The organism is Virgibacillus ainsalahensis, from assembly GCF_055380755.1.
In genome coordinates, this window is sequence record NZ_AP043943.1 from 1,268,769 (window position 1) to 1,326,439 (window position 57,671).

The window sequence follows — 57,671 nt, forward strand, 5'->3', positions numbered from 1 at the left end:
TACCCGGAGGAAGAGAAAGCAAACGCGATTTCCCAAGTAGCGGCGAGCGAAACGGAATCAGCCCAAACCAGAAAGCTTGCTTTCTGGGGTTGTAGGACACTCCACCAGGAGTTACAAAGAAATTCCTTAGACGAATGATCTGGAACGATCAGCCATAGCGGGTAAGAGCCCTGTAGTCGAAAAGGAATTTCCTCCGGAGTGGATCCTGAGTACGGCGGAACACGAGGAATTCCGTCGGAATCCGGGAGGACCATCTCCCAAGGCTAAATACTCCCTAGTGACCGATAGTGAACCAGTACCGTGAGGGAAAGGTGAAAAGCACCCCGGGAGGGGAGTGAAAGAGAACCTGAAACCGTGCGCTTACAAGTAGTCGAAGCCCGTTAATGGGTGACGGCGTACCTTTTGTAGAATGGACCGGCGAGTTACGATCGTATGCAAGGTTAAGTGGAAGACACGGAGCCGCAGCGAAAGCGAGTCTGAACAGGGCGAATACAGTATGCGGTCGTAGACCCGAAACCGTGTGATCTACCCATGTCCAGGGTGAAGGTCAGGTAACACTGACTGGAGGCCCGAACCCACGTATGTTGAAAAATGCGGGGATGAGGTGTGGGTAGGGGTGAAATGCCAATCGAACACGGAGATAGCTGGTTCTCTCCGAAATAGCTTTAGGGCTAGCCTCAAGGAGATAGAGTACTGGAGGTAGAGCACTGATTGGACGAGGGGCCCTCACCGGGTTACCGAATTCAGTCAAACTCCGAATGCCAGCTACTTTACCTTGGGAGTCAGACTATGGGTGATAAGGTTCATAGTCGAGAGGGAAACAGCCCAGACCGCCAGCTAAGGTCCCAAAGTATACGTTAAGTGGAAAAGGATGTGGAGTTGCCCAGACAACCAGGATGTTGGCTTAGAAGCAGCCATCATTTAAAGAGTGCGTAATAGCTCACTGGTCGAGTGACTCTGCGCCGAAAATGTACCGGGGCTAAACGTATCACCGAAGCTGCGGATTGTTCTTTGAACAATGGTAGGAGAGCGTTCCAGGTGCCGTGAAGTCAGACCGTGAGGACTGGTGGAGCGCCTGGAAGTGAGAATGCCGGTATGAGTAGCGAAAAAAGAGTGAGAATCTCTTTCACCGAATGCCTAAGGTTTCCTGAGGAAGGCTCGTCCTCTCAGGGTTAGTCGGGACCTAAGCCGAGGCCGAAAGGCGTAGGCGATGGACAACAGGCAGATATTCCTGTACCACCTCATGATTGTTTGAACGATGGGGGGACGCAGTAGGATAAGGAATGCGCACCGATGGATGTGTGCGCCCAAGCAGTGAGAAAGTTGGATAGGCAAATCCGTCCAACAATTTCAAGCTGTGATGGGGAGGGAAATTTAGTACCGAAGTTCCTGATTTCACACTGCCAAGAAAAGCCTCTAGTTAGATCATAGGTGCCCGTACCGCAAACCGACACAGGTAGGCGAGGAGAGAATCCTAAGGTGAGCGGGAGAACTCTCGTTAAGGAACTCGGCAAAATGACCCCGTAACTTCGGGAGAAGGGGTGCTCACTTGTGAGTGAGCCGCAGTGAATAGGCCCAAGCGACTGTTTAGCAAAAACACAGGTCTCTGCGAAGCCGAAAGGCGAAGTATAGGGGCTGACACCTGCCCGGTGCTGGAAGGTTAAGGGGAAGCGTTAGCACTTACGTGCGAAGCGTAGAACCGAAGCCCCAGTAAACGGCGGCCGTAACTATAACGGTCCTAAGGTAGCGAAATTCCTTGTCGGGTAAGTTCCGACCCGCACGAAAGGTGCAACGACTTGGGCACTGTCTCAACGAGAGACCCGGTGAAATTATACGATGTGTGAAGATGCACATTACCCGCGACAGGACGGAAAGACCCCGTGGAGCTTTACTGTAGCCTGATATTGAATGTTTGTGCAGCTTGTACAGGATAGGTGGGAGCCTGAGAAGCGTGAGCGCTAGCTTACGTGGAGGCACCCGTGGGATACCACCCTGGCTGTATGAACTTTCTAACCCAGGACCGTGAACCGGTTCGGAGACAGTTTCAGGCGGGCAGTTTGACTGGGGCGGTCGCCTCCCAAAAGGTAACGGAGGCGCCCAAAGGTTCCCTCAGAATGGTTGGAAATCATTCGCAGAGTGCAAAGGCAGAAGGGAGCTTGACTGCGAGACCTACAAGTCGAGCAGGGACGAAAGTCGGGCTTAGTGATCCGGTGGTTCCGCATGGAAGGGCCATCGCTCAACGGATAAAAGCTACCCCGGGGATAACAGGCTTATCTCCCCCAAGAGTTCACATCGACGGGGAGGTTTGGCACCTCGATGTCGGCTCATCGCATCCTGGGGCTGTAGTCGGTCCCAAGGGTTGGGCTGTTCGCCCATTAAAGCGGTACGCGAGCTGGGTTCAGAACGTCGTGAGACAGTTCGGTCCCTATCCGTCGTGGGCGTTGGAAGTTTGAGAGGAGCTGTCCTTAGTACGAGAGGACCGGGATGGACACACCGCTGGTGTACCAGTTGTTCCGCCAGGAGCATGGCTGGGTAGCTACGTGTGGCAAGGATAAGTGCTGAAAGCATCTAAGCATGAAGCCCCCCTCAAGATGAGACTTCCCATCACTTCGAGTGAGTAAGATCCCTCAGAGACGATGAGGTTGATAGGTTCGAGGTGGAAGCATGGTGACATGTGCAGCTGACGAATACTAATCGATCGAGGACTTAACTAACTTCTTTACGATGTACGTTGTTTTAACTCTTATTTAGTTTTCAGGGTATAATAAAAAAATTTCATTTGAAAATGCATATAATATATCTTGTCCTTGTTAGAAGGATTATGTAAGGAGATTCGGTTAAAAACGTTCACGTCCTGTGAACAACACCGAACGACCTACATCCTGTAGGCCTGGTAGCAAGAGCGGAGAGGTCACACCTGTTCCCATGCCGAACACAGAAGTTAAGCTCTCCAGCGCCGATGGTAGTTGGGACATTGTCCCTGCAAGAGTAGGACGCCGCCAGGCACACATAAAAAAGCTAAGATACATCTTCGTATCTTAGCTTTTTTTATAATAGAAATAAGGGCTCTCTCATCAATTTCATTTAAAAACATGAAAAATTTCCCTCTCATAATATGCGCCATTTGAACCAGAATATTGGTTGAAGGGGAGGTTTTTATATGACACAGCAATTACGAAATCTTATGACATCAAATGTATTTACCGTAAATGAGTCACAGTCTATTCAGGAAGCAGCAACGGTTATGAGTCAAAATAACATCGGAGCCATTCCAGTTGTTAATAATAATGGGCAAATAACGGGTATCATAACCGATCGTGATATTACACTTCGATCCACAGCGCAGGGTGAGGCTGCACAAACACCAATATCTCAGGTGATGACAGCTCAGCAGGTTGTACAAGGTACACCTGATATGGACATTCATCAGGCAGCACAATTAATGGCAGACCAACAAATTCGTCGATTACCTGTAGTGGAAAATGGGCAAATTGTCGGTATGGTTGCTTTAGGTGATTTGGCTGTAGATAATCAATTTGATAATGAGGCTGAACAGGCGTTATCTGATATTTCCACACCTTCAGCGCCTCAAAAGTAATTTGTATTTGCACTCCCATTCTTGAAAAGTTTGGCTTATTGCTAAGTCTAAACAGTGTTTTTTAACTGCACTTACGCAGTAACAAGATTACTTTACTATCTGCAAAAGGGGTTTCTTCAGGTCATCTGGGGAAACCCCTTTATTTATTGAAGTAAATGTAATTCAACTTCACTTACACCCGTATAAATTGCTTTGTATGTACCTTTCTCACCACGTTTAGCGAGATAAATGTTCCTGATAATATCATCCCTTTTTTATAATTATATTCTGAGAGGCTAATATCTCCGTTAACCACGTAACGGATGGACCAGGGTTTCTGAGCACATTGGAAGAATTACTTCACCAATTTTCCTTCCATTATGTAATAGATCCATTTTAATATTTGATAACTTCTTATAGAATGGTGACGTGATATTTATAAATCCTTTTTAAAAGGCTATGTGTTTCTTTTTTCATTACAGAAATTTTCTGTAAGCGATTATATTCATAAAAAAAGAACCTGTATCTTAAATTTAGTAGCATATAGGTTTCTTTTCACTTATCTTTTGTTGTTGTTATTGCGATATTGTTCCTGTTGTTGCTTCGGTTATTACCTTGAACCTCATTAATGTCATCCAGAAATTCATTAGCAAATTCAACGTTGTCTGCGTTATTTTAATTATTACGGGTTGTTTTTTTCTTCATAGGTAAGCCCTCCTAATGTTTTTTGTAAAGACAAAAGCCTATATGTTTCTGCCACTATTTTATCCCTTTTGGAAAAAATAACACCATTAATCTATTACCAAAAAAATTTGATGGTTTGGATGCGTTTGGTTTTATCGCATTATTATTTCATATTTTCATGAAACAAGTAATATTCTATTGAATTCTAATTATTTGCTAGTTATTTATAGGCTTTGATACGTATTGGGAATAAAACACAGCTAATCACGTTTAATCAAGCTATATCGTATTTAAATCGTTTTGACGAAATCATTCCTTGCCTTTAACATAATAGAGTAGTTAATTTTAAATGTGATTCGGAGGTGAGAGCATTAATAAAAGTGGAATTAGTGAAATGACTCAAACAATCGAAATAAATACAGGTCTTCATTTTCGTAAGCCGGATAAGAATGATGGGGCAGCTGTTTGGGAACTGATTCAACATACAGGCGTTCTGGACCTTAATTCTTCGTACAGTTATATCATGTGGTGTGATATGTTTTCTGATACATCAGTAGTTGCTGTAGAGGATGAGAAAATAATCGGTTTCATTTCCGGGTTTGTTTATCCGGATAAGCCAAATACTTTATTCATCTGGCAGGTAGCTGTACATGAAGCAGGACGGGGAAAAGGGCTAGGAACAAGGATGTTGTTTCAGCTGTTGAATCGCGAATCTTCTAAGGATGTTACCTATGTGGAAGCAACTGTCTCGCCATCGAATACACCATCACAGAATTTGTTCAAAGGTCTTGCTAAAAAGCTGGACACAAATTATGAAGTAGTGGAGTATTATTCATCTGATGATTTTCCTACTGAGGGCCATGAAGATGAACCATTGTTCAAGATTGGACCAATACTGGAAGATAATAAAATATTAAAGGAATGATATGATGACAACGGCAATAATGAACGATACGAAAATGAAAACATTTGAAGAAATAGAATCAGAAGTGAGAAGCTACAGCAGAGGTTGGCCGACTATTTTTGAAAAGGCCAAAGGATATAAGCTGTGGGATACAGATGGTAAGGAATATATTGATTTCTTTGCAGGGGCAGGAACATTGAATTATGGTCATAATAATGATGCCATGCAGGAAAAAATGATTGAATACATTAAAAATGACGGGATTATTCACAGCCTGGATATGGGAACAATCCCAAGAAAAGAATTTCTTGAACGTTTCAAAGAAGTCATTCTTAAACCGCGTGATCTTGATTATAAGATTATGTTTCCAGGGCCAACTGGCACAAACACCGTTGAAAGTGCATTGAAAATTGCCAGAAAAGTAACAGGCCGTGATTCAATAATCAGCTTTACAAATGCCTTCCATGGTATGACAATCGGTTCACTCTCTGTAACGGGTAATTCATTTAAACGACATGGTGCAGGAGTGCCGTTACACCACAGCGTGTCCATGCCATTCGATAAATATGTGGAAGATCAGGATTCCATTGCATACTTGGAGCGTTTTCTGGAAGATAGTGGAAGTGGCGTTGCATTGCCTGCTGCAATCATTTTGGAAACCGTTCAGGGTGAAGGCGGCATTAATGCAGCAAGAATGGAATGGCTGAAAAAAATAGAAAGCATTTGCAAGCGTTGGGACATACTTCTCATCATTGATGATGTACAAGCGGGGAATGGCCGTACCGGAACTTTCTTTAGTTTTGAGCCTGCAGGAATTAACCCGGATGTTGTCTGTCTTTCAAAATCAATTGGCGGTGTTGGCCTGCCAATGGCAATCACATTAATCAAACCGGAGTATGACCAATGGGGTCCTGGAGAACATAACGGGACATTCCGTGGAAACAACCTGGCATTTATTACAGCGACAGAAGCATTAAATAATTGGGAAACAGATGATTTTGGTAAAGCAATTCGGGAAAAAGCAACTTTACTAAGTGATACGATTAAAGTTCTTATTGAAAAATACCCTGAGCTAAATGCAGAAGCACGTGGAAGAGGATTAATGCAGGGAATTGCTATTGGAAAAGATGGCGTTGCTCAAGAAATTTGTGCAGAAGCATTTAAGCGTGGCTTAATTGTGGAAACTTCCGGTCCAAAAGATGAAGTTGTTAAGTTCCTTCCACCATTAATTATCGATAAAGAAGGACTTGAAAAAGGTTTAGGAATTTTAGATGAGAGTATTAAGCGAGCGCTTGCTTAATTATATAGCACCAAATACAACAACAAACGAAATTTAAACAGGAAAAGGGGAATACGTAATGATCGTAAAATATCTTGATGAAATAGAAGGAACTAAAGATGAAACAGCTGATGGAAACTGGAAGAGCCGCCGTTTCATCCTGAATAAAGATGGTGTTGGTTTCAGCATGAACGATACAGTTATTGCTGCTGGCACAGAAAATTATTTCTGGTATAAAAATCATATTGAAGCAGTATATGTTATTGAAGGAGAAGGACAGATTGAAGAAGTGGAAAATGGTAAAATGCATGATTTAAGACCTGGTACACTTTACCTTCTAAACGATCATGATAAACATAAAGTTCATGCTAAAACACAGCTTCGTATGGTTTGTGTGTTTAATCCGCCACTTGTCGGAACAGAAACTCATAATGAAGAAGGATATTATCCTTTATTGACTGAATAAAATAAATGATGTTAAAGAACCAGCCACTTAGTGGCTGGTTCTTTTTCTATTATATAACTCAAATTATTACACAATTAAAATTAATTTTTCTTTTTTTAAAAATAGTTATTGACTTTTTGATTAGCACACTATACAATAACAATTAATCCTATAATCTTACTTGTAATTAAATTTTTCTTATCTAGAGAGGCGGAGGGGAGGTCCCTATTATCCCTTGGCAACAGGTCTCAAATAAGCACTGTGCTAACCCCTGCAGATGATTATTTTTTCTCGAAGATAGGAAGACAGTTGACACTGAAATCAATTCCCTCTCTTCTTATTGGAAAATAGAGGGGGATATTACCACCTGTATATTTATTTCATCTAATAAAATTGAAAGTGAAAACTTCTCATGGAGGGATGAAGTATGAATAATTCTCCGGTCACCTACAGTAATTTTCCCGGTGATCCATTTAAGGATTGGAATCCGGAAGATGATATGAAAGGAGCCACTGATATTCTGGAATGGGCTTATGACTCGTTTGGGGATTCTGTTGTGTATGCCTGCAGTTTTGGGGCGGAAGGAATGGTACTAATTGATTTAATATCAAGAGTGAAAAAGAATGCGAAAATCGTCTTTCTTGATACAGAAATTCACTTCCAGGAAACTTATGATCTTATCGACGAGGTAAAGGAAAAGTATCCAGATCTGCGTATTGAATTAAAGAAACCGGATTTAACGTTGGAAGAGCAAGCTGACCAATATGGATCTGCACTGTGGAAACGACAGCCGGATCAATGTTGTTTTATACGGAAAATAAAGCCGCTTGAAGATGCATTAAAGGATGCACCTGGCTGGATTTCCGGTCTACGAAGAGAGCAGTCCCCAACACGGAGTAAAACTGATTTTGTAAATAAAGATGAACGGTTCAAGTCCATTAAAGTCTGCCCATTAATCCATTGGACCTGGGACGACGTATGGGACTATATAAAAGACAATAACTTACCATACAATGAGTTACACGATCATAATTATCCAAGTATTGGCTGTATACCATGTACTTCCCCTGTAACGGATGCTGGGGATTCCCGGTCCGGGAGATGGGAAGGGTTAAATAAAACGGAGTGCGGTCTTCATACTACCGGGAAATAATCACGCTCTTTTCTATGCAAAGGAGAAGCATGTACGCCCTTAATCCGACTAAACAACTGGAAATACAAAGTTTTGATCAAATATAATGATATAAATGTCGCCCATTAACACATTGGTTTTTGACGAGTTCCATGTTAGAGCGACAATGTTTAATCTGTATAAATAATCTTAAAAGGAAACGGTTTGGATGATTGTAATTCAAATCAAAATTAAAAAATATAGTGGGGTGAATATCTTTGCAGTTACAAGTAACGAATAGTCCTTTTAACCAGGAACAAACAGAGAACTTAAATCGACTTCTACCAACACTATCAGAGGCACAAAGAATTTGGCTGAGCGGATATCTCTCAGTCCCTCAGACGCAAGAAGCTCCGCTAGCGGCAAGTTCTGTTGACATCCCGAATACTTCAACTTCTCTTCAAAGTGATTCTCAGTTGGCTACCCGGGAAGTAACGATACTTTTTGGATCCGAAACCGGTAATGCACAAGCAGTTGCAGAGGATATGGTTCAGAAACTGGAAGAGAAGAATACAAAGGTAACAATTTCTGCACTGGATGACTTCAAACCTAAAAATTTAAAAAAAGTCCAGGATTTGCTGATAGTGACAGCTACGCATGGAGAAGGAGAACCGCCGGATAATGCGTTGTCGTTTTACGAAACGCTTTATGGCAGGAAAGCTCCAAAACTTGATGATGTCAGATTTTCGGTACTTTCTCTAGGGGATCAGTCCTATGAATTTTTCTGCCAGACCGGCAAAGATTTCGATAAACGTTTCGAGGAATTGGGAGGTGAACGCCTTTATCCGCGAGTAGATTGTGATGTGGATTTTGACGAAGATGCTGCTGAATGGATGAATGGAGTTCTAGAGGCATTGCACGAACAGCAGGAAAGTAATCCTTCAGGTGAATCCTTTCTGACAGGAAATTTAGAGAACGGATCGCTTCTGCAAGATCAGCCAGTCTATTCACGTACAAATCCCTTTAAGGCTGAAGTGTTGGAAAATTTGAATTTGAATGATACTGGTTCGAATAAAGAAACTCGTCATCTTGAACTATCCCTGGAAGGTTCCAACTTTGATTATGAACCTGGAGACAGCCTGGGTATCTTTCCTGAAAATGATCCCCAACTGGTAGATCAACTCATTGAGATAATGAATTGGGACCCCGAAGAGTCTGTGTCGATAAATAAGAAGGGGGATGTGCGCTCCCTTCGCAATGCGCTGCTTTCGAACTTTGAAATTACTAATCTTACAAAACCATTGTTGCAAAAAGCTGCTGATCTCTTTCAAAATGACAGTTTACGTAAACTTCTGGAACCGGGGCAGGAGGAGGAACGGAAGGCTTATATCGAAGGTCGGGATTTACTTGATTTGGTAAAGGATTTTGCGTTAAGTGCAGTGAATCCTGGTGAATTCATCCAGATATTAAGAAAGATTCCTGCACGTCTGTATTCGATAACGAGTAGTCATAAGGCAAATCCGGATGAAGTGCATCTTACCATAGGGACGGTTGCTTATCACGCCCATGGTCGGGACAGAACAGGTGTCTGCTCTGGGCAATGTGCATTACGAGTAGAACCCGGTCGGGAGTTGCCAGTTTATATTCATCGCAACCCTAATTTCAAATTTCCTTCTGATGCCAACACTCCAGTAATAATGGTCGGCCCCGGGACGGGTGTAGCACCTTTTAGATCATTTCTCGAAGAACGTGAGGAGACAGGTGTAAGCGGGAAGACCTGGTTGTTCTTTGGCGATCAGTATTTTTCCACAGATTTTCTTTATCAGGTGGAATGGCAGCAATGGCTTAAGGAAGGTATTTTGACAAAGATGGATGTCGCATTTTCCCGCGATACTGCTGAAAAAGTGTATGTACAGCACCGGATGCAAGAAAACAGCAAAGAGCTTTATCAATGGTTAACAGAAGGAGCAATTGTTTATGTCTGCGGTGATGAGAAAAGAATGGCAAAAGATGTCGAACATACACTATTGAAAATCCTTGAACAAGAGGGAGAAATGAGTACGGAAAAAGCAGAAGAATATTTAAAGGAAATGCGGGAGCAAAAACGATATCAGCGTGACGTGTATTAAAACAATCAATTTTAATTGCAACAACGGGAGAATGAATTCAACTCTTTCATCAGGCAATTTTTTGACATATATGGGCTTTAAAGAAATGTGAAAGGAGATTAATAATGACAGAAAATAAATTCCCCCAGCAAGATGGTCCACTTGATGTTTTGGAACAGATAAAGACAGATAGCAATTATTTGCGCGGTACGATTAAAGAAGGGCTCCAGGATCGAATTACTGCAGCAATTTCCGAAGATGATACAAAGTTGTTAAAGTTTCACGGAAGCTATCAGCAGGATGACAGAGATCTGCGTAATGAACGGCGGCAAAAAAAACTTGAACCAGCTTACCAATTCATGATACGAGTACGCGCGCCCGGGGGTGTAGCTACACCTGACCAATGGCTGGTTATGGATGATCTTGCCCAAAAATATGCAAATGGAACACTGAAGTTAACAACAAGGCAGGCGTTTCAGTTTCATGGAATTCTGAAGTGGAACCTGAAGAAAACAATGCAGGAGATTAACCATTCATTAATGGATACACTGGCTGCCTGTGGGGATGTAAACCGTAATGTCATGAGCAACCCCAATCCCTATCAATCCGAGGTTCATTCGGAAGTTTATGAATGGTCTAAAAAACTGAGTGAATACCTCTCTCCAAGGACTAACGCATACCATGAAATCTGGCTGGATGATAAGAAAGTTGTGGACAGTCGGGAAGAAGAAGTGGAGCCAATGTATGGGCGTACTTATTTGCCGCGGAAGTTTAAAATCGGCATTGCAGTTCCACCTTCAAACGATGTCGACATCTACTCTCAAGATCTGGGGTTTATTGCAGTTCTGGAAGACAATGAATTAAAAGGGTTCAATGTTGCGGTTGGTGGCGGCATGGGGATGACACATGGGGATACAAAAACATACCCACAGATTTCCCGTGTGATTGGCTATATCCCGGCAGATAAAATCGTTGAAGTAGCGGAAAAGGTGATTACAATCCAGCGGGACTACGGCAATCGTTCGAATCGAAAAAATGCCCGCTTTAAGTATACCATCGATGCGAGAGGATTGGGTTGGTTTAAAGATGAATTAAATGAAAGATTGGGCTGGGATATTGAAGAAGAACGTCCTTATTATTTCGAACATAATGGTGACCGCTACGGCTGGGTAAAGGGGAATGGCAGATGGCATTTTACCCTGTTCATTCAAAACGGTCGTGTCAAGGATACAAAAAACTATCCGTTAATGACGGGTCTTCGGGAAATCGCCAAGATCCATACAGGGGATTTCCGGCTTACTCCGAATCAGAACCTTATCATTGCAAATGTAACCAGTCAAAAAAAGAAAAAAATCGTTGAACTAATTGAAAAATACGGCATCACTGAAGGAGAAAACTATTCTGCACTAAAGAGAAACTCCATGGCCTGTGTAGCCTTTCCAACTTGCGGGCTGGCTATGGCAGAATCGGAGCGATATCTTCCATCACTTGTAGAGAAAATTGAAGAGATTCTGGATGAAGCCGGCCTCAAGGAAGAGGATATTATTATACGTATGACAGGATGCCCAAATGGATGTGCACGCCCGGCATTGGCCGAAATAGGGTTTATTGGTAAAGCTCCTGGAAAATATAATATGTATCTTGGAGGCGGATTCACTGGTCAGCGTTTGAATAAACTGTACCGGGAGAATATCGGAGAAGAAGAAATCTTAAACACGCTTCGTCCAATCCTGATTAATTATGGGAAAGAAAAACAGGAAGGAGAACACTTCGGCGATTATGTTATTCGTGCCGGATACGTGGAAGAGGTGCATTCAGGGCTTGATTTTCATACTACAAATAAAGTGGAAAGCTAAAAAAGAAAATGCAGGAAGGAAGTGAAAGGATGGGAAAGGTTTATTTAGTGGGAGCCGGTCCTGGTGATCCGGATTTGATTACGGTTAAAGGTTTAAAAGTAATCCAAGAGTCAGATGTTATTTTATATGATCGCCTGGTCAACGAAGAATTACTGAGTTATGCTCCTGGCGATGCCGAATTAATATTTTGCGGTAAGCGACCCGATTATCATTCGCTTACACAGGAAAAAATAAATGACTTACTCTGCAAATTTGCACAACAGGGAAAAGTTGTAACAAGACTAAAGGGCGGCGATCCGTTTATTTTTGGAAGAGGCGGGGAGGAAGCAGAAATATTGGCGCACAAAGGTATCCGCTATGAAATTGTCCCTGGAATCACTTCCGGTTCTGCAGCACCAGCATATGCAGGCATTCCATTAACTCACCGTGATTACAGCTCTTCGGTATCATTTGTCTCAGGAGTTAGCAAAAAAGGAGAATCAGCGGAAAAATACTGGGAAAATCTTGCCCAGGGATCCGATACGCTCTGTATCTATATGGGAGTAAAAAATCTACCCAATATCTGTGACAAACTTATCCGGTATGGCCGCAGTTCCAGTACGCCAATTGCTTTGATTCATTGGGGAACGACCGGGAAACAGCACACAGTTACCGGTACACTGGAAAATATGAGCGCTAAATCTGATGAATTTAAGAATCCATCGATGATTATTATCGGAGAGGTTGTTCGGCTAAGAGAGCATATTCAGTGGTTTGAAAGGACATTACACGAGAAAGAATTTATTGCTGAAGCTATTCTGGGATGATTGGAGGTAGAGAGAGTGCAAGGGATTCTATACGTCAGTCATGGGAGCCGTATTAAAGAAGCGACATCAGAAGCAATTGCATGTATCGATTCTGTAAGAAAGCAGGTCGATGTTGCACTTCAGGAAATCTGCTTCCTGGAACTTGCTGAACCAAATGTAGAACAGGGAATTGAGCGTCTGGCCAAACAAGGGGCTACGAGGATTTCCATTGTTCCTGTGCTTCTATTAAGCGCTGGGCATTACTTTAAAGATATACCAGAAGAAGTTGATAAGGCAAAAGTTAACTATCCAACTATTATCTTTACTTATGGTCAGCCATTGGGCGTACAGGATCGTTTCACAACTGTCCTGGCAGAACGAATCAAAGAAACTGGAGTCCACATCAATCAGGATGCAAGGATTTTACTTGTGGGCCGGGGAAGCCGTAATCCTCAAACGAAGGTAGATATAGAAAATATTGGAGGTAAATTACAGGAACGAATGAATATTCCTGTAGATGTTTGTTATCTCGCTGCCTGCGAGCCTTCTTTTGAACACGGTCTTCTTTCCGCTTTAAAAGATGGTTCTTCCCAAGTTTTCATCGCTCCTTATTTATGGTTTACAGGCGTACTTATGCAACATGTTGAAAGGAAAATAAGTACGGTAACTCAGAGAGAGAAAGAAATTATCGTATGCGGGCAACTTGGTGACCACCCTGTAATGCAGGCAGCACTACAGGAACGTGTCTATGAATCTTATAAGCGTAGAACGATAAGTGCTTGAACAACTACTATAACGCAAAAGAAATTTGCTTGAGTTAAAGGATGTCGGAATGTGGCAATAACACCTCTCATGATTGAATTAAATGAACAGCATGTAATTATTGTCGGTGGTGGTCGTGTCGCAGAACGACGAGTCCATAGCCTTTTAAATAGTGGGGCTGCCATTACGGTCATTAGTCCAACAATTAAAGAAGGAATTGAATCCGAATGGAAAAAAGGACGATTGCACTGGAAACAGAAATACGTGGAAGCAAAAGATCTTGCGGATGCATTCCTGGTTATTGTTGCTACAGATGATCAGATGGTGAATCAGGAAGTTATTCACGCATCACCACGAAATTCTCTAATAAATGCTGCAGCAGATGCAGACAAGGGAAATGTAGAGTTCCCTTCCTTTTTCAGGCGTGGAAAGTTGTTGATCAGTATTTCCACTAGTGGAGCAAGTCCACAGCTTTCTGCAGCAATTAAAAATGAATTACAAACCGTTTATGACGGGAACTATGAGAGTTATATAGATTTTTTGTATGAAAGCCGAAAGCTTATTAAACATTCATCACTTGATAAAGCGCATCAAAAGCTATTGCTAAAGGAACTGCTGTCTGAAACCTTTTTAGAAAAAGATAAACAGAACGAAGCAATTGAATGGTTCAGGAATTTAGCAGAAAGAGGTGAGGCGATATGACAGGCTTGGAGGGAAAAAGGATTGGAGTTGCGGCAACCCGCAGTGCAGATGTGATTACGAAACTTATTGAAAATAATGATGGTATATCCAATGTTTTCTCTATACAGGGAGAACAGATTCTAAATAAAAAAACGAGCGAAGAAGATGTTTTTAATCTTTTATCTAATTCGTTTGATCTTATCCTTCTAACAACAGGAATTGGCGCTCAAACACTAGAGGAGGCAGCACATCATACCGATTGCTTCCCTTCATTTATTCATAGACTGAAGGACACAAATCTGGCTGTGCGTGGCAGCAAAACGATGAATTGGTTGAAAAAACATTCCTTACAAGCCACCTTTGTTTCAAAAGACGGAACGATGAGTGATTTGTTGGATTCTCTTGCTGTTCTAAAACCAAGTAAACAGGTATTTTTACAAGCTTATAATCAGGATGACGTGACACTAAAGAATAAACTTGAAAATCTGGGACACAAGGTTTATCTGTCAAAGCCTTACCAGTATAAAGCGCCCAAACCTGAAATCTTAGAGGAATTAAAACAAAATATTATCAACAAATCCCTGGATGCAGTAATTTTTACTAGTAAAACGCAAGTACAAAACCTTTTCGGCCAGTACAGTGAAACGAAAGAGATGGCCGATGCATTTAATGATAACATTTTGGCAGTTGCTGTCGGAAAAGTAACGGCATCGGAGCTGGAGCAAAATGGGGTAAGTAATGTATTTCATCCAGCCAATCCGAAAATGGGAGCAATGGTTATTGAACTTGTGCAGTATTACGATTCACTGATGGGTTCCCAATCCATCCTTGATCGCTGATTGATATTTATTGTCAGAGAAATAACGATGATACGGAGGTTTTACGATGACATTGGTTAAACAAAGTGAAACAGAAACAATTTTGCCACATGGAGGAGAACTTGTACAACGTGAATTATCTGGATCACACAGAGAATTCTATCTCAATAAGATAGATTCCTATCCATCATTCCAATTGGATGCCTGGAATTTATCCGACTTGGAACTCATTGCCATCGGTGGTTTCAGTCCGTTGAATGGCTTTATGGGAGAGAAGGATTATACGCGTGTTATTGAGGAAATGCGGCTGGAGGATGGAACAATCTGGAGTATTCCAATTACTCTTCCGGTAACCGAGGAGAAGGCGGCATCATATGCCATTGGTTCAACGATAGCACTCATAGGAGAGGACGGTGTCGCCTATGGTGTGCTGGAATTGAAAGAAAAATTCACCTATGACAAGGAAAAAGAAGCTAAACTCGTTTATGGAACAAAAGATCAGGAGCATCCGGGTGTAAAAAAGATTTATGAAAAAGGTGATGTTTATCTTGCCGGCCCGATTTATTTGCTGAATCGCCCGAGTCATGATAATTTTAAGGATTTTTATCTCGATCCTTCAGAAACAAGGGAAATGTTTGCAGACTTAGGCTGGAAAACAGTTGTCGGTTTTCAGACACGTAATCCTGTTCACCGTGCACATGAATATATTCAAAAATCTGCACTTGAGTCTGTGGATGGGTTATTATTAAATCCTTTGGTTGGTGAAACAAAGTCAGATGATATTTCTGCAGAGATTCGGATGGAAAGTTATCAAGTCATTCTAAAGAACTATTATCCTGCCGATCGTACACGTCTAGTTATCTATCCTGCAGCAATGCGCTATGCTGGCCCAAAAGAAGCTATTTTGCATGCAATTGTTCGTAAAAACTATGGTTGCACACATTTTATTGTCGGTCGCGATCATGCAGGTGTGGGGGATTATTATGGCACGTATGAAGCACAGGAATTAATTTCACAGGTCGAGACCGAAATCGGTATACAGATATTCAAATTTGAACATGCGTTTTATTGCACCAAATGTGAGAATATGGGTACTGAAAAGACTTGTCCCCATGACAAGGAGTTTCATGTTCATCTTAGTGGAACCAAAGTACGTAAGAAGCTTCGCAATGGGGAGGAGCTGCCGAAAGAATTTTCCCGTCCGGAAGTGGCGGCAGTGCTTAGGAAAGGTTTGAAAGAAAATTAACCAAGGGGATGTTTCCCCATGTCGTTTGAGATGCTATTTGTTTTAGTCATGATTACGATTATGTTAGGCGGGCTGCTACTTGAGGTGGCCCGGCCTGATATTATTATTTTTTCCGTACTATCGGTTTTTTTGATATCGGGAATACTAACCCCGGGAGAAGCCTTGAGTGGATTTTCCAATGAAGGGATGCTTACCATTGCACTCTTGTTTATTGTGGCAGGGGCGGTACAGAAAAGTGGAATCATAGATGAGCTGATGAAATCCTGGCTTGACAAGAGTAATAGCTTGTTGGGGTCCATGGTACGTTTTTTTGTACCTACATCCCTTTTATCTGGTTTTTTAAACAACACACCAATTGTCGTAACGTTTACACCCGTGATTAAAAAATGGTGTGAGGAACATGGCATTGCACCATCGAAATTTTTAATTCCTTTGTCATATGTCACGATTTTAGGTGGAACGATTACCTTGATGGGAACATCTACAAACCTGGTAGTACATGGTATGTTACTTGACTATGGGTATAAGGGTTTTTCGATATTTCAGTTGGCTATCATTGGGATCCCCATTACAATAGCGGGTCTAATTTATATTTTTACGATTGGCTATAAATTATTGCCGGAACATAAGGGATTTCAGCAACAGGTGAAATCGGACTCTAAAGAATACATTGCGGAATTAATCGTTGAAGCTACCTTTCCTCATATCGATCAAAGTGTGGAGCAGGCAGGTTTGCGAGAGTTGAAAGGCTTGTATTTAATTGAAATCATCCGTGGGGAAGAACGTATATCTCCCGTTCGTTCTACAACTGTTATCCAAAAAAGGGACCGATTAATTTTTACCGGATTAATGTCCACGCTTACAGATGTACAAATGACGAAAGGATTGAGGTTGCGAACAGGTACAAATCTGGAAATTGATGAGCTGAAAAATGGCAACACGCAAATTGTGGAAGCTGTCGTGTCCCATCAATCATCCTTACTTTCAAAATCCGTTAAACAAACACGGTTCAGATCAAAGTATGATGCTGGTGTGATAGCTGTTCACCGGAAAAACGAACGAATAAAGAGCAAAATCGGTGATATTATCTTTAAACCCGGAGACACGTTACTATTACTTGCCGGGAGGGATTTTGTCGAAAAGTATCAACAGTCGAATGATTTCTATGTACTCACATCTCTGGATACACCTGAATCTTTAAAACGTAATCCGGTCAAAGGCTGGTTTACTATCGTTATATTTTTAACAATGATTCTCCTGGTCACTTTTGGAGTGTTTAGTATGTTTAAAGCTATGGCGACGGCAGTGGTTCTATTATTAGTAACCAAAGTAATTACGGCAGAGGAAGCCAAAGGATATATTCATTTCCATATATTGCTTCTCATTGCCAGTTCCTTTGGGGTCGGGATTGCAATGACGAAAACAGGCCTTGCCCAATGGATTGCCAATGGTCTATTGGTCATTGGGGAACCGCTTGGATTGTTTATGATCCTGACATTGATATATCTACTAACAAATATTTTTACCGAATTAATTACAAACAGTGCAGCGGCTGTATTAATGATTCCAATTGGGCTGGAAATGGCTGGTGATCTGCAATTAGATCCAATGGGATTCGCCGTTACAATTGCTATTGCATCATCCGCCAGTTTCATTACGCCAATCGGCTACCAGACCAATCTGATCGTTTACGGCCCCGGAGGATATAAGTTTAGCGATTATATAAAAATTGGAACACCACTCAGTTTGATTGTTATGGCAATCACTGTCACGATTGTTTACTATTGGTGGTTTTAGGAGGAAAAATATGGGGAGTTCAACAAATATTGTTTGGCATGAATCCAATGTTACGAAAAAGGATAGACAAAATTTTAATAACCATAAAAGTGCAGCTTTATGGTTTACAGGCTTATCCGGATCAGGAAAATCCACTCTTTCTGTGGCCTTAGAGAAAAGGCTTCATGAACTTGGAATACACACGTACCGTTTGGATGGAGATAATGTACGTCATGGCCTGAATAAAAATTTAGGCTTTAGCCCTGAAGATCGGACAGAGAATATTCGACGTATTGGGGAAGTGGCAAATCTCATGGTTGACGCAGGATTAGTGACCCTGACCGCATTTATATCCCCCTATAGGGAAGACCGGGATAACGCACGGAAATTACTTGAGAAAAAGGAATTCATCGAAGTCTATGTGAAAAGCAGTGTGGAAGCATGCGAATCGCGTGATCCAAAGGGGTTATATAAAAAGGCACGTGCTGGAGAAATCAAAGGATTTACGGGTATTGATGCACCATATGAAGAACCGGCCAACCCGGAAATTACCGTGGACACGGAAAAACAATCATTGAAAGAATCAGTTGAAGAAATCGTGACGTATTTAAAAGAGGAAAAATATATTGATTAATCGCTGCAAGGAAATATAGAGGAACCGGTCTTGAATCGGTTCCTCTTTTACATGGAAGAAATGTAAAGTTTTACTATGGTTTTGCCGGTGTGCCAAGATTCAATATAAAATACCAGTAAAGTAAAAAAATTAATGATAATTAATTATTAGCTGATATACTAAGGGTACATAAATAGGGGGGATGAATGAATGAGTCAATGTAGATGGGGGACGCCCGATGAGCTGCGCACACTGCTTTCAGAAATGGTCAGTTGGAAAAGTATGACGTTATCGGAGGGGGAGCGACAATTTCCGATGAAACTGCAGGCAAAATTGCAGGATCTCATCTATTTTCAGAAATTTCCGGAAAACCTCGCTCTTCATGATGCTGATTTAAGAAGAAAGTTCTTAACTGCACTCTATAAACATCCGGAAGCGACAGAAACGATTTGTTTGATCAGTCATTTTGATACAGTAAATACGGAGGAATATGGAGACTTCGAACCACTCGCCACACAGCCTGAGGAACTGACAAGGGTATTACAGGAAAGAAAAGATGAATTAACAAAGGATGTACTTAAAGATTTAGAGTCAAATGAATACTTATTCGGCCGTGGTACAATGGACATGAAAATGGGATTGGTCATGCATATGTATTTAATTGAAAAAGCGAGTATTGAAAACTGGCCGATTAATCTATTGCTTTTAACGGTTCCAGATGAAGAAGTAAATTCTTCTGGAATGAGATATGCTGTACCAAAACTGCTTGATATGCAGAAAGATTATGGTCTGCGGTACAAATTATTTTTAAATAGTGAGCCTGTTTTCACCCAGGAACCTAAAGACGTGGAGCATTACATTTATTCTGGTTCAATGGGGAAAATCATGCCGGCAGCACTTTTCTATGGAAAGGAAACACATGCAGGAGAGCCATTGAGTGGAATGACATCTCCTTATCTTGCTTCATTTCTGACAAGGGAAATGGAATGGAATGATCTCTTTCAGGAAACAGTTTTGGGTGAAACAACACCATTGCCAATAACATTACAACAAAATGATTTAAGAGCGGAGTATTCAACACAGACACCATACCGTTCAGCAGCATTGTATAATATCTTTTCAATGAAGCGCGAGGCTGCGGAAGTCTTCGATCTTTTTGAGCGTGTGGCGAATGATGCTGCTGATAAATGCAATGAAGATTACTACCAGGTTTGCAACAAATATAACGTTGAACCGATAGGAAAGGTAAAAGTAATCCGGTATAAAGACCTACTAAATTATGCGACAAATAAATTAGGTAGTGAATTTGTTGAAGCGGTGAAAGCCGATATTCAATTTCATGAAGAATGGGATGAACGTGAAAAGTCACTTCGAATTACGGATAAATTGATGATCCAGTGTCAAGAATTAGCACCAGCAATCATCATTTTATTAGCACCACCTTTTTATCCTGCAGTGAGTTCTACAGGAAACGAGCTTGTCGAAGCCTGTACGGATTTTGTTGTCAGAAAGGCAAAAGAAGATTATAATCTGGACATGAAACGGATTCACTATTTTAATGGACTTTGTGATTTAAGCTATGTCAATTATGCCGGCAGTAATCGTGGTTGGGCATCATTTGAGGAAAATACGCCTGTATGGGGGGACAGTTATACCATTCCCTTCAAAGAAATGCGTCAGTTAAATGCACCTGTTTTAAACATTGGTCCATACGGAAAAGATGCACATAAACGCACAGAACGTCTTCATATTAAGAATGCCTTTGAAGAAGTCCCGGCAATTGTGGAAGAGATGATTCAGATGATAGCAACAGTTAAGTAAAATACTCGTATTTTGATTGTTAAAGAGCCTGTTTTTTGAAAGAATAGCCAAAATACAGGCTCTTTATTTAGTGACATGAGGTCATAGGTCTTGAGTTGTTTACATTGACTTACTAAAAAATTAAAGTTATCCCTGTGTATAATAATGTTGCGATTCCGGCTGCAATGATAGCTGGCTTAAATTTGAAACGTGCATAATCAACGACGGAAAGGTCGAGAATCTTCGCCAGCGTGTTTGTATCATCACTTAACGGTGAAGCAAAAGCTCCAAATGAGCCGCAAGCAAAAACAGCTCCAATCATCATGGGGAGAGAAATGTCTGCAACCGTGGATAGTGACACGCCAAGAGGCATTAATATCCCCCAAGTTCCCCATGCTGATCCAATGAAATAAGAAACAAAGGAGCCAAATACAAACATCAGTGGAAGAATGAAAACTTGAGGAATCCACTGCATATGCGCTGTCACAAAGCTTGAAAAACCCAAATCCTCAGTGACAGACGACAACCCCCATATAATGGATAATAAGACAATAACCTCCATAAGCTCGTTTCCACCAGTAATGAAATGTTTAATTAACTTTTTTAGCTTAAATCTTTGAACAAGAAAAAAAACGGCAGAAAGTATTAACGTAATTAGAAGTGCTACAACCATTGCCTGCATGACATCCGCATTAATAAACGCTGCCCAGATGGCCCCGGTTTCCTGATAACCATCCCACCATGTCAAGAACAGTGTCAACACGATAATCAGTATAATAGGAAGGAGCAGATTCCATGGCTTTTTCGGAAACTCTTCGGAAACGGCATGTTTACCACTGCGAACCTCCTCTGTATCCGCTTTATCTTCTTTGATTTCGGTTGGAGAATCGGAATCCGACCTATTAAAGAAACTTAAATAAATACCTAGCAAAATAATTACAATTGCAAAGAAATTAAAAGGAATGCTTTGGATGAACAAGGAATATGAATCCTCTGTGTTTCCAGTATTCGTAATTGACATTTGGATAACAGAAACCATATACCCTACAAAAGCGGTGGCTACTGGAATTAACGCAATTACTGGAGTGGCTGTTGTTTCAATAACAAATCCAAGTTCTTTTGTCGACATTTTCATCTTTTTTAATAAAGCCTTCATGATCGGGGCAATTGTAACAAAACGAAAAGTTGGAGCGCTGAACGTACCAATTGTAGAAATGTAGGTAAGCACTAACGCATCTTTTGTTGTATCTATTTTTTCTGAAGCGGTTTCCACAAAACCTTTGATCCCACCGGTCATTTTTATCATGCCGATAAGTCCAGAGAATACATACAAAAAGACAATAATCTTTATATTATTTTCATCAATCAATGCCTGAACGATATAGTGTAACATTGTTTGCATACCGCCAATAACAGATGGCGTGACAAGGTAAGAACCTGCTATAAGGCCCAATATGAGTCCAGGCAGGACTTGTCTTGTCAACATAGCAATGGGGATTACGATTAAAAAGGGAATGATGGATATCCAGCCTGCTTCCATATGGTATATCACCTATTCTGATAAGGGTATTATTAGGCTCTATCCAGACAAGGATTTTATACATCGCTTCTAAAATATGTTTAGAGCGGTTTCGATAAATAAAATTCTCCTGTGATGGTAGGTGAAAGCGGCATGGGGTTATCCTCCTGCAAATCAACTAATGATGGTGTAATACTTCTAAATAAACAACCGCATTTCCAGCTGAAAATGCGGCCAAAATCTATGAAAAAGTATTTGTGTAATGCTGTTTCTATAAAGATTTGGGTCTGCGATTACTCGTCCCAAGATTTGTTTCTTTTGATACAAAAATAATATAGTAAGACATAACTTGAAATGAAGGTTGATGCTTGTCTCCGCAGCAGAAATCAGCATAGCAGGTATGTCGTATTTTCAACTGCGACGTTAAACAGTAACAAAATTTACCAAAAAATCCTTGTATAAAAAACAAGCATGTTATCCGTATCTCTTACTTTTATCTGTCTATCTGATCTTGCTTTATTTTGAAAATTTTATTTGGGTTAAGCAAACCTTTCGGGTCGATGGCCTGTTTGATTTTTTCCATGACAAGGAGGGCGTCCCCATGTTCTTCTTTCTGATATCGCTGTTTTCCGATACCAACACCATGTTCTCCAGTACAGGTCCCACCTCGTGCGAGTGCATATTCGACGATTTGTTCATTTAATTGTTTTGCTCTTTCAATCTCTGAAGGATCCTCTATATTAAGCATTAGAAGTACATGATAGTTTCCATCACCTACATGACCGGTTATCCCGCCAGGAAGCTCCAGTTGATCAACTGCTCTTCTGGCATGATGAATGGCTCCGGCAAGTTCGGAAATTGGAAGGCAAACATCCGTTACCATTAACTTTCTGCCGGGATTACTGTGGACATAGGCATAAGCCAAGTTATGCCTTGCTTCCCATAGTTTGTTCCGCGCCAGCGTCTCTGTTTCAAATTGGATCTCCAGACAATTGAAGTCTTTCATGATTTCTTCAGTAAATTCCACATCTTCTTTTAGTCCCGCTTCATTTCCGTGAAATTCCAGGAATAAGGTCGGTACTTCTTTATAGCTAGTATCACTAAATTGATTGACTTGCTTCATTGATGGCTTATCAACAATTTCCATCCTGGCAATAGGGATGCCTGCCTGCAGGACTGCAACGACTGCTTCAACCGCATCATCTACCGTGGTGTAAGAAGCTCGTGCAGCTGAGATATGCTCGGGAATACCATAAACTTTCAGTGTTAATTCAGTAATACATCCTAACGTGCCTTCAGAGCCTACAAAAATACCGTTCAAATGATAACCTGAAGACGACTTTTGAGCCAGGCTGCCAGTATGTATAATTGTGCCATCTGCCAACACAACTTCCATATCGCGGATATTATCGCGCATAATACCATGTTTGACAGATAATGTTCCACTGGCATTGGTTGCTGCCATTCCGCCAAGTGTCGCATCCGCCCCGGGATCAACCGGGAAGAATAATCCATATTTCTTCAGCTCTTTATTAAGCTGGGTACGCGTCACTCCTGGTTGTACTTTTACAAGGAAATCCTTTTCTTTGACTTCCAGTACATTGTTCATCAAGGAAAAATCAATACTAATTCCATTATCAACAGGGACGACATGACCTTCCAGACCTGACCCTAACCCAAATGGTGTTACTGGAACATGATAGTTGTCCGCTATTTTCACAATTTCGCTAACTTCTTCAGTGTTTTGTGGAAATACAACCACATCTGGCAGAATTGGTGTGTGATAGGATTCATCTTTACTGTGCTGCTGAAGAATAGTAGTATTTTCACTGACCTGGCTTTCTTGCAATAATTTTTTTAATTCAACTATAGCGAGTTGTACAGCTTCATTCATCTTGTTCTCCCCCTGACAAGAATTTATTTATTGTTTCCACTTCGTTCTGATCCACTCTCTGATACCCTCAGTATACCATATTTAAAGAAAAGGACGCCGATTCCCAACATCCTTTTCTCTTCCATCTAAACCAATGGCTTTTTTAACGCAGCAACCTGTGACGTTTATCTTTAAAATACCAGTGTAATGTTCGTTACTATTCTTCTATAATATATGCATCTTCAACCCCAGCCTTTTTCACCTCTTCCAAGTAATTTTCTGCATTCGGTTTGTTTTCAAAAGCCCCCGCTTGAACACGATGCCATGTATCACCAGATACGGATAATGTGTATACAAAAGCTGAAATACCCTCAGACTCAAGGTGAGAAACTCGGCGTTCGGCGTTTGTTCTTTTCTGAAAAGATCCAGCAATTACCTTATAAAGTAAGCTTGATGTTGATTTTTTCTCAAGATTAAAGGCACGCTCCAGACCATTTACATGACCACGGGCGACCCTTTGGCGATAAGCGGAATCAGCCAATTTAGCTGCATCACCGCTATGATCAATAAAACCATTTTCCGTTAATAACGCTGACATTGTTGATTCCCTTAATACATGAAAGTTGGCTTTTTTCTTGCCGCGATTCCTTAATTCATTTACATCCATAATTTCACCATGTAGGATATTCCGGTATTTTGCAGTCTGAGATGAATCAGATAATCCACTATAAATATAATCCTCATACCCTTGTGCTGAACCATTAAAAGAATTGCAATGAATAGATAGAAAATAATCCGCGTTCCAAGCATTTGCTTCATTCGTTCGTTGATTTAAACTTTTAGAAGTGTCCGTAGTTCTGCTCATATTCACTTCCACGTCATTATATTCACTATTGAGGATGTCGTGGATCCGTAATGCAATATCCAGAACAATGTTTTTTTCCTGCAAGCCGTTTCCAGTAGCGCCAGTATCATTCCCGCCATGTCCCGGATCCAGATACAACTTAAACATTATTCCACCTCCATTTTTTGTATGATGCATTTTATGTAGGAACACATAAATAATGGCGGTGTTTGTCCGAATACTGGAAAAATGGCTCTTGTCTTGTAGGATATACATGAATAATCATTCAAGTTATATACCTGGAATTGAATTATAGAACCAATTATTGTAAATAGCATAGACAACTACATAGTCAAATAGGGGGTCCTTACCATAGGATAAAATATATTTATAGAAAGCAGGTGAAATGTATATGAGTGATTCATCTAATAAAAAGACAGACATGGTTCCTGATAAGGTCGTCGAACTAATGATTAGTAATATATTTAAAAAGAATGGTGTAAAACCCGAAGAAATGAAAAAGAATTTACCGGATGACCAGAAACAAATGCTAAAAGAAGTAGTCGAGGACTTGAGGAAACAGGTCGAACAATTCAATAATGGAGAGAAAAACACAAGAAAATCAAGTGAATAGAAAATCTATTAAAGAAAACACCCAGTCATAGGTGTTTTCTTTATTTTTAATCAAAGTTGATAATCTAGTGAATGTGTACAATCTTACTAGCCAAAAAATCCATAGATTATTCTATATCCAAAAGAAAGGGGTGTTAATATGACGTCATACAGACGTTTCGATACTGCTCATTCTTTTAGCAGAAAACGAAACTTTTATTATAAAGGTGGGCAACATCGGATGCAAGAATGTTATTCCAATCCTGTAGCCGAGTTCGACAAAAAACACCACAGCTATTGTGGTAGGGATTGTGATAACGAATGCACGTGTGAGAAAGAATACAGTAATAAATACAGTTGTGGATGTGACAATGACTGCACATGTGACCAGGAAGACGAATATAGCAACGATTATTTTGATTTCTCAGATAGTAACAATGATGCGACTGTACTGCAAGAAGGAGATCAATACTCTTTTATGGATCAAGAATCAGCCGAGCTAATATGGGTGAAAGAATCCTGTAATATAACTGTTAACTCAACGGACACACAAGCTGGAATTTCACTCCAGGCAGGTTTGCAACTAGCGATTTCGTTGGTCCTAAACATCAGCATTGGAGATACAAATCGAAGTGAAGCTGTGTCGCAAGAGTTATTGCAAAACTTTAACGCAAGTCAAACAAACAAACAAAAGATTTTCATCTGTAATACAAAAGACGCCAATGTAACCACTACGGACACAGATTTGACAGTTAATATTCAAGTTCTGTTGCAATTACTGTTGGCATTGGTAGTATTGGTTGATATTTTATAAGTCAAAAAAAGCTGAAAAAGAGGTGAATAATGTGACGAAATTTAAAGAATGGAGAGCGTTGGATCATTGCGATGACAATGAACAAAGTGATGCGGACGTTAATCAAGATGGGGAACAGTCAGTAATCAGTCAGCAAGAATCAGATGAATGGATTATCATTAAGGATTCTGAGGATATCGATGTTATCACAACCGACAGGCAAGCAGCGGTATCCTTACAAGTAGGCATTCAGGCCGCAATCGCAGCTGTCATTAGTATTACCATTGCAGATGGAAACCGGGCTGATCAGATAGTGCAAGACCTCAGGCAAGTTACCAACACAAGACAGAGCAATCGTCAAAAGACCATTATAGAACAGTCGAAGGATGTTGAGATAACCACAATAGATACGGATATAGCAATTAATATCCAGTTGTTACTTCAAGTGCTAGTTGCGATTGTACTCAGTCTTGACGTTCTTTAATAAATGGTTGAAGGGGGAATTCCAAAATCTTTGCGCAGGTAGAAGTGATTGGATGATTAGTTAAACACCCCCTCCTCCTCCCAGCTTTTGGGGGGAATTGAAATGGAACTATCGTAATCTGGTTCCACTTTTAAAACATTAAAAGAACCGTTAAATAAATTTCATAGAAAGGATGAATACAGTTGGCAAATTTAACAGAACGCCAGAGAAATTTATTAAGACTGGTAAATCAAATGTCACAAAACTTAGTTACTAATAATGCTGATAGCAATGGAATAAGTAAGAATATTTCAATTGACTTACCGGGATTTGATTTCGATGCAGGAGCCAATTTAGGCCTTGGTGAAGGAACAGAAACACCACCATCAGAAGTTCCAGGAACGCCGGGGACTCCTACAACACTTAGAGATGTGTTATTATCTTTAGTCAATGAACAAGTGGAAGTTACTACACCTTTTGGTACTGTAACTGGCACATTACTCAGCGTAAGAGACGATTATATCGTTATTGTTGAAGCTACTGGAGATCAAGTACTGGTTCGGATTGAAAGCATTGAATTAGTCAATGATTTGTAAGGGGGGATTTAGATGTTTGAAGAGACTTTTGCTGCCGAACTAGCCACACGTATTGGTTCAAACGTGGAGGTAGTTACTGATAACAATATGATAGAAGGACTGCTATCAACCGTGACTCCGGATCTGGTTCTGGTAATTGAGGTTACCGGTGGTTATGGGGACAATGCGAAACTATATATATCTGTAGACGCTATCAACTTTGTCCGTTTTCCTCAAGCAGCGTAGAAGATAGCTTTAAAATCTTGCCTATTGGAAGAGCAGTAAGACAAACAAAACATCACCCTGGTAGAAGCCAGGGTGATGTTTTGTTCTGAGATAAAAATCAACATGGCGGCTAAGAGCATGCCGCCACCATCTATAATAAAAACAGCTAATTTAACCAGAAGGCTGTCCTCTAAAATCTTGAGACTACGATCACTCATCCCATCAAAAAGACCCGGAACTGCGATTACTCGTCCCACCAAAAGATCTGTTGCTTTTGACATAAAAGATATAAAAGACGACGTAACTGCTGGGTTGATTTCCGCTGCGGACCGTTGCTTTTTAGCGGGCACGGCTTCAGCCTCGGGCCAACACGATGTTGGTCACATAGGCGTTGCCCCAAATGTTTTCGGTGGGACGAGTAATCGCAGTCCCAGGACGGGGCGTTCTTAGCCTATGTTCTTTAATTCACCGCTGCGGGGTCTTCAGACACGTGCTGTTCCCGCTGGAGTCAACGGTCCGCAGCGAAAATCAACTATCTTAAAAGTGCATAACTATTACGTGACTTAAATCAAACAATAAATGCGATAAGTTGCAGTGCACAATCCAGCGAAGGAAATACACGAAGACTCCAGCTTAGAAAGCGAAGACGCCTGAGACCCCACAGCGAGCGAGTAATCGCACCAACCATAAATTCAAGTTACGTCGTCTTTTATATTAACTGCGACGTTAATGAACAACAAAATTTAGCTAAAGAGCCAGTCGGAATAAGGTATAATTTTGGTGTTCAAAGCGCGCCCCTCGAGCTTTGTTCTGCAGTTGTAGCTTTTCGCCAACTCTCTAGTAGTAGTTAGTTTGAACTTATAACGGTATGAAAGTTTACTCTTTCTTAGTTAATTGCCGACAACGCAAATAAAACCCAACTATAAAGTAGGGTTTTATCTATAATCTTCTGCAGTGGATGGCTAAATATATAATAATTTTACTTGCTTAACATATACATAATGAATGAAGCTAATTTTCATGGATTCTGATGGTCTCGCTAATTTTATTGGTTATATGGAGTATTTTTATTCCGTCTTCTCCTGTGACAGAAGGTTCGCTTTCGGACGTAATACATTTTATAAAATCTAATAATTGAACACGTAGTGGCTGTATCGAATCATCGACTTGAATTGTTTGCGTTACTGGTACTTGAATTTTACTTGTAGCTTCCGTAATGAAGCGTGTTATTTTAATTTCCCTATTTAAAATATCAGCATCCATAAACGTATCTTCTGTAAGGATTTGAATATTTCGCACGTTTCTGTTTGATTTAAAGCTTGCTGTCAACTGCGCGGTTACTCCTTGCGAAGATCTTGCAATAACTGCAGCGTGTTTTGGCGTTTTTTCAATGACCTTTCCAAGCGCAAAGAATTCTGCGATGGTATCGTTAAGAAGTGCTTGCAAAATGTAAAGGTCATGAATCATTAGGTCCTTTACAACGTCAACATGTTTGATCCTTTCCCTATATGGGCTCATTCTATGAAAAACTACTCCAATAATATTTTCATTTTTCACTTCTTTTATCAGGGTCTGAATGAATGGATTAAAAAGTTCAATATGGCCAACTTGAAGTTTAACTCCTGATTCACGAGCTTTTAATATCAAATCTTCAGCCTCATCAACTGTGCTCGTAATTGGCTTTTCCATCAACATGTGGACATTGTGCTTTATACAGGCCAAGCCGATATCATAGTGAAATTCAGTCGGCACTGCAATGCTCACTGCATCAACCGATTGAAGGAGATCATCAATTGATTGAAACTGTTTAACTTTATACTTTTTAGCAATCCGATCCCTTTTATTCTCATCATTATCGTATATACCCACAAGCTGGCAATAATCTTGCATCGATAAGTATGTTCGTACATGGTTTTCTCCCATATTTCCTGTCCCAATCACACCGACGTTCATAAAATATCTCCTCACTCTTTATCAAATACTAATTTATTCTATGCGCCAGTTAAGAATCGAGGTAGACTTTCATAATGAAAAAAACAAATTTGGCGTTTGTCTACTAGAAATTATAGAAGGGAGAGGTGAAAGTGTGGTACATGTATTGTTTATAGCTGAAGATACATCTGGCCAGTTGAATAAAAACTTTCATTATTTGGAGCAGGAACTTTCAAATGCGGTGAATGTCATGTTGTGGAGAAAACCAGGTCATATCAATTATATTTTGAAGCAATTGCCTGCCCGGCCGGACTTTATATTGTTGTTAAATGATATGGGGCACCAAATCAGTCCGATGATTAAAGGTCTTGCTCATACGGGTATACCATCAGGTCTTTTTGTAAACGATGTTCATCGGCTTACAAAACAAAGGAAAAGCTATATTGAGAAAAATAATATCTCGTATATCTTCACGATTGTGCGCAACAAATTTTTAAAAACATATCCGGAGTTCAAACATAAAATGGAATGGTTTCCTCATTTCGTTAATACAGAGTTATATAAGGATTATGATCTTAAAAAGGATATCAATTTATTAATGATGGGAGCGGTAAATCATTTTTATCCTTTAAGGAGACAAATTTTAAAATCATATAAAGGAGATAGGCATTTCGTCTATCACAGACACCCGGGTTACCGGAATTTTAGTGAAACAGAAGAAAGGCAACATTTTATTGGTCAGACATATGCCAAGGAAATAAACCGTGCAAAAATTTTTTTCACTTGTCCATCTGTCCTGAATTATCCTGTCACAAAATATTTTGAGGTGCTTGCCTGCAAGACGCTTCTTCTTGCTCCGGCTTTTGAAGAACTGGAGGACCTTGGGTTTATTCCGGGTGTTCATTTTGTATCGATAGATGAAAACAATTTTAAAGAAAAGGCTGCATATTATTTAAAGAATGAAAGAGAAAGACAGAAAATAGCTGAACAAGGCTATTATTTTATTCATCAAAAACATACCTCTAAACAACGAACAGATCAGCTTGTAAAAAAGATAGAAAACATACTTCAAAAGTAAGAAGGAGGTTTTTAGTTGTCTAATGTTCCTGAAAGTACACGACTAGGGAATCACGTAGTCATCGAAAAGGATGTTACGCTTGGGGAAAATGTAGTAATTGGTCATAACACAATTATCTTGGAAGGGACCGAGATTGAAGGGGATGTTATTATTGGTTGCAACTGTGTCTTAGGAATTAAGCCGGCCGCCAATAAGAGGATACGTAAGAGTGTTAAGTTTGAGGATTCCTTACTTATTGAATCAGGTACCAGAATTGGAAGTTTAGCTTCTATTTATTCAGGTACAAAAATCGGAAAAGATGTATTTATTGGGGATCATGCAAGTATTAGGGAGAATGTATCCATAGATGAAAAAACCGTGATAGGAAGAGCAGCTATTGTTGAATTAAACAGCCGGATAGGGAAAAACTGTACCGTTCAAACACTGGCATATGTAACCGGTGATACAACCTTGGAGGATGAAGTTTTTATTGGTCCATGTGTATCCATGTCTAATGATAAGTATATGGGAGCTCACGACTATTCTTTAAAGGGACCGTATATAAAAAAGGGGGCGAAGATCGGAAATAATGCTTCCCTGTTGCCAGGTATCTCAATTGGTAATAACACTATTGTGGGTGCAGGGGCAGTAGTTACAAAAAATTTAGCAGATAATATCGTTGCTTCAGGAGTACCGGCTAGAAAGATTAATGGTTAATTGTTGTTGAAGTGCTTATGGTAAATCAGATATGTAAAGGAGCAATGGTGGTGAAGATCCTAACTGTTGTTGGAGCAAGGCCGCAATTTATTAAAGCTTCCATGCTATCAAGGTTATTTCAGAAAGATAGGAACATAGAAGAAATATTGGTACACACAGGTCAGCATTATGATGTAAATATGTCTGATGTTTTCTTTAAACAGTTGCAAATTCCGAAACCTGATTATAACTTGGGAGTCGGATCCGGATCCCATGGAAAACAAACAGCCAGGATGCTATCGGAAATCGAAAGCCTCTTAATGAAAGAGAAGCCGGATGTTGTACTTGTCTATGGTGATACCAATTCTACGCTTGCAGGCAGCTTGGCAGCCTCCAAGCTTCATGTACCGGTTGCGCATGTCGAGTCCGGTTTGCGCAGTTTTAATAAAAAAATGCCCGAAGAGTTGAACCGTCTGTTAACGGATCATCTTTCTGACTGGTTATTTTGCCCAACGGATACCGCAGTTGCAAATTTGAAAAAAGAGGGTATAGAGAAGGGGGTTCATTTAACAGGAGATATTATGTTTGACGCAATTCTTCATTATAAATCGGCTGCACTGAAGCACTCCACGCTTCTTTCCAGGCTGAATCTTCCAGTAAAAGATTATTATCTTGCTACCATTCATAGAGCAGAAAACACGGATAATATCAACAGACTTACAAATCTTTTAACCGTATTGTCCCAACTGGATCGAACCGTAGTATTGCCTCTGCATCCACGGACGAAAATTAAAATTGAACAATGGAAATTAGCGCACTTTTTGTCAGCATCCCATATTCATCTTGTTGAACCTTTGGATTATTTCGATATGCTCACCTTGGAAAGTCAGGCGAAGATGATTTTAACCGATTCCGGCGGTGTCCAAAAAGAGGCTTATATGCTCCGAATCCCATGTATCACATTGCGGGATGAAACAGAGTGGGTGGAGACTGTTCATGCAAAATGGAACACCCTTGCAGGTGCTTCAGATCATCAAAAAATTTTAAGGGAGATATCAGTAACAAAAGAACCTGCTACGTATCCGGCGCTTTTTGGGGAGGGTAAAACTTCAGACAAAATTTATAAGGTATTATCCAGTGAATTGTAAGTTTACTTGTTGTGAAATAGTAAAACCAGTGTGCTCCTGGAGCGCACTGGTGATTTGAAATATCTTTATAAAAGAAACCGGTTTGTATTGTCATTTAATAATGATTCATATATCATCAATAATCTTTCCTCCATTTTTTCCCAGTTATACAGCTTCTCCATTACACTTCTTGCATTTTTACTCATTTGTTTCAGTTTTTCTTTATTATTATTTAAATAAAGAAATGCACTTGCATAGTCTCCTGCCGTCGCTTTCATTTTATTAATGACAAGTCCGCAGTGATGCGTTCTAATAAATTCCTCCATTTCATGACATTTATTAACAACAACCGGAACGCCACTGTTTAAATAACTAAAGAATTTGTTTGGCAATGCATAAGAACGGTTGAGCGAGTGATTTAAATCATCAAAGTCAATCCAGCCGATATCCACATCCTTCATATGTTTTGAAATGGAATGGTAATCAACCCAGCCAGTTAACGTAACATTGTTTTTTATAGTATTTGGAAGGGACAGGGAATGTCCGTGCAAAACGCCACCAATTATTTTGAAGTTGAAGCCAGTTTGTTTGGAGCAACTTTCAGTAATTTTAAATATTTTGTCCCTGCTTCCTTTTTTGTTATCTGCCACATGTCCTTCATAACAGACGGTTAGTGTTGTATCTTCATAACTTTTAGGTTTGAAATTTTTATCCAGGGGCGGGGAGTTGTAAATGATTTCAACTGGAAGTAGTGGATTTTTTGATAGATACCAGGATTTGATGGAATGAGAAACAGTAATAAGCTGATCAATTTCCTTAATCATAACATCTGATAAATTTAACATTGCTGATTTATATGATTTAGATATGCTGCTGTTATCCAGAGGGTCGGGAATAAGATCATGACTATCATAGATTAATTTTACTTCTTTATTTTGTCTTTGCTTCATCATTCTCTTGATGCCAATACCTGCATACAATGATGCTAATTCATGGGCATGATAAATATCTGCATTCTCTTTCAACCCAAGTTGTGTTAATGGGTTTCTGAACGTGTAATGACTGCCGGAATTCATATGGCTCTGCATCTCGAAGGGAGAAGGTTTAAATTCCTCTAGATTATAGGTGATTATTTTTATTCCTTCATGAAAAAAAGTTTGTTTTAAAAAACGGTCGGCAAAAGGTTTTTTGTCAATGTCAAATAGTTTTCCTTTTATTCTCGGTACAATCATTGTTACATCGTAGTCGTTTTTCTGTAAGGCTTTGGCTTCTTTTTTAAAGATTCTCGAGTCCAAAAAGGAATGGGTGTGTACCAGCATACATACTTTCTTCTTCATTTTTATCCTCCATCATAATTACTAGGTATGGCTCTTGGCACTGTAATCTATTTCTTATTGTATGGATCCATTTCTAACCCTTTATATAGCGGGTTATCTTTCCATGAATCTACGTATTTTTTCCATTTGTTCATATAATTTAACAGTCGTTTATCTTTTGTGATTTTATAGAATTCTTCAAGCCTGTTAATGTGTATAAAATGATAAACATTATGCCACTTGGAACCAAATTGCTTAAAGGTAGTTGGCGTTGCAAGGGCATTTAAATGCTTCCATGGTATTTTTATCTTTATAAGGTTTTCTCCTTTTTGGATAGGAGTATCGTCCAGCTGTATATATTTTCTGGAATGTTTATTCATTTTTGGAGAATACATTGGTTCAAGTAATGATATTCTCAAGCTACTTCTGTTATTACTGACGATTCTGAGCACCACTTCATTTTCCTCAGGATATGAAAACCTGCTTAGTAATACATGTAGTCGTGCTTCGTGATTTTTTGTAAAAGTCTTTTTTTCCCTTTGAATGACAGAGTCAGCATCAATATAATTTGCATAATTTCTCTTTGAATCAATGAGTGATTCGAAAGTTCCTTCCCCGGGTACATTTACATTGACTCCCTGCAGCTCAACATCACCTCGGGAAGCGTTAATCTTAAGAATGGTACTTCCGTTGAGTGTATATCTGGAATTAGAAAAAAGCGGGGCATCATATAAAGGAAGCAAGCGGCATACTGTATTTAAATTTTCACGCCAAAATAGAGTTGCATCATCATCCTGTAATAAATCAGCATAATTTTTAATAGAAGATATTGCTGATAACCACCCATTCAAAACATAACCATTAGGAGACATCGGGTATTCTTGAATACTTGGGCCTTTTGAGGAATAGTGGAAGACACCACCCTCTGAAAACGGGATTTTTAAGCTATTGTAAATACTTTTGGCTGCCTCTTTGTATTTGCCTGTTTTGGTAGAAACATATAATTGTGCCATCACTTCTGCATAATAAGCTTGGGTTAAACCTGAATAATAATCTTTGCTCGTTGAGTTAAAAAAAGAGTCCGATTTATACCAAAAAACAAGAGAATTTTTAAATTGCTCCATTCTCCGGATGGCTGCATCTGCTACCTTTATTGCAGCTTTTTGATAAATAATATCTTTTGTTTTTTTGTATTGAAACAGATAGTCCCTTATAACATAAATGCCGTAAATTGGATGGCAGGCGACCGTATCTCCCAAATCCTTTCCAGGATACCCATCGTCCATGAATGTGACTTTATACCTGTGTTTGCTAACAGTTTCTAAGCGCGTCGTAAAGTTAGGCATTTTCATGCGATTTTCCCTCCTCCCTGAAGCATTTTCTGCATCTTATTCAAACAAATCATGGGAGTGAGGGCGGGCTTATATGATTAAGTCTAGTTCAATGAAAAAGGAGTTTTCCCACATATTAATTAAACTTTATTTATATAATACTTTAGTAACTCTAAAGGCAGACGTGAGCAACGAACAATTGAATTACCTTAAAGGGTGAATTTCAGGGAGGAAACAGGATGGATAAAAGTGTTTGTTTTTTACTGACAGAACATCCTTTTTTAGATGCCCGCATCTTTAAAAAAGAGGCGAAAAGTTTATTAAAGCTTGGGTTCAAGATTACAATGATTGTACCGAGAAAAAAAGGTTATTTGTTTGATGTAGATGGCAGTCCTTTTCGTAACAGTTTTCTCTCAGAGGAATTCATGTATGAGGGAATTAAAGTAATTACGTATGAACAGATGCATCCTGAAAAAGAGATCAAAAACCTCCTCCATAATCTTCGTACCAAAAAACACACGCGTTTCATTGATCCGCTGACACAGCTTGGTATTGCGGAAAATGCTGATTTCTATCATGCCCATGAATTCTTCTCTCTCTATTCGGGAATTGGCATCAAACGTGCTTTAGCCTCAGAGGGAAAACACTGTAAATTGATCTATGATAGCCACGAATTAGAACCTGATCCCCTTGTTAATCAACCCAAAAATACAATGAAAATAAAAGAGCAAATGCTCCGGTATATGTTAGTGGAATTGGACTATGTCATAACCGTTTCAGAATCAATCAAATCATGGTATCGCGCATTAGATCCGAAGCTTCCCGTAGAAGTGATCTATAATTCTCCCCCATTAACTCCCGAGTATAAACCTGGGCAAGGGGGAGGTCGGGAACTTGTTATCGCATATGAGGGCGCAATGCATCAAAAGAGAACGAATTTCCGGAAGTTGATAGACATAGCGGAAATGTGCAATGAGAAATTCAAACTCAAATTTATACTAATTGGTGGTAGTAAAGCCTCGAAAAATGAACTTAACATCCCTTTTCATCTAAAAGATAAGGTCATACATACAGGGTGGGTCAGCTATAATTCTATCCCTCAAGTAATGAAAGATGTTGATCTAGGATGGGTGGATCTCGATGCTGAGAATTCCATGAATAACCGTTTTGCCATGCCGAATAAGTTCTTTAGTTACTTGAATAATGGTGTGCCTGTTCTGGCAAATCAATGTCAAGATATAGAAAAATTTATTCAAATATATAAATGTGGGTCTATTGTCAAAAAATTAAGAGCCACCGCAGAGGATTATTTCCAAGCACTCATTTATCTTCACTCCAATCGAGATAAAATCAGAGAAATGAGCGTTAATGCCCGTAAGGTTATGGAAGTACAATTCAGCTGGGAGCACATGGAGAAGAAGCTGTACAACGTTTATGAACAACTAGCCAACACGAGGGAATAGGCTTTATTTCTTTTTTAAAATCGTTAAAGCGTACAGTCATTTTGCATATATCAACATAGATTATGAATTATATATCTTAATTATCACAGGAATGAGGTTGATTCATGTTGATAGAACAAAGTACGCAACTACCAGCTGTGTCTGTTGTTGGTCTTGGAAAAATAGGGCTTACTTTAGCGGCTGTATTTGCCAATAATGGATGTAATGTCATCGGTGCAGATGTTGATAAAAACGTCGTAGAGACTGTCAATCAAGGAAAATCACATGTAAAAAATGAACCTGGTTTAGATCAACTGGTCTCGAGTGCTCATCGAAATAAAACGTTATCTGCTACGACGGTTACTTCTGAAGCTGCAGCAAAATCAGATATAATCGTTGTTATTGTTCCGGTTCTAGTCGATGATCAGAACGACATAGATTATCAATTTATAGATAGGGCAGTGAAAGATATTGCAAAAGGGATAAAAAAAGGTTCTTTGGTCATTTTTGAAACAACGCTCCCACCGGGGGACACGAGAGACAGGTTCGGAAAAAAAATAGAAGAAATTTCTGGTCTGAGTCTGGGGGAAGATTTCTATCTCGCTTACAGTCCTGAAAGAGTTTACTCGAATCGGATTCTTCAGGATCTGCAAAATTATCATAAAGTAGTTGGAGGCATAAATAAGGAGAGCCTTGAATTGGCATCCAGTTTTTATAAAAAAGTATTGGGCTGTGAATTAATTGAAGTAAGTTCTTTAGAAACCGCTGAGTTCTCAAAGGTGGCAGAGTGTGTCTATCGTGATGTAAATATTGCTCTTGCAAACGAACTCGCCCGGTTTGCCGAAGAAAATAATGTCAATATGTCCGAAGTAACTGCAGCAAGTAACAGTCAGCCCTATTCTCATATCCATTCTCCAGGCATTGGCGTTGGGGGCCATTGTATACCAATCTATCCCTATTTTTTCATAAATAAAGGGTTAAAAAAGGGACTGATCCCCATGTCAAGAAAAATTAATGATGATATGGCCAATCATGCCATTTCAAAAATTGAAAAGGGCATAGGATCTATAAAGGGGAAAAATATTCTTATTTTAGGATTGTCTTATAGAGAAAATGTCAAAGAACCAACGAAATCCACTGCTCTGTTGTTAATTGACCAGCTTAAGAAAAAACAAGCAAACCTTTTTGTAAACGATCCAATGTTTGCCGACAGTGAAATAAGGAAATATGGCGTTCGTTCGTTATCTATCAATGATCCATTCGTATCCGAAATTGATGTGGTTATTCTACAGGCTTTTCATGAAGAATACAGCAGTATGGATTTCAGCCATTTCAGTAACTGCGAGATGGTTTTAGACGGAAGAAATAAATTAAATAAACATGAAATATCGAAGCTGGGTATGAAGTATGAAGGAATAGGAAAATAAAGGGGGGGAGAATAAAATGTCAAATAACAAATTTCACCAGATACCAATGGTTGATTTAAAAGAAGAATTAAAGTTAATAAGGGCCCCCATATTAGAAATGATAATGGAAGTCCTGGACAGCGGGGATTATATTTTGGGGGAAAAAGGAGAAAAAGTGGCGAAGCTGGTAGCTGAATATGTGGGAGCTTCTTATGGAGTAGGTGTAGCGAACGGCACGGATGCCCTACAATTGTCATTAAGGGCGTTGGACATTGGTCCCGGTGATGAAGTGATTACTACACCATTTACTTTTTTTGCTACTGGCGAAGCAATTGCACAAACAGGCGCTCAACCGATTTTCGTTGATATCGAAGAAGAAACATATAATATTGATCCTTCTAAGATTGAAGAGGCAATCACTCACCATACAAAAGCAATCCTTGTCGTGCATTTATATGGCAAAGGTGCTAATATGGATAAAATAATGAAAATCGCCAACACACATAATTTGAGGGTCATAGAAGATGCTTGTCAAGCAATCGGAACCGAATATGAGGGGCAAAGAGTTGGGTCAATCGGGGATATAGGCTGTTTTTCCTTCTTTCCATCAAAAAACCTTGGTGCTTTTGGAGACGCCGGGCTGGTGGTAACCAACCAAAAAAACCTTTATGAAAAACTCAATCAACTCCGGAATCATGGCAGTGAAAAGAAATACCATCATTCATCAATCGGGATGAATAGCAGGCTTGATGAATTTCAAGCAGCAATATTGCTTGTTAAATTATATTATTTAGACATTTTCCTGCATAAACGGAAAGAAGTCGCCAGAAGGTATACAGAAAACTTAAACAATCTTTTAAAAACTCCGCCTGTCTCCACAGAACGGGAGCACACTTTTCATCAATACTGTATTGAATCAGATAAAAGGGATGAACTGGCTTCAGCACTAAAAAATAATGGCATTGCTTCGGCCATTTATTATCCTATTCCATTACACTTGCAGCAAGCTTTTGATTATCTTCCTTATAAGAAGGGAGATTTCCCAATTGCAGAAAAAACAGCAGAATGCGTACTGGCACTCCCTATTTTTCCGATGTTATCTTTTCAACAACAAGACCATATCATCGCCACAATAAAAAGATTTTTGAAGAGCAATGGATGAGAAGATATCTATTGCTCTTTACCGTTAATCCAATGTTTTTAAAAAATCATTCCAGTTTGAGAGGTTCGTTTTGGTGATGCTCTCTTTATGTTCCCGTACATTGTATACCGTAAAATCATGATACTGAAAACGGAAGTTCTTCAATAATAGGTTTAATACACTGATGTCTTCATAAAGTCGTCCATTTTCAAATGCAATTACTGGAAATCCTCCAATCTTTTTTAGGGAAGAAGTCCGGTATATCCTTGGTCCAAGAGGAAAACGGTAAGACAGCAAGCCGGCTTTTCCATTGATAATGTTTCCCTTGGCAATCCTTTTAAAGAGAACGTCTCCTGCCAATTGCTTCCATTTTCTAAGATTTCCGTACAATACAGCTACATCCTCAGGTAGTCCCTCCAGGTTTTTTTTGACAATGGAAATAGCATCAGGATCGAGCCAATCATCAGCATCAAGCTCTAATATAAAATCAGTTTGTACATGGGGTAATAAATCGTTTAAAGCCCTTGCTTTTCCTTCATTCTCTTTGTTAAACAGCTTCACCTGTCTTCCGTCACTCCAATGCTGAAGCTTTTTGTCGGAACCATCCGTGGAACCGTCATCCATGATTAATACCTGTTCCGGTTGCTCATTCTGCAGCAAGCAGGAAGCAACTGCGGTTTCCACATACTTTTCCATATTATAATTTGCAATGAAAACAGTAAGGCTAGGGTGATTTGTTTTGATTTTCTTTAGCTGATATTTCTGTACAAATTTCTGTTTTTCTAAGGTATTAGCAGAACTATTTTTCTTTGCTTGCTTTACAAGGTCTTTTTTAAAGGTTTTGAGAGGAGACCTTATATTTGAAAGCCAGGCAGGAAAAAGAGCCTCCTTGAATGGCAACTGAACATGTGAGAAAAAATTTTGTTTCTTTAGAAAGGAAGTGCGAACAAGCAAAGGATGATGGATAGCAATGTTTTGGTTGTGATAGAGGGTCTCTAAGATCATTCGTGGATGGGAGATTTGAAGCGTATCGATACGAATAGCAGGAGAAAGGTAATCTGTATGGTGAAGAAATAACACATAGGGACTGTTTATTTTATGAAGATTCGTATGTAATGTTTTTCCTGGGTTCTTATCTTCGACGGTAATAGACTCTATATGGTCAATCCAGTCAAACGTATGCATCATTTTTAAATTTATTTTTTCCTCTTGAAAAACGAGAACAGATTTTAGTCTGGTATTAATTTCCTTTAAAGAGTTTAAAGCTTTATACAGTGCTTTCTTGTCAGAATAATGAAGAAGAATAGCAGTTATATCTTTCAACAGAAAGCCTCCATTCTTTCAAAGATTTCAGATAAGTATGATCCCTTACATTTATATGCAGTGGGCATTCTGGTTAGTATGAATATATGTAAATGTATGCTGGCAGGCTGTATAAAAGTCTATTTTCAGAAGATATAAGCAAGCAGTCTAGCAATGCTAGAGAAATGTGCAGATTGATTGGTGTATACGCCGGTTCAATTTGTTTTTTTATACATAAACATAATAGTAATCAATACAAGTCTTGTAGAGATTTAGGCCCATGAATATCACTCCGGGAAAAGTCGGCCGATCACCGGCTTTTCCTTTCTTGTGGTTACATTACATTTCTGTTATTCTTTACGACTGATTGGCATTACAGATAATCCTTAATTATACAAGAGAAGAGAGTTCTCTTCACGCATAATGCCCGCCAATCTTCTTACTCCGCTCCAGCGTAATCCCTGCCTCCGTATAACTACTGGCTCTTAATATCGCTGTTGATCCGAATTTGTCACGAATGGCATCCATGACATAGCCGATATCGTTTTTCTTAGCTCTGTCTTCAAATAAATCCAGTTGTGTTTCACCTTTTTCAAACAGGTTATCCAAGGTGACATAGACATGTCTAATGTTACTTTTCCCATCGTAAAATTTTTGGAAAAGCTGCATGCATATATGATAGACATCCATCGTGACATTGGTTGGGATTTCAGTGGATCTGGAACGGGAAAACCCTCCCCTGGTTTCTGTAGAGTAGGAGATGCCAAGGTGGATGGTTTTTCCTTGTTTATTTGCCGTTCGTGCTCTGCGGCATACTTCTTCACAGAGGTCAAGGATACAGACTGCAGCCTCTTCCTTCGAGTAATCCCGAAGTAAGGAAATTCCATGACCGAATCCTTTTTGTTCTGTTTTTGTAAAGTTACCGAAAACAGGGCTTAAATCAATCCCCCATGCATGCCAATACAGTTGTTCACCCATGATGCCAAATCGCTTTTTCAGATGATCCATGTTGAATTTTGCAAGCTGTCCGAGGGTCACAATCCCCATTCGATTCAGGTTGCGTTTCATCCGGCTGCCGATTCCCCAGATTTCTTCAATGGGGGAGGGCCAGAGCTTTTCTTCTACATCCTCATATGTGCATTCTGCAATACCCGCTTTTTTCGCATGCAGGTCCATGACCACTTTTGCTAGAAATTTATTATCGCCAATACCGATGGAAGAAGTAATCCCGAAGTTTTCCAGAATATCCTGCTTCATTTGTCTGGCTATCTTCCAGCGATTACCAAAAAGTCGCTGCAGTCCGTTGACTGTGACCCATACTTCATCAACAGAATAGGGATGGATTGCTTCTTTTGGTACATACTGATTAAGAAGCTTTATGATTTCAACGGAAACATGAAGATAATCAGCCATATGAGCGGGAACAATGTGAATGTCAGGGTCATCTGGCAGCTCGAAAAATCGACTTACATTACTGATTCCATATTTTCTTTTTAATTGTGGCGATGCGGCCAGGACAATACTCCCGGATCGATTTGGATCGCCTACCACCGCAAGCATTGTTTTCATTGGATTAAGTCCCAGTTTAACAGCTTCAACACTTGCATAGAATGAACGCATATCAATACAAAGTACATCATTTCGCGGGTACGAAGAATAATCCATTACTATTCACCACCTAAAAGGAACGTTTGTTCTTATTGTATGCAACCGGGATAAATTTAGCAATGGAAATTTATTCTTGGCTTACTGCATGAGCTCGGGCTAAAGCTTTATCTCCATAAAGGCTTGATAAAAAGTAATTCTAAGAAGAAAGATTCTGTATTGGAAAATATCGTTTAAATAAAAAGAGCCCCTTGTGGAGCCCCTGTTGTTGCTAAAAATGATTATGCTGCTTGTATTGTTGAATTTCCTGTCGTGCATTATGCAATTGTTCCTGTGTTTGCTGAAATTGTGGATTCTCTAATGCGCTGGCTCCTGATTGATCCTGAGCATCCTGCAATACTTGTTCAGCTTGCGTCAATTGTTGGATGGCCTGTTGCAATTGCTCTGGGTCTGCAGTGTCTTTTGCCTGCTGAATGTTGTCTTGAGCCTGTTGGACTTGTTGGGTAGCCTGTTGGATCTGCTGATGTGGATTCTGTTCTGCCATATCGAAAACCTCCATTGATCTATTCCCGGGTTTCTTGAAACTACCTATAGGCTGTCAAAGCCCGTACTTATGCAGTAAGAAAGTTTTCTGCCAAATAAGGAGCCCCACGTGGAGGCTCCCGTTAATGCTATTGCTGATTTTGGTTCTGTTGAGCCTGCTGCAGCTGTTGCTGAGCCTGCTGTAATTGCTGTTGAGCTTGCTGGAATTGTGCAGCCTGTGGAGAGTTAGCTCCTGCCTGATTTTGAGCGTTTTGCAACCCTTGCTGCGCTTGCTGCAGTTGCTGTTGAGCTTGTTGCAGCTGCTGCGGATCCGCGCTTGACTGAGCCTGTTGCACAGCTTGCTGCGCCTGCTGTACCTGTTGTTGAGCTTGCTGAAATTGCTGTTGTGGATTCTGTTGTGCCATGGTTAACAACCTCCAATAAATTTTTTGAGCTTCGATAGGCTCTCTATAGTATCATTCCAAATAATTCAGCCTATATGTACATATTTATAAAGTTTTTTCAAACACGCGGCTTTTACTAAAGAAAATGCTCTATAACAAAGGAATCGATCCATGCTTTGTTGAAATAGGAAGGAAAGGAAAAACAGACATAAACGGGGATGAAAAAATAACTATTTCAAACAGAGGAGTAATATATAGTGAAAGCACAACTTGATCAGTATATAAAAACGGAGGAGAAACTAAGGGGAGAACTGATTGGCATCAGTATCCGTTCGGCATTAACCGGAGAGAAAAGATATGACCATATGGGAAATACGCGCTTCAGCCCCGCCTCAAATCTGAAATTACTGACAGCAGCGGCTGCAATTTCTGTACTTGGCGAAGATTACACTTTCTCAACCGAGATCCGGACAAATGGAGAGGTAAAAGGAAATAAATTGGAAGGAAATCTCTATTTAAAAGGAAAAGGTGATCCTACATTAATGCCGGAAGACTTAGAGAAATTCGCCAATGAAATTCAGTCTAAAGGCATCATCTCAATTGAAGGGGACATCTTAGCGGATGATACATGGTATGATAATGTACGATTATCTGCGGATCTTAATTGGAATGATGAACAATATCATTACGGTGCACAGGTCTCGGCCTTGACCGTTTCACCGGATGAGAATTATGATGCTGGCTCTGTCATTGTGGAAGTAATTCCGGGCAACACTATTGGGGCAAGACCAATAGTACATTTATCACCCGGAACAGATTATATCCAAATTATTAATGAAGCTGTAACGGTTTCTGCAAATAAGGAAGCAGAATTACTGGTGGAGCGGAAACATGCAGAAAACACAGTTATCGTAAAAGGGACAATTTCTTTAAAAGGAGAAATTGAAAAAGAACGGATGTCTGTATGGAATCCAACCACATATGCATTACACCTTTTTAAACAGGCTTTATTGAAGCATGGTATTACCTGGTCTGGAACCGTTAGGGCAGGGGGGATTTCAGAGCAAACAAATATGCTTCTGAATAAATATTCCATTCCTCTTGCCCGGCTGCTTGTCCCTTTTATGAAACAAAGCAATAACGGACATGGAGAAGCATTGGTAAAAGAAATGGGGAAGGTGATTTATGGGAAGGGAAGCTGGGAGAAGGGGATAGAGGTTATGAAAGCCGAGCTGTCCAAGTTCAAAATAGATATGGATAGCATATCAATCAGGGATGGATCGGGAATTTCCCATTTTAATTTAATTCCTCCTAATGAAATTTCCATGCTTTTATATGAAGTGCAGCAGAAAGAATGGTTTTCTACTTATCTTCATTCACTGCCAATTGCTGGAAATGGAGACTGGATGGTTGGTGGAACGTTACGGGAGCGCATGCATGGGCTTCTTGTTCAAGCAAAGACAGGGACCATTCACGGTGTCAGCACATTAGCCGGTTACACAGAAACAAAAAAAGGAGAAAGGCTGATCTTTTCCATTATGATTAATCATCTGCTGGATGAAGACGAAGGAAAGGTGATTGAGGATGAATTGATGAAAATTATTATTGATGAGGGGTAGCTAACTTAAACAATCTCTTAATAACCCATTTGCAGTAAAGAAGGGCAGCATCGTAAAGGCTGCCCTAAAATGAATAAACATTTTTAAGAAACTATAGATAAAAGAGAAGGTAATCGAATTTTTATAGTAGGTAGGCGTTATATTGGTAATATTCATGGTCAATATATAATTGACAGTAGAGACACATTTACTCTTTCCGGCTTAAAACCAAGCAGCACCTACAATAATGAGAAGAATAAATAATACGACGATTAACGCAAATCCACCGCCAGCACCATATCCGCCGCCAGCACCGTATCCAGCTCCGGCACCATAACCGTAATCACCACAACCTGAACCAAAAAATGACATATAAAAACCTCCTAAAATTCACTTTTTTAATTTTTAATACCCATACCCACCAAATGATGCACCAACAATAATTAATAGGATAAATAATACTACAACGAAAGCAAATCCTCCGCCATAGCCTGCACCTGCTCCACCTGCAACTCCACTCATTAATAAACACCCCCCCAGGATCATTTATTATCACTATATGTAGTAAACAACATATTGAAATGTGCACGAACCCACATTGCAGGCAAATGGGCAAGTATAGGATGGATGAACCTGTCTCTTTCTTCCTTTCATCGTGTACTCAAATCAACTACCTCTTAGTTTCAACGACGTCAATCCGGGGAAGAAATCAAACAATTAACTTTTTATTAGAAGGTGGTTGTACATATGACGCCAGATCAAATAGGATTTACATTATTATATTTAGGGCTGTTTCTTCTCATCGGAAAATGGATTCGTGTCCGGGTGAAATGGTTGCAGAATTTATTTCTCCCGTCCTCGGTAATCGGGGGCTTTTTGGCATTGCTGTTTGGTCCACAGGTTCTCGGGAAAATAATGGGAAACTTTGTAGAAGAGGATTCTTTTTGGACAACCGGCATTATGACACCGGAAGTGATGGAGGTCTGGTCAGCTTTGCCAGGTTTGATGATTAACCTTGTCTTTGCGACATTATTTCTTGGTGCAGCAATCCCTTCATTATCCAAAATATGGAATATTGGTGGTCCTCAGCTTTCATTTGGCTGGACAATAGGCTGGGGGCAGTATGTCATTGGTATCTTGTTAGCAATTTTAGTTCTGTCTCCAATCTTCGGCTTGCCGCCAATGACGGGTGCTTTAATCGAAATTGCCTTTGAAGGTGGGCATGGTACTGCAGCTGGCTTGCAGGGAACCTTCGAAGAACTTGGGTTTCCGGAAGCATACGATCTTGCTGTGGGATTAGCAACAGTTGGTATTCTATCTGGTGTGGTTATCGGAATTATTTTAATCAATTGGGCGATACGTCGAGATAAAACCAATGTGATTAAAGATACAAAAGAATTTTCCAAATTGAGAAAGCAGGGAATTATGGAATTTGAGAATCGGGATCCTGCAGCTAAAATGACTGTTCGTCCAGAGTCAATTGAACCTCTTTCCTTACACTTTGCATTGGCTGGTTTGGCTGTTTTGGTAGGTTATTTGCTCCTACAGTTTTTAATCTGGCTTGAGAGTGTGACCTGGGGAGCTTTTACCGAATCTGAGTTCATGACATATATACCCTTATTCCCGTTAGCGATGATCGGTGGTATTTTTGTTCAAGTTTTCTTCAATAAGATAGATAATGCAAAGATTATTGATAGTCGGATGATCAACCGTATTCAAGGTTTTTCACTTGATATACTTATTTTGACGGCAATTGCGACGGTTTCGCTGGATGTAATTGGAGCATACATTATTCCTTTCTTATTATTGGCAGGTGCCGGGATTGCATGGAATGTGTTAGGTTTTATCATACTGGCACCAAGAATGATTCCATCTTACTGGTTTGAACGCGGAGTGGGAGATTTCGGTCAGTCCATGGGTATAACCGCAACCGGGCTTTTGCTCATGCGGATTGCCGATCCAAAAAATGAATCTCCTGCATTTGAAGGTTTCGGTTATAAACAATTAATTTATGAGCCATTCCTCGGCGGTGGTTTGGTGACCGCATTATCTGTCCCGCTAATTTATCAGATGGGTGCAATACCATTTTTGATTTTGGCAATCGTTATGTGTATTACCGGGCTACTAACAGGATTGCTCTACTTTGGTAAAAAGAAAGCTTAATGATAAATGAAGGGAAGGAATTTGCATGGGTTCACATCAAATACTATTACTGCTGCTTATAGGATATATCGTATTTTCCATTGACAAGAAGCAGAAACATTTTCCTGTACCAGTTGTTTTAGTGCTGGCAGGCCTGGTTCTTTCCCTTGTGCCATATTTTAATGATATAACAATATCAAAGCAGTTAATTTTTAATGTGTTTTTACCTGCATTATTATTTGTTTCTGCTTACAGTTTTCCGTTGAATCAATTACGCAAGAATAAATGGATTATCTCCTGTCTCGGCACAGTTGGGTTGTTGTTGACAGTGCTATTGTTTGGGACGGCTATTTACGTTACAGGTAACTTGTTTGTATCCATTTCTTTTGTAGGCGCTATGCTTATTGCTTCCATATTAGTGCCGACTGATCCGGTTTCGGTTGTTTCTATTTTAAAAGAATCCTCCGATGATGAAAAAATCGCTGATATTGTAGAAGGCGAGTCAATGTTAAATGATGGGACAAGTATTGTATTATTCTCTATTTTCCTTGGCATGTTTGTAAATGATACAAGTTTTTCCATTGGCGGGTTCCTGGGAGAATTTTTACTTGTATCAATTGGAGGAGTTCTGCTTGGAATTGCGTTTGGCTGGCTTATGAGCAAGGCGGTTCATTATTCTGAACACCGTACCTATCAGGTTATGCTGAGTATAATTGTCGCATATGGAAGTTTTTACCTTGGTGAACTGATTGGAGTGTCTGGAGTTCTTGCAACAGTAACAGCCGGAATGATGCTTTCCTTTGAGTTTGGTAGAAATATTAAAGAAGCGTATTTCCGAGACTCCCTTGATGCATTTTGGGACATTGTTGAACCATCTGTTTTATCATTGGTTTTTCTATTGATTGGTATTCAGGCTGCAGATTATTTGATATTTTCCAATTGGCTGCTGGCCATTATTATTTTCATCTTATCGTTAGTAGTACGTTGGGTAGTTCTTACCGGTATAACGCAAACCATACCGACATGGCGGCGTGAATTTGAGATAAGAGAAACCTCTTTGATTGCATGGTCTGGTATCAAAGGGACAATGTCAGTTGCATTGTTAATGGGTTTTGAAGCACAAGCGAGTAATGATGATATCCTTATTTCCTTAACTTTTGCCGCCATTATGCTGTCTCTGGTTATCCAGAGTGCGGGTGTCTATCCCTTGACAAAACGGTTGAAGAACTAGTGTATGTAATATCAGTCATGAATAATGGTAGAACAGGTATATAGGTGTAGTCTATTAAATAAGTATAAAGTACAAGGATGAAACAACTTCGTCCTTGTACTTTTTAGTTTAAGAAAAATGGTATAAAGACATCTGGGAACAGACATTCTCCAGGTTTTGTAGTATAATAGGTTAATCCTTCCATATCCCCTCATAAACTATAAATCCAGCAAAGAATAGGTGATCACAATGAAATTAGTACTTGCGGAAAAACCATCCGTAGCAAAAAATATAGCGGATGCACTAGACATAAAAACGAAAAGAGACGGCTATTTTGAAGGGAATAACTACATTATTACATGGGCTTTTGGCCATTTAGTAGAGCTTTATGATGCCAAGGATTATGACAGCAAAATGGCTAGCTGGAAAATGGATAATTTCCCATTCATTCCATCAGCATTCAAATATAAAGTAAAAAGCAATCCAAAAAATCGAAAACAGGTGGATGGGGGTGCGCAAAAACAGCTTAAAACAATCCATACTTTAATGAAAAGAAATGATGTAGAAGCAATTATTTCCGCGTGTGATTATGATCGGGAAGGCCAGCTTATCGGTGATAGTATCATTTACCGAGGGGCAAGACCGGAAAAACCAGTGTATCGGTTATTGCTCAATGAATGGACACAGACGGAAGTCATTCAGGGATTAGACAATATAAAACCGAATAACGAAATGAAGCCATTGAGAGATTCTGGAATCAGCAGACAATGGGCTGATTGGGTAATTGGGATAAATTTAACATCAGTTGCTACATTAAAATATCAAAAAGGGAAGGGAAAAGCTTTAAATATTGGCAGGGTGCTACTACCTACATTGAAAATCATTTATGATCGTGATAAAGAAATCGAAGAATTTGTACCGGAGGATTATTTCAAACTGACAGCAACTTTTCAAACGGAAAATGGAAAGGAGTATGAAGGTACATATATAGAAGAAAAACAGGAAAAATTCAAGAAGAAAGAAACATTGGAATCCATACGGGACGTTGTACAAAATAAAACAGGCACCATTATAGATAAACAGGTAGATAAGAAAAAAGAGTCTGCTCCATTCCTTTTCAACCTTTCCAATTTGCAAGGATATATCACAAATAAATATAAGGGATGGACTTCAGATAAAGTTTTAAAAGTTGCCCAGTCACTTTATGAAAAAAAGTTTATCACATATCCGCGTACATCGAGTACTGCTTTAGATGAGAGTCTTGTCAAAAAAACGGCAAATGTTTTAAAAATACATGCAGAAGATCTGCCATATAAAGATGAAATTAAGTTTATGAAAACAAAGCGAGTGTTTAATAATGCAAAAGTGGAAAGCCATAGTGCGATCATTCCAACTTATCTGAAACCGAAGCGGCTCACAAGTGATGAACAGATTGTTTACCGGGCAATCAAGAACCGATTCATCATGCAATTTATGCCGGTTGCTGAATACGAAGAAACAAAATTAACAACAAAAATAAAAGAGGCTTCAGGAACATTTGTCTCCAAGGGAAAGGTACAGATAGTAAAAGGATGGAAAAAGGTTGAAAACATTCAATCCAAGGATACCTTTCTGCCAAAAGTCCAGGTAAAAGATAATGTCCGAATAATAGAGCAGGAGGTTACAACACATGTTACAAAACCTCCTAAACACCATACGGAGCGCACATTATTGCGTGTGATGGAAACATGCGGAAAGAGTTATAAGGAAGATGAAAGTGAAGAATTGCCGGGAAGTATCTTAACTGGCTTCAGTATAGGAACACCAGCGACTAGAGCAGAAACGATTAAAAAGTTAAAAGACGTCGGCTATATTACAGCCCAAAGCAAAAATCTGCTATGTACTGACCTGGGAAAAAAACTTGTGAAAACTTTTCCTGTCAAAAACCTATTCAATCTGGAATTTACTGGGAAATTAGAAAAGGCTTTGTCAGATATTCAAAAAGGGAAAGCTGAAAAGCAGGAATTTCTTCACATGATTTTTCATTTCACAAAAGCTTCGGTGGAAACGATTAGAGATGGGGAGGAGGTAATAATCAACGAGATCACGTCCCAATATCAAACAAATGAAGTTTTAGGGAAATGTCCGCAATGCGATGGGAAGGTTACAGACGGGTATAAAGGATTCGGCTGCAGTAATTGGAGAAAAGGTTGTAAGTTTATAATATGGAAAAACGATAAATATTTGGCAACGATGAAGAAGAAACCCACTAAAACGATGGTAAAATCATTGCTCAAAAATAAAAAGGCTTATGTAAAAGGGTTGACCAGTAAGAAAGGCAAAAAATTCAATGCCTATCTAAGTTATGAAAAAGATCAGAAGAATGAATACTATAGCTGGAAGATGGAATTTTAGGAATTAGTTGTATAAATCAGAATAAAGGGTAATACATAACTTTTGGACATAACTAGTGTATGCTTGTAATAGGAGCCTAGCAAAATTCAACAAACGGATATATCGATGAATTGTATGTAAATGCTAATTTGTCTCCTCTTATAAGGGATGATAGGGTGAAGAAAGTAACCATGTATCTTCAGAGTAACTTAGCTTTTGGAACGCTCATGTGGATTAATGCCAGTAATAAAAAGGTTTATCACAGCAGTAAACGCTGTGATGCTGTGTCATTTAATAAACATGAATCCAACTATCTTGGGAAGATTGAGAAGGTTTTCTCTAATAATGACGAACAAATCGCTTTACTTTCTGGTTTATTGGAAAATACGGATAGAATATATGGAATATGCATGAATAATAAAATTCCCCACAGTAATAAGCCGGAAAATATTGACATGTTATTCTTCCCAACATGGGCGGAAATGTTAAACACAGCAAAAATATACTTCAAGAAATATGATGAAAAACAAAGAAAAAATGAAGCAAAGCAGGAATGGTTGGAAAGAGGAAGGCTCTATGTAAAGAAGAACCATTAACTAACAATATAAAAAGCTTGTATCACATTCCCTGCGTTTTTTGATACAAGCTTTTTCATTGTATATCATTAAATCAATTCACGTAATTGGACTTTCAAAATCTTTCCGCTTGCAGTTTTAGGCAATTCATCCATGAACTTAATTTCTGTCGGACAGTCAGATGGTTTCAGTTTTCGTTTGGCAAAATCGATTAGTTCCTGTTCGGTTATATCGGAATCCTCACTACGGACAACAAACGCATGAGAGGTTTCACCCAGTTCCACGTGAGGCAATATAATCAGAGCAACATCCTTTACTGCCGGATGCTGATAAAATATACTTTCTATTTCAAGTGGAGAGATATTTTCTCCGTCTTGAATTGTTTCTTTATTACGATCAACCACGTCGATTCTCCCCTGCTCATCGATAGTTCCCATGTCCCCGGTGTGTAACCAGCCATCAATCAGATTCTGATTAACTACCTCTTCGTTTGTTGTCACACCATTACCCTTTACAATAATCTCACCAATTTCCTTGCCATTTGGTGTCACATCTTCTCCATATCTATTAACTACACGTACCTTTGTATCAATCATCTTAGATCCCACCTTTACTCCCATTAGAATTCACATTAAATTGATAATAAAAAGTAATTAAAAATATTATAACATATTTTTTGTAAGCGTTTAACACAAAAATATTCAGAAATGATTAATAATATTTTTCTAAGGTTGGACGATAAGTCAAGTTATCTAAACAAATATTTCCAATTAGTAATTGAAAATGGAAGTGAAATAAGCGTACAATAGAGGAAGTTTTAAAAGACGAGATAAACTGACATAAAGAAACAAATTTTGAAGGAGCGAAGAGATGAAAAATAAGAAACTTATTATCATCAATATTTTTACGTTAACTGCTTTTATCATCGTTGTTAGTTTTGGAATTCATCATTCCAATACAACCAAAAATGATTTCTCTGATATAGAGCTGGAAAAGCAAGATACTGATAAAGAAGCTGAAGAAGAAATAGAAGAAAAGATTGTTATAACTTCTGACGAGGATGCTGAGCCAAGTGAAGTAAATAAAAAAGAAAATTTAGGTGCACATATACTAGCTGATATGGATTCATTTGTTTTAAAGAAAGAAGAAACGGAAACAGTAGAAGAGGTACTTAATGAAGTAGAGCAAGAGAAAAATTCTGGAGAAGTGAATCGTCTTGATGAATCAAATGAATTGGATGAAAGTAATACAATAAACACAAATAACACTGAAAATGACTATTACTCCCCAAGCACGGGATATGGCGATTCTGCTGGAAATGAAAGCAGCACGAAAAGTGGAAACTATTCAGGTAGTGGCAGCAATTCAGGAAGTGGGACAGGATCAGAAAGCAAAGGCGGTTCAGGAAGTGAGGGCAATTCAGAAGGTGAGAACAGTTCAGGAAACGGAAGCAGCACAGGAAGTGAGGGCAAAACAGAAAGTGGAAGCAGTTCAGGAAGTGGGGACAGCACAGGAAGTGAGAGCGATACAGGAAATGGAACCGATTCAGGAGACGAAAGCAGTTCTGATAGCGAAAGTAATGTAGAAAATGGAAATTCAGAGGAAGGAACCGGTTCTGAAGATGAGAGTGATTCCGGGATTGAAAATAATACAGAAGAGGATAATATTTCGGGAAATGATGAAGGTGACTCGGAAGGCGGAGACCAGGAAAGTGAACAAAAAGAAGACGAAAATGATGAGAATCCCAATAAATCTTAAGGAGGTTAAAAATGCTTAATCTAAAAGGGAAAACAGCAATCATAACAGGCGCAAGCAGCGGAATTGGACAGGCAACTGCTGAACATCTTGCTAACGAAGGCACAAATGTCATCCTGGCAGCCCGCAGTATGGATAAATTGAATAATATTGCCGGAGACATAAACACACAAGACGGGGGTCGTGCATTAGCGGTTCAAACGGATGTAACAAATAAATCAGAAGTCAATGAGTTATATAAAAAGGCTACAGACACATTTGGAAATATCGATATTTACGTAAACAATGCAGGACTTGTATTATCTTCCTCTCTTCAAAAAGGGGATGTTGATGAATGGGATCAGATGATTGATGTAAATGTTAAAGGTGTATTATATGGCATAAATTCCGTTTTACCAGACATGGTTGAAAGATCGTCTGGACATATTGTTAATATTTCATCCGTTTCCGGTCATGAGGTATCCAAAACTAGTGGTGTATATGCCGCAACAAAATTTGCGGTACGGGCTCTGTCAATGAGTTTGGAGAAAGAGCTTGCCAGAACTGGCGTCAGAGTTAGCAATATATCCCCAGGCCGGGTTGATACAGAAAGAGTGTTGGAAAAACATGGTGAAGCAAATGATCGGAAGCCGCTTGAAGCGAATGATGTAGCAAGAGCAGTTCTCTATGCTGTAACACAGCCTGATTATGTAAATGTGAATGAAATAACAGTAAGACCGGTGTAATAACCGGGAAAATTAGTATCTGCATAGTTTTTACGAAAAGAATAAAAGTATTAGCTTAATGAAAAGAACTTTGGTATTATGGACAGAGTAATCTATAGTGTTTATAAGCTTAACTTTGTAATTAATGTAAGTTACTTAGAACTGAAAATGGAAGGGGAAAGTTTGTATGTCTAAACCAAAAATTGTCGTTCTGGGAGCAGGTTACGCCGGATTAACGACAACAAAACGATTAACACAAAAAATACTTCCTGAAGAAGCTGAAATTGTACTTGTTAACAAACATAATTATCATTATGAATCAACATGGCTGCATGAGGTAGCTGCAGGAACAATCAACCCAAATCAGGCGCGTGTAATGATTAGTGATGTAGTTAGTCCAAAAAGAGTTCGCCTCATTTATGATTCAGTTGTCAAAGTGAATAAAGAAGAGAAAACGGTTGTCTTGGAAAATAGCGAAATCACTTATGACTACCTTGTATTTGCACTTGGTTTTGAATCAAATGATTTTGGGATCAAAGGAATGGCTGAGCATGCATTCGCAATTGAGGATATTGATTCCAGCCGTTTAATCAGTGAGCATATTGAATATCAATTTGCGAAATATAAAACAGATGAGAATCCTGATGAAAACAGTTTGAATATCCTGGTTGGCGGTGGCGGATTCACTGGAATTGAATTTGTTGGTGAACTTGCAGAGAGAGTGCCGGAACTATGTAAAAAGTATGATGTCGACCGCAGTAAAGTCCGTATTATTAATATCGAGGCTGCACCATCCATTATTCCAATGTTTGATAAGGAACTTGTAGCCTATGCGAAACAATCACTTGAAGAACGTGGAGTGGAATTCAGAATCGGAGCTCCTATCTCTGAATGTACACCAGAAGGATTTATAGTAGGTGACGATAATGAATTAATCAAAGCAGGTACTGTTGTATGGACCGGTGGAGTAAAAGGCAGCTCTGTATTAGGAAAATCCGGCTTTGAATTAGTAAAAGGTAAAGTTAATGTAAATGCTGACCTTCGTGTTGAAGGTGAAGAGGATATCTTCGTATTGGGGGATTGTTCCTGGGTGTGGAACAAGGAAGAAGATCGGCCGTATGGACCGACTGCTCAGTTAGCAATGCAGGAAGCTGATGTTGCAGCAAGAAATATTAAAGCGCTTCTCACAAATCAGCCAACAGAAGAATTTGTTTTCAAAAGTAAAGGTACAGTAGCATCTCTAGGGACTACAGATGGAATTGGAACCGTATTTGACGATTACAAACTTCAAGGGAAATCAGCCGCTGCAATGAAAAAAGTAGTTGATAATCGTTCTCTATTCCTTATCGGTGGACCAAAATTATTGCTGAAAAAAGGTAAAGTACGTCCATTTTAATATGATTTTTTAATCAGATATTGTAGCTGAATGAAGCAACTAAATGGGGAGGTAAGTTTTAGAATGAAAAGAACTCTATGTGGAATATTAGTTGTTCTTGCAACAGTAGTGGGGTACAGACTTGCAAGTGACTACCTGGAGGATACAAGAGATTATCGATAGTGAAAGAAATGGCCATCAGGCATTTTAAGCCAGATGGCTGTTTTATTTATTGTCTACCTTCTGAGTGTCTTATGTAGGGAGGTGTGTTTTATATCACTGACGCAACATAATTCTTGAGTTATGATTGACATGGAGGGGATTTATATGAGCGCAGGACTTATTATTGTATTAATACTTTTATCTATTTTTGCTATTGGCGGTACGTTTTTTGCGTTTAAACAGGAAGAAAATAAAATGAAAAAATACGAAAAAGAAGGGGAGACGGTGCAGGATGAAATAAAACGATCCTTGGATTATGAAGAGAGCTCCTTGAAATCCAATGTGCCGATTCAGATTTGGATTTATTCGATCGCGATATTTTTGTCACTGGTTGCATTTGCTATCTACCTCTTTTAGCAGTTAAGAAACCAACTCGACCCACCGAAAGATATGTTGCTTTTAACACAAAAGATATAAAATGCGACGTTAATGAGCTAATCAGAAAAAGGTATAATCTTGGTTGATGGTGGTTATACTGAATAATTTTTCCCGTTGTAATAACAGTTATTTTCATACAAAAGTATAAAATTTTCTTAATGTATAACTATAGGCCAGGACTTGACCAAAGCCTTTTAAAAAATTCCGGGAAAAATCCCGGTTATTTTTTTGCCTTTTTCTAATACTAGAAAGAGGAGGTTTTCTGATGAAAATTGTGATTATGACAATACTTTTACTATCTATACCCTCTCATCAAGTGTTGGCAAGCCTGGATTTGACCGATAATAATGTAACGATGGAAAAAGTTGAAGTTGAACAATACGCTTTACCTCATCTTGATAAGCTTTTCATTGACGAAAGTAGACTAAATTTCCTCATAAAAATACTGGAAGAGAAATTACATAAGGAACCAGTTAATGCAAAGCTCGATAAGAAAGGAGAAATTATTGAAGGGGAACCAGGTATAACTATTGACAAAAGGAAGTTCCATATATTATTCAGAGAAGCTTTCTATAGTGAAACAACTACAAAACTTGAAGTACCTAAGAGATATGTTTACCCCAGGGTGGATCGTGCCTTGCTGAAAGACATACGTGTGAAGGAACTTGGGAGCTATGTTACAAACTTTAGGAAGACCAATACAGAAAGGTCTCATAATATAGATCTATCAACGAAAGCGATCAATAATCATGTGGTTTTCCCAGGAGAGACTTTTTCGTTTAATGATATTGTTGGGGAACGTACAGCTGAAAGAGGTTATAAGCGCGCTCCTGTAATTGTAAAAGGAGAATTGGCAGAGGATATTGGTGGGGGAATCTGCCAAGTATCTTCAACACTTTTTAATGCGGTGGACTTAAAGGGCATACAAATTGTAGAGCGCTATGCACATAGCAGGGAGGTTCCATATGTACCGCCAGGACGTGATGCAACGGTTAGCTGGTGGGGGCCTGATTTCGTGTTCAAAAATCTATATAATGAGCCTATTTTGATTCGTGCCCAAGCGGACAATGGCAGGATGGATGTAAGGATTTTCTCCTCTGAAACGGCAGAAAATTTTACTGGAGAATAATGAATTGGTTAATTCCAAGTTCCTGATACTTTCTTTCACACACATTAGGATTTCCTTGAAAAAAGATCGACAGAAAAGTTGTATCGGTATAGCACAAATTTTGATAATGTTAGTCGTTTTCAATTAGAGGTAGGAGAAGGTGGATCAAATGTAGCAATTATTGATGCATCTTATCTCTTATGATTCATGAAAAAGAAAGCTTGACCCAAATTAAAAGGATGTCCGTCTGCGGACATCCTTTTTAAGTAGTAAGAAAGCATAAAACTTTTACTGCTTAAGTGCGGGCTTTGGCCTTTAGATACCAGACCTTGGCGAAAAGCAAGGTCTCTAATATTATCCTTGTCTCGTCTTTGTCCAGTTAATTAAGCCGCCATGTAAAACAATGTCTTTTTGACGGTCCGTGAGGTTATGCTCCAAGGTAATATTTTCGTTTTTGTTTTGCAGAGAAGCGGTTAGATCATTACCATGCTTCAATTTACTTCTTACGTCTTTAAAAGTTAGTACTTCTCCTTTTTCCAGCTTATCGTAATCCTCTTCATTTGCAAAAGTAAGTGGCAATATACCAAAGTTAATCAGGTTTTGCCAATGAATTCGGGCGAAGTCTTTTACCAACACTGCACGCAACCCAAGATAACGAGGTGCCAAGGCAGCATGTTCACGGCTGGATCCCTGTCCATAGTTATAACCGCCTACGATTGCATGACCGCCAAGTTCCTTGCTGTCGATTCCCCGCTCAACATAAGTGGAGTCAACGGCTTCAAAAGTAAATTTACTGATTTCAGGGAGGTTACTTCGAAATGGCAGTACTCGAGCTCCACCTGCAAGTATTTCGTCTGTAGAGATATTATCCCCGACTTTTAGTAATACCGGAATTTCCAAGGTATCCGGAAGTTCATCCATTTCTGGTATCGATACGATATTCGGCCCCTTTTCCAAATTTGTTTGCTTCGCTTCCTCTCTGGGAAGGGGAGCGTCCAATAATCGGTCATCAACATTTATGTTATTCAGTTCAGTAACTTTTGGATAAGGAAAATCAAGTGTTCTTGGATCAGTAATTTCACCGGTTAAAGCAGAAGCCGCCGCTACTTCAGGGCCGGAAAGATAAACACTGTCTTCTTTTGTTCCTGATCTTCCCGGAAAATTCCTTGGTGTTGTTCGTAAGCTGTTCCTTCCTGATGCTGGAGCCTGCCCCATGCCTATGCATCCGTTGCAACCTGCCTGATGCAATCTGCCTCCTGCTTGAAGAAGACTAGCTATGTGTAATTCCTCTACCAGACTTGTCAGCATCTGGCGGGAAGATGGATTAATGTCAAATGATAATCCTGGTGCAATCGTCCTATTTTTCACAATTTCAGCTGCAATTGCAAAATCCCTGTATCCCGGATTTGCTGAAGAGCCAATATAGGATTGATAGATTGGTGTTCCTGCCACTTCGGTAACGGAAACGACATTTCCTGGACTGGATGGTTTTGCGATTAATGGTTCCAGCTCTGACAGGTTAATTTCATCATGAAGATCATACGTAGCATCTTTATCTGCAGTGATTTCTGTCCAGTCATCTTCGCGGTGCTGTTGTTTTA

General features: G+C 39.4%; 50 protein-coding genes, 2 rRNA genes, 1 pseudogene and 1 riboswitch (2 of these 54 cut by a window edge). Of the genes and pseudogenes, 38 read left to right on the forward strand and 15 right to left on the reverse strand.

Translation table 11 applies throughout. The annotated features are described in order from the left end of the window. The 17 genes from ACZ427_RS05960 to ACZ427_RS06040 form a co-directional block, all read left to right on the forward strand. Positions 1-2,714: ribosomal RNA gene (locus tag ACZ427_RS05960) — 23S ribosomal RNA — on the forward strand (it extends 207 nt beyond the left edge of the window). A 175-nt stretch (positions 2,715-2,889) separates the two neighbouring features. Continuing rightward, a 5S ribosomal RNA gene (gene rrf, locus ACZ427_RS05965) occupies positions 2,890-3,005 on the forward strand. Positions 3,006-3,160: 155 nt separating this feature from the next. Beyond that, positions 3,161-3,598 (forward strand): CBS domain-containing protein, encoded by a 438-nt coding sequence (locus tag ACZ427_RS05970; RefSeq protein ID WP_461179306.1) that lies wholly within the window; start codon positions 3,161-3,163, stop codon positions 3,596-3,598. 1,057 nt (positions 3,599-4,655) lie between these two features. Further along, positions 4,656-5,186 (forward strand): diaminobutyrate acetyltransferase, encoded by a 531-nt coding sequence (gene ectA / locus ACZ427_RS05975; RefSeq protein ID WP_461179305.1) that lies wholly within the window; start codon positions 4,656-4,658, stop codon positions 5,184-5,186. A gap of 4 nt (positions 5,187-5,190) precedes the next feature. Then, on the forward strand, positions 5,191-6,465 hold the full coding sequence (ectB, locus tag ACZ427_RS05980; protein ID WP_461179307.1) for a diaminobutyrate--2-oxoglutarate transaminase: 1,275 nt from the start codon (positions 5,191-5,193) through the stop codon (positions 6,463-6,465). 58 nt (positions 6,466-6,523) lie between these two features. Next, a complete protein-coding gene (locus tag ACZ427_RS05985; RefSeq protein WP_461179304.1) occupies positions 6,524-6,910 on the forward strand; it encodes an ectoine synthase in 387 nt (128 codons plus the stop codon). A 174-nt stretch (positions 6,911-7,084) separates the two neighbouring features. Continuing rightward, positions 7,085-7,193: riboswitch (SAM riboswitch) on the forward strand. A gap of 123 nt (positions 7,194-7,316) precedes the next feature. Further along, positions 7,317-8,042, forward strand: a complete 726-nt coding sequence (locus ACZ427_RS05990; RefSeq protein ID WP_461179303.1) for a phosphoadenylyl-sulfate reductase — start codon at positions 7,317-7,319, stop codon at positions 8,040-8,042. A 236-nt stretch (positions 8,043-8,278) separates the two neighbouring features. Next, positions 8,279-10,129 (forward strand): assimilatory sulfite reductase (NADPH) flavoprotein subunit, encoded by a 1,851-nt coding sequence (locus tag ACZ427_RS05995; RefSeq protein ID WP_461179302.1) that lies wholly within the window; start codon positions 8,279-8,281, stop codon positions 10,127-10,129. A gap of 104 nt (positions 10,130-10,233) precedes the next feature. Then, positions 10,234-11,964, forward strand: coding sequence for an assimilatory sulfite reductase (NADPH) hemoprotein subunit (cysI, locus tag ACZ427_RS06000; RefSeq protein ID WP_461179301.1), 1,731 nt, complete (start codon positions 10,234-10,236; stop codon positions 11,962-11,964). A gap of 29 nt (positions 11,965-11,993) precedes the next feature. Beyond that, positions 11,994-12,770 (forward strand): uroporphyrinogen-III C-methyltransferase, encoded by a 777-nt coding sequence (gene cobA, locus ACZ427_RS06005; protein ID WP_461179300.1) that lies wholly within the window; start codon positions 11,994-11,996, stop codon positions 12,768-12,770. Positions 12,771-12,785: 15 nt separating this feature from the next. After that, positions 12,786-13,532, forward strand: coding sequence for a sirohydrochlorin chelatase (locus tag ACZ427_RS06010; RefSeq protein ID WP_461179299.1), 747 nt, complete (start codon positions 12,786-12,788; stop codon positions 13,530-13,532). A gap of 51 nt (positions 13,533-13,583) precedes the next feature. Continuing rightward, positions 13,584-14,213, forward strand: a complete 630-nt coding sequence (locus tag ACZ427_RS06015) for an NAD(P)-binding protein (RefSeq protein WP_461179298.1) — start codon at positions 13,584-13,586, stop codon at positions 14,211-14,213. Further along, on the forward strand, positions 14,210-15,031 hold the full coding sequence (locus tag ACZ427_RS06020) for a uroporphyrinogen-III synthase (protein ID WP_461179297.1): 822 nt from the start codon (positions 14,210-14,212) through the stop codon (positions 15,029-15,031). Before ACZ427_RS06015 ends, ACZ427_RS06020 begins: the two co-directional genes overlap by 4 nt. Positions 15,032-15,077: 46 nt before the next feature. Beyond that, positions 15,078-16,256 carry a sulfate adenylyltransferase gene (gene sat / locus ACZ427_RS06025; protein ID WP_461179296.1) on the forward strand — a complete coding sequence of 393 codons (1,179 nt, stop codon included), beginning with the start codon at positions 15,078-15,080 and terminating at the stop codon, positions 16,254-16,256. 18 nt (positions 16,257-16,274) lie between these two features. Beyond that, positions 16,275-18,053 carry an SLC13 family permease gene (locus ACZ427_RS06030; protein ID WP_461179295.1) on the forward strand — a complete coding sequence of 593 codons (1,779 nt, stop codon included), beginning with the start codon at positions 16,275-16,277 and terminating at the stop codon, positions 18,051-18,053. A 10-nt stretch (positions 18,054-18,063) separates the two neighbouring features. After that, complete coding sequence (gene cysC / locus ACZ427_RS06035) at positions 18,064-18,666, forward strand: adenylyl-sulfate kinase (RefSeq protein ID WP_461179294.1); 603 nt, start codon at positions 18,064-18,066, stop codon at positions 18,664-18,666. A 189-nt stretch (positions 18,667-18,855) separates the two neighbouring features. Further along, positions 18,856-20,466, forward strand: coding sequence for a M20/M25/M40 family metallo-hydrolase (locus ACZ427_RS06040; protein WP_461179293.1), 1,611 nt, complete (start codon positions 18,856-18,858; stop codon positions 20,464-20,466). A gap of 112 nt (positions 20,467-20,578) precedes the next feature. Here the strand turns inward: ACZ427_RS06040 and ACZ427_RS06045 are convergent, their stop codons facing one another. From ACZ427_RS06045 to ACZ427_RS06055, 3 genes are all read right to left on the reverse strand, one after another. Continuing rightward, the gene (locus ACZ427_RS06045) at positions 20,579-21,985 is read right to left on the reverse strand and encodes a Na+/H+ antiporter NhaC family protein (RefSeq protein WP_461179292.1); all 1,407 of its coding nucleotides are present in this window, start codon (positions 21,983-21,985) and stop codon (positions 20,579-20,581) included. A 472-nt stretch (positions 21,986-22,457) separates the two neighbouring features. After that, a complete protein-coding gene (locus ACZ427_RS06050) occupies positions 22,458-23,858 on the reverse strand; it encodes an FAD-binding oxidoreductase (protein ID WP_461179291.1) in 1,401 nt (466 codons plus the stop codon). Positions 23,859-24,054: 196 nt separating this feature from the next. Then, complete coding sequence (locus tag ACZ427_RS06055; protein ID WP_461179290.1) at positions 24,055-24,849, reverse strand: N-acetylmuramoyl-L-alanine amidase; 795 nt, start codon at positions 24,847-24,849, stop codon at positions 24,055-24,057. Positions 24,850-25,093: 244 nt separating this feature from the next. On the opposite strand from ACZ427_RS06055, the gene ACZ427_RS06060 reads away from it, so the two are divergent. The 5 genes from ACZ427_RS06060 (at position 25,094) to ACZ427_RS06080 (ending at position 27,370) form a co-directional block, all read left to right on the forward strand. Next, positions 25,094-25,315, forward strand: a complete 222-nt coding sequence (locus tag ACZ427_RS06060) for a spore coat protein (RefSeq protein ID WP_461179289.1) — start codon at positions 25,094-25,096, stop codon at positions 25,313-25,315. 219 nt (positions 25,316-25,534) lie between these two features. Then, positions 25,535-26,107, forward strand: a complete 573-nt coding sequence (locus ACZ427_RS06065) for a spore coat protein (RefSeq protein ID WP_461179288.1) — start codon at positions 25,535-25,537, stop codon at positions 26,105-26,107. A 31-nt stretch (positions 26,108-26,138) separates the two neighbouring features. After that, positions 26,139-26,570 carry a spore coat protein gene (locus ACZ427_RS06070; protein WP_461179287.1) on the forward strand — a complete coding sequence of 144 codons (432 nt, stop codon included), beginning with the start codon at positions 26,139-26,141 and terminating at the stop codon, positions 26,568-26,570. 182 nt (positions 26,571-26,752) lie between these two features. After that, positions 26,753-27,145 (forward strand): DUF2642 domain-containing protein, encoded by a 393-nt coding sequence (locus ACZ427_RS06075; protein ID WP_461179286.1) that lies wholly within the window; start codon positions 26,753-26,755, stop codon positions 27,143-27,145. Positions 27,146-27,157: 12 nt separating this feature from the next. Further along, the gene (locus tag ACZ427_RS06080; protein WP_461179285.1) at positions 27,158-27,370 is read left to right on the forward strand and encodes a hypothetical protein; all 213 of its coding nucleotides are present in this window, start codon (positions 27,158-27,160) and stop codon (positions 27,368-27,370) included. Here ACZ427_RS06080 and ACZ427_RS06085 read toward each other — a convergent pair. Continuing rightward, entirely contained in the window at positions 27,358-27,630 is a 273-nt protein-coding gene (locus ACZ427_RS06085; RefSeq protein WP_461179284.1) for a hypothetical protein, read from the reverse strand. The two genes, ACZ427_RS06080 and ACZ427_RS06085, sit on opposite strands and share 13 nt — an antisense overlap. 730 nt (positions 27,631-28,360) lie before the next feature. Continuing rightward, entirely contained in the window at positions 28,361-29,302 is a 942-nt protein-coding gene (locus tag ACZ427_RS06090) for a Gfo/Idh/MocA family oxidoreductase (RefSeq protein WP_461179283.1), read from the reverse strand. A 133-nt stretch (positions 29,303-29,435) separates the two neighbouring features. Here ACZ427_RS06090 and ACZ427_RS06095 point away from each other — a divergent pair, with 133 nt between their 5' ends. Genes ACZ427_RS06095 through wecB form a run of 3 tightly spaced genes read left to right on the forward strand, consistent with a single transcriptional unit; the run spans position 29,436 to position 32,182 of the window. Next, the gene (locus ACZ427_RS06095; RefSeq protein ID WP_461179282.1) at positions 29,436-30,359 is read left to right on the forward strand and encodes a glycosyltransferase family protein; all 924 of its coding nucleotides are present in this window, start codon (positions 29,436-29,438) and stop codon (positions 30,357-30,359) included. Positions 30,360-30,374: 15 nt separating this feature from the next. Further along, the gene (locus tag ACZ427_RS06100; RefSeq protein ID WP_461179281.1) at positions 30,375-31,055 is read left to right on the forward strand and encodes an N-acetyltransferase; all 681 of its coding nucleotides are present in this window, start codon (positions 30,375-30,377) and stop codon (positions 31,053-31,055) included. 50 nt (positions 31,056-31,105) lie between these two features. Continuing rightward, the gene (gene wecB, locus ACZ427_RS06105) at positions 31,106-32,182 is read left to right on the forward strand and encodes a non-hydrolyzing UDP-N-acetylglucosamine 2-epimerase (protein WP_461179280.1); all 1,077 of its coding nucleotides are present in this window, start codon (positions 31,106-31,108) and stop codon (positions 32,180-32,182) included. A gap of 65 nt (positions 32,183-32,247) precedes the next feature. On the opposite strand, the gene ACZ427_RS06110 is transcribed toward wecB, so the two are convergent. Together ACZ427_RS06110 and ACZ427_RS06115 are read right to left on the reverse strand one after the other, a co-directional pair. Beyond that, entirely contained in the window at positions 32,248-33,498 is a 1,251-nt protein-coding gene (locus ACZ427_RS06110) for a glycosyltransferase (protein ID WP_461179279.1), read from the reverse strand. 47 nt (positions 33,499-33,545) lie between these two features. After that, the gene (locus ACZ427_RS06115; protein WP_461179278.1) at positions 33,546-34,829 is read right to left on the reverse strand and encodes a D-glucuronyl C5-epimerase family protein; all 1,284 of its coding nucleotides are present in this window, start codon (positions 34,827-34,829) and stop codon (positions 33,546-33,548) included. A gap of 218 nt (positions 34,830-35,047) precedes the next feature. On the opposite strand from ACZ427_RS06115, the gene ACZ427_RS06120 reads away from it, so the two are divergent. The 3 genes from ACZ427_RS06120 (at position 35,048) to ACZ427_RS06130 (ending at position 38,818) form a co-directional block, all read left to right on the forward strand. Next, entirely contained in the window at positions 35,048-36,271 is a 1,224-nt protein-coding gene (locus tag ACZ427_RS06120; protein WP_461179277.1) for a glycosyltransferase, read from the forward strand. Positions 36,272-36,375: 104 nt separating this feature from the next. After that, positions 36,376-37,677, forward strand: a complete 1,302-nt coding sequence (locus ACZ427_RS06125) for a nucleotide sugar dehydrogenase (protein WP_461179276.1) — start codon at positions 36,376-36,378, stop codon at positions 37,675-37,677. Positions 37,678-37,693: 16 nt separating this feature from the next. After that, positions 37,694-38,818: a DegT/DnrJ/EryC1/StrS family aminotransferase gene (locus ACZ427_RS06130; protein ID WP_461179275.1), complete on the forward strand. Its 1,125-nt coding sequence runs from the start codon at positions 37,694-37,696 to the stop codon at positions 38,816-38,818. A gap of 24 nt (positions 38,819-38,842) precedes the next feature. Here the strand turns inward: ACZ427_RS06130 and ACZ427_RS06135 are convergent, their stop codons facing one another. The 4 genes from ACZ427_RS06135 to ACZ427_RS06150 all read right to left on the reverse strand — a co-directional run bounded on the left by ACZ427_RS06135 (position 38,843) and on the right by ACZ427_RS06150 (position 42,651). Continuing rightward, positions 38,843-40,120, reverse strand: coding sequence for a glycosyltransferase family 2 protein (locus tag ACZ427_RS06135; protein WP_461179274.1), 1,278 nt, complete (start codon positions 40,118-40,120; stop codon positions 38,843-38,845). 393 nt (positions 40,121-40,513) lie between these two features. Beyond that, the gene (locus ACZ427_RS06140; protein WP_461179273.1) at positions 40,514-41,764 is read right to left on the reverse strand and encodes a DNA polymerase IV; all 1,251 of its coding nucleotides are present in this window, start codon (positions 41,762-41,764) and stop codon (positions 40,514-40,516) included. 211 nt (positions 41,765-41,975) lie between these two features. Beyond that, on the reverse strand, positions 41,976-42,248 hold the full coding sequence (locus tag ACZ427_RS06145) for a hypothetical protein (protein ID WP_461179272.1): 273 nt from the start codon (positions 42,246-42,248) through the stop codon (positions 41,976-41,978). Between the two features lie 127 nt (positions 42,249-42,375). Further along, a complete protein-coding gene (locus ACZ427_RS06150; protein WP_461179271.1) occupies positions 42,376-42,651 on the reverse strand; it encodes a hypothetical protein in 276 nt (91 codons plus the stop codon). Between the two features lie 236 nt (positions 42,652-42,887). Between ACZ427_RS06150 and dacB the strand changes: the two genes are divergently transcribed. Continuing rightward, positions 42,888-44,249, forward strand: coding sequence for a D-alanyl-D-alanine carboxypeptidase/D-alanyl-D-alanine endopeptidase (dacB, locus tag ACZ427_RS06155; RefSeq protein ID WP_461179270.1), 1,362 nt, complete (start codon positions 42,888-42,890; stop codon positions 44,247-44,249). Positions 44,250-44,450: 201 nt separating this feature from the next. Here dacB and ACZ427_RS06160 read toward each other — a convergent pair. Next, positions 44,451-44,534 (reverse strand): annotated as a pseudogene (locus ACZ427_RS06160) (YjcZ family sporulation protein); the annotation flags it as partial. A 99-nt stretch (positions 44,535-44,633) separates the two neighbouring features. After that, positions 44,634-44,750 carry a YjcZ family sporulation protein gene (locus ACZ427_RS06165; RefSeq protein ID WP_461179269.1) on the reverse strand — a complete coding sequence of 39 codons (117 nt, stop codon included), beginning with the start codon at positions 44,748-44,750 and terminating at the stop codon, positions 44,634-44,636. 225 nt (positions 44,751-44,975) lie between these two features. On the opposite strand from ACZ427_RS06165, the gene ACZ427_RS06170 reads away from it, so the two are divergent. The 4 genes from ACZ427_RS06170 to ACZ427_RS06185 all read left to right on the forward strand — a co-directional run bounded on the left by ACZ427_RS06170 (position 44,976) and on the right by ACZ427_RS06185 (position 50,549). Beyond that, positions 44,976-46,391, forward strand: coding sequence for a sodium/glutamate symporter (locus ACZ427_RS06170; protein WP_461179268.1), 1,416 nt, complete (start codon positions 44,976-44,978; stop codon positions 46,389-46,391). Positions 46,392-46,416: 25 nt separating this feature from the next. After that, positions 46,417-47,601: a cation:proton antiporter gene (locus ACZ427_RS06175; protein ID WP_461179267.1), complete on the forward strand. Its 1,185-nt coding sequence runs from the start codon at positions 46,417-46,419 to the stop codon at positions 47,599-47,601. Positions 47,602-47,829: 228 nt separating this feature from the next. Beyond that, positions 47,830-49,974, forward strand: coding sequence for a type IA DNA topoisomerase (locus tag ACZ427_RS06180; protein ID WP_461179266.1), 2,145 nt, complete (start codon positions 47,830-47,832; stop codon positions 49,972-49,974). A gap of 110 nt (positions 49,975-50,084) precedes the next feature. Beyond that, on the forward strand, positions 50,085-50,549 hold the full coding sequence (locus tag ACZ427_RS06185) for a hypothetical protein (RefSeq protein ID WP_461179265.1): 465 nt from the start codon (positions 50,085-50,087) through the stop codon (positions 50,547-50,549). Between the two features lie 68 nt (positions 50,550-50,617). Here the strand turns inward: ACZ427_RS06185 and ACZ427_RS06190 are convergent, their stop codons facing one another. Continuing rightward, complete coding sequence (locus ACZ427_RS06190; RefSeq protein ID WP_461179264.1) at positions 50,618-51,124, reverse strand: class I adenylate-forming enzyme family protein; 507 nt, start codon at positions 51,122-51,124, stop codon at positions 50,618-50,620. A 274-nt stretch (positions 51,125-51,398) separates the two neighbouring features. Here ACZ427_RS06190 and ACZ427_RS06195 point away from each other — a divergent pair, with 274 nt between their 5' ends. The 5 genes from ACZ427_RS06195 to ACZ427_RS06215 all read left to right on the forward strand — a co-directional run bounded on the left by ACZ427_RS06195 (position 51,399) and on the right by ACZ427_RS06215 (position 56,091). After that, positions 51,399-52,286, forward strand: coding sequence for a hypothetical protein (locus tag ACZ427_RS06195; RefSeq protein ID WP_461179263.1), 888 nt, complete (start codon positions 51,399-51,401; stop codon positions 52,284-52,286). A gap of 11 nt (positions 52,287-52,297) precedes the next feature. After that, positions 52,298-53,008 (forward strand): SDR family oxidoreductase, encoded by a 711-nt coding sequence (locus tag ACZ427_RS06200; protein WP_461179262.1) that lies wholly within the window; start codon positions 52,298-52,300, stop codon positions 53,006-53,008. 166 nt (positions 53,009-53,174) lie between these two features. After that, a complete protein-coding gene (locus tag ACZ427_RS06205; protein WP_461179261.1) occupies positions 53,175-54,383 on the forward strand; it encodes an NAD(P)/FAD-dependent oxidoreductase in 1,209 nt (402 codons plus the stop codon). 306 nt (positions 54,384-54,689) lie between these two features. After that, a complete protein-coding gene (locus ACZ427_RS06210) occupies positions 54,690-54,941 on the forward strand; it encodes a hypothetical protein (RefSeq protein ID WP_461179260.1) in 252 nt (83 codons plus the stop codon). A gap of 376 nt (positions 54,942-55,317) precedes the next feature. Further along, positions 55,318-56,091 (forward strand): VanW family protein, encoded by a 774-nt coding sequence (locus tag ACZ427_RS06215; protein WP_464883542.1) that lies wholly within the window; start codon positions 55,318-55,320, stop codon positions 56,089-56,091. Between the two features lie 333 nt (positions 56,092-56,424). Here ACZ427_RS06215 and ACZ427_RS06220 read toward each other — a convergent pair whose 3' ends face one another. Beyond that, a protein-coding gene (locus tag ACZ427_RS06220; protein WP_461179258.1) for an aconitate hydratase crosses the window boundary here: on the reverse strand, positions 56,425-57,671 show its 3' portion. The gene runs 700 nt beyond the window's last position; 1,247 of the gene's 1,947 nt are visible here — the last part of the coding sequence; the start codon falls outside the window, past its right edge — the gene reads right to left on this strand; the stop codon is at positions 56,425-56,427.

Excerpts from the sequence above, each read along its gene's own strand:
- ACZ427_RS06130 (WP_461179275.1), top strand. The coding sequence starts at position 37,694 with ATGTCAAATAACAAATTTCACCAGATACCAATGGTTGATTTAAAAGAA.
- ACZ427_RS06190 (WP_461179264.1), bottom strand. The coding sequence starts at position 51,124 with ATGATTGATACAAAGGTACGTGTAGTTAATAGATATGGAGAAGATGTG.
- ACZ427_RS06050 (WP_461179291.1), bottom strand. The coding sequence starts at position 23,858 with ATGAATGAAGCTGTACAACTCGCTATAGTTGAATTAAAAAAATTATTG.
- ACZ427_RS06090 (WP_461179283.1), bottom strand. The coding sequence starts at position 29,302 with ATGAACGTCGGTGTGATTGGGACAGGAAATATGGGAGAAAACCATGTA.
- ectA (WP_461179305.1), top strand. The coding sequence starts at position 4,656 with ATGACTCAAACAATCGAAATAAATACAGGTCTTCATTTTCGTAAGCCG.
- ACZ427_RS05990 (WP_461179303.1), top strand. The coding sequence starts at position 7,317 with ATGAATAATTCTCCGGTCACCTACAGTAATTTTCCCGGTGATCCATTT.
- ACZ427_RS06110 (WP_461179279.1), bottom strand. The coding sequence starts at position 33,498 with ATGAAGAAGAAAGTATGTATGCTGGTACACACCCATTCCTTTTTGGAC.
- cysI (WP_461179301.1), top strand. The coding sequence starts at position 10,234 with ATGACAGAAAATAAATTCCCCCAGCAAGATGGTCCACTTGATGTTTTG.
- ACZ427_RS06210 (WP_461179260.1), top strand. The coding sequence starts at position 54,690 with ATGAGCGCAGGACTTATTATTGTATTAATACTTTTATCTATTTTTGCT.
- ACZ427_RS06040 (WP_461179293.1), top strand. The coding sequence starts at position 18,856 with ATGAGTCAATGTAGATGGGGGACGCCCGATGAGCTGCGCACACTGCTT.
- ACZ427_RS05970 (WP_461179306.1), top strand. The coding sequence starts at position 3,161 with ATGACACAGCAATTACGAAATCTTATGACATCAAATGTATTTACCGTA.
- ACZ427_RS06065 (WP_461179288.1), top strand. The coding sequence starts at position 25,535 with ATGCAAGAATGTTATTCCAATCCTGTAGCCGAGTTCGACAAAAAACAC.
- ACZ427_RS06045 (WP_461179292.1), bottom strand. The coding sequence starts at position 21,985 with ATGGAAGCAGGCTGGATATCCATCATTCCCTTTTTAATCGTAATCCCC.
- ACZ427_RS05985 (WP_461179304.1), top strand. The coding sequence starts at position 6,524 with ATGATCGTAAAATATCTTGATGAAATAGAAGGAACTAAAGATGAAACA.
- ACZ427_RS06060 (WP_461179289.1), top strand. The coding sequence starts at position 25,094 with ATGAGTGATTCATCTAATAAAAAGACAGACATGGTTCCTGATAAGGTC.
- ACZ427_RS06170 (WP_461179268.1), top strand. The coding sequence starts at position 44,976 with ATGACGCCAGATCAAATAGGATTTACATTATTATATTTAGGGCTGTTT.
- ACZ427_RS06215 (WP_464883542.1), top strand. The coding sequence starts at position 55,318 with ATGGAAAAAGTTGAAGTTGAACAATACGCTTTACCTCATCTTGATAAG.
- ACZ427_RS06180 (WP_461179266.1), top strand. The coding sequence starts at position 47,830 with ATGAAATTAGTACTTGCGGAAAAACCATCCGTAGCAAAAAATATAGCG.
- cysC (WP_461179294.1), top strand. The coding sequence starts at position 18,064 with ATGGGGAGTTCAACAAATATTGTTTGGCATGAATCCAATGTTACGAAA.
- ACZ427_RS06030 (WP_461179295.1), top strand. The coding sequence starts at position 16,275 with ATGTCGTTTGAGATGCTATTTGTTTTAGTCATGATTACGATTATGTTA.
- ACZ427_RS06080 (WP_461179285.1), top strand. The coding sequence starts at position 27,158 with ATGTTTGAAGAGACTTTTGCTGCCGAACTAGCCACACGTATTGGTTCA.
- ACZ427_RS06195 (WP_461179263.1), top strand. The coding sequence starts at position 51,399 with ATGAAAAATAAGAAACTTATTATCATCAATATTTTTACGTTAACTGCT.
- cobA (WP_461179300.1), top strand. The coding sequence starts at position 11,994 with ATGGGAAAGGTTTATTTAGTGGGAGCCGGTCCTGGTGATCCGGATTTG.
- ACZ427_RS06055 (WP_461179290.1), bottom strand. The coding sequence starts at position 24,849 with ATGTTTAAGTTGTATCTGGATCCGGGACATGGCGGGAATGATACTGGC.
- ACZ427_RS06150 (WP_461179271.1), bottom strand. The coding sequence starts at position 42,651 with ATGGCACAACAGAATCCACAACAGCAATTTCAGCAAGCTCAACAACAG.
- ACZ427_RS06020 (WP_461179297.1), top strand. The coding sequence starts at position 14,210 with ATGACAGGCTTGGAGGGAAAAAGGATTGGAGTTGCGGCAACCCGCAGT.
- ACZ427_RS06140 (WP_461179273.1), bottom strand. The coding sequence starts at position 41,764 with ATGGATTATTCTTCGTACCCGCGAAATGATGTACTTTGTATTGATATG.
- ACZ427_RS06145 (WP_461179272.1), bottom strand. The coding sequence starts at position 42,248 with ATGGCAGAACAGAATCCACATCAGCAGATCCAACAGGCTACCCAACAA.
- ACZ427_RS06085 (WP_461179284.1), bottom strand. The coding sequence starts at position 27,630 with ATGTCAAAAGCAACAGATCTTTTGGTGGGACGAGTAATCGCAGTTCCG.
- ACZ427_RS06125 (WP_461179276.1), top strand. The coding sequence starts at position 36,376 with ATGTTGATAGAACAAAGTACGCAACTACCAGCTGTGTCTGTTGTTGGT.
- ACZ427_RS06205 (WP_461179261.1), top strand. The coding sequence starts at position 53,175 with ATGTCTAAACCAAAAATTGTCGTTCTGGGAGCAGGTTACGCCGGATTA.
- ACZ427_RS06200 (WP_461179262.1), top strand. The coding sequence starts at position 52,298 with ATGCTTAATCTAAAAGGGAAAACAGCAATCATAACAGGCGCAAGCAGC.
- ectB (WP_461179307.1), top strand. The coding sequence starts at position 5,191 with ATGACAACGGCAATAATGAACGATACGAAAATGAAAACATTTGAAGAA.
- sat (WP_461179296.1), top strand. The coding sequence starts at position 15,078 with ATGACATTGGTTAAACAAAGTGAAACAGAAACAATTTTGCCACATGGA.
- ACZ427_RS06165 (WP_461179269.1), bottom strand. The coding sequence starts at position 44,750 with ATGAGTGGAGTTGCAGGTGGAGCAGGTGCAGGCTATGGCGGAGGATTT.
- ACZ427_RS06120 (WP_461179277.1), top strand. The coding sequence starts at position 35,048 with ATGGATAAAAGTGTTTGTTTTTTACTGACAGAACATCCTTTTTTAGAT.
- ACZ427_RS06175 (WP_461179267.1), top strand. The coding sequence starts at position 46,417 with ATGGGTTCACATCAAATACTATTACTGCTGCTTATAGGATATATCGTA.
- ACZ427_RS06115 (WP_461179278.1), bottom strand. The coding sequence starts at position 34,829 with ATGAAAATGCCTAACTTTACGACGCGCTTAGAAACTGTTAGCAAACAC.